We start from the raw sequence: 51,878 nt of genomic DNA on the forward strand, positions 1-51,878 counted from the left end.
CTCTCCATCAGGTAATCCACGTTGCCCGACCGCAAGGAGTTCAGGTGCCGCTGGGTTTGCCTGACCGCCTCGAGCGGACCGTCCTCCCAGCGCTTCTCCCAGTCGTCCAGCCGATCGGCGACAAGCTCGGCAGCCTGCTGGTAGAACTTCGGCAGCGCTCCCGGATCACGGACCAGCTCGAGAAAGCCGCGGACCGCGAGGTCCCTGCGCTCCCGCGGCTTGCGAGTCCGGCGATACTCGACCGGATCGGCCAGTATGTGAGACGGATAGGTCAGCACGGCGTCCCCGGCTTCGGGCAGCCCGCTGTTCTGCATCACGACGATGACCCGCAGCGAGGTGCCGTTGACGGCCCGGTGGATCGTGCCCGGCCCGAACCACACCACGGATCCCGGGATCAGCGGGTACTCCTGCAGTCCCTGCGCTGACAGGGTTTGCAGGCTTCCCGAGCCGGAAACGGTGATGTACGCCTCGGTACAGGTGAGATGGACGTGTGGAGATCCACCACGGCGGCCGTCCTCGGCCTGCCACGGGTAGACCGACAGACCGGAGACGGCGGTCGCGCCTGGGAAGATCACCAGCCCCACGTCCAAACCTGGTCTTCCAGCCGGTCACGGTCCCACGCCCCGTTGCCGATCAGCAGCCGGTAGCGCAGCCTCAACGTCTCGTCCGGCGGCAGGACCAGTTCGTCGTAGAACGCCAAGGACGGGTTGACCACGGCGAACGGCTCGGTGCGGACGAACCAGTGGAAGTCCGGGTTGGCCGGGTCGCCGATGAACAGCAGGGTGGACTTGCGGTCGACCTCGTCGTGCTCGCCCACGAAGGCCAACCAGCCCGCCCTGCCGCCCATCAGCTCAGGTCCCGACTGCCCGTCCGCCGCCAGGACCGTTCCCCCGGTGAACGACCGCGGCCCTCGCCAGAAGAAACCGCAGTACCCGGCCTGTTCCCGGCCGAAAACGGTCGGGCTTCCGAACTCCAGCACCGCACCACGCACGTTGCGCAGTTCGAAAGTCAGGTCCAGCCACCAGAAGTCCGAGCCAACCCCGTAGGAGATCTCCCGGCGCTCGGAGATCCACTTCTCCCCGGCCGCGGTGATCCAGTCGACCTCCTCGATCCCCGGCCCGTCGAACGTCCGGTGCACCAGGGACCCCACGTTCGGCAGGACCTGGTAGCCCTCGCCGGTCACCCACGACACCCCGCCCCAGAAGTTCTCGCCGGACAAGTGGGACGCGGTCATCGCCAAGCCCTTGTGCCAGCGGTGGTCGTGCGGACGGTTGCCCGTCACGACGTCACCGTCGAGTGTCCGCAGTGGATGGAAGCTCGGGCACGGGCATTCGAACGCAGGAGTGTCGGGGCGATAGGTGTACCGGAACAGCTCGACGTCATGAACTCTGAGCGTCAACGTCCGGCCATCGTCCACTACGGCCACGGCTGCGAACCTCCATCCATTCGCTGGGAGAACGGGTCTTCTGGACCGATCTCGCCGCGCCGGACCGGTACCCCGGTGAACGCGGACTTGTACATCGCGGCAATCAGTTCGAGTGCCTCGCGCCCTTGTGGACCAGACAGCGGTGGCCGTTCGCCGCGTTGCATGGCATCGAGGAGGTACGGCAGCTGAGCCGAGTGGGAGCTGCTCACATCGGCGGGAATGTCGGTCCACGACGCGATCCGGTCCTTGTCACGGACATGCACCGCCGGGGTGAACCGCCAGTCCGCGTTCTTGTAGCCGTACAAGTGCGTCAGTTCCACAGTGGCGTCGGCCAGGTCCACCCGGATGTAGGTTTCCTCGCGCGGCGACAACACACTGTTCACAATGGACGCCATCGCACCGTTGGTGAAACGGACCATGGCCATGGAGACGTCCTCGGTGTCCACCGCACGGGCCAACCGGCCGGCCATCGCGCGTACTTCAGCCCATTCACCGAGCAGCGCGAGCAGCAGGTCCATCTGGTGGATGCCGTGCCCCATGGACGGTCCGCCACCTTCGGTCTCCCAACGTCCTCGCCAGGGCACGTCGTAGTAGTTCTGGTCGCGGTACCACGTCGTCTGGCACAAGGCGACCAACGGCTGCCCCAGCGCGCCGGACGAGATCAGGTCAATGGCGTTGCGGCCGCCTGACCCGAATCGGTGCTGGAACACCACGCTGGCGTACGGTCCACCCTCCTGCTCCGCGGCTTCGATCCGAGCGTATTCGGCCAACGACAGACAAGGCGGCTTCTCCACCCAGACCCACACCCCGGCTTCGAGACACCGCACCGCGATGTCCGCGTGGGTCATCGGTGGCGTGCACACCACCACCAGATCCGGTTTCTGGACCGCCAGCATCGCCGCGACGGACGTGTACCCCGCCTGGATGTCGCATTGTTGCTGGAAATCCGCGAGCCGCTCCGGGTCGTTGTCCACCGCTGCGACGATCTCGACCCGGTCGGCCTCCGCGCGTAACGCGGGGATGTGGGCGGATTCGGCGATCACCCCGCACCCCACGATCGCAGCCCGGAATCTCTGGTGCTGTGTCATCGGCGTCCTTACGAGTTGATGGCCCAGTACGCGGGCTTCGGTCGCATGTTCGCGTCGAACAAGCAGGCATCGCCTTCACCGGGGAACACGTCCGGCACCCATGAATGCCGGTCGGTGAACCCCCACGTGGTGAACTCCACGCAGCGCCGCGCCGCGTGGCAGCCATCCCACAACTCCTTGAAGTACTGCGCCTGCGTGGTCAGTTTGGCCGTATCGGCGGGCAACGGCATCCGGACGTCGGCCTCGGTGATGGCGATGTCGAGGCGCAGGGCGCCGAACCGCTTGAGGTTGTCCCGGTAGCCGGATGGGAAGCCGTATTCGAGCGACAGATGAGCCTGGATGCCGACGCCGTCGATCGGAACACCCTGCTGCCGCAGCGAACGGACCAGCTCGTACGTGGCGGTGGACTTGGGGTTGACGCCTTCGATGTTGTAGTCGTTGATGTAGAGCTTGGCAGACGGATCGGCCTGCCGCGCCCAACGGAAAGCATCGGCGATGTAACCGTCGCCTAGCTTCTGTTGGAACACAGTGTCACGCCGGGTGCCGTCCTCGTTGAACGCTTCGTTGACCACGTCCCAAGCCCGGACCTTGCCCCGGAACCGGCTGACGACGGTCGTGATGTGCTGGCGTAGCACGCTTCGCAGCTCGTCCGCGGGCAGATCGTTCACCCAGCTGGGGAGTTGGCTGTGCCAGACCAACGTGTGCCCGCGGATCGTCTTGCGGGTCTGCTTGGCGTAGCGCACGAGTTCGTCGGCACCGGACCAGTCGTACTGGCCTCGGGTGGCTTCGAGCGTGCCCCACTTCATCTCGTTCTCGGGCGTGACACTGTCGAACTCACGCGTCAGCACCGCCCGGTAGTCCCGTTCGGCCAGGTGAGCCGGTGTGACCGCGCTGCCGACATACCGGTGGGTGATGTCCTTCAACGGCGGTCTGGTCAAGTATCCGGCGCCGGCCGACGGGGCCTGCCAGATACTCACCCCGATCAGCAGGGCACCGGCTAACGCGGTTCTTCGCAACATCCTTGTTGCTCCTTGTCGTCGTTATTTCCCGCCGACTCCCATCAGGCCGCTGGTCAGGGCGCGGCGGGCGAACAAGTACGCGATGAAGATCGGCAATCCGGACAGCACGACCGCGGCGAGCAGGCCAGGAACGTTGATGCCGAACTGGGTCTGGTACTCCCACAACGACAGCGTCAGCACGCGCTGCTCCGCCGACTGGGTGAGCACCAGCGGGAACAGGAACCCGTTCCACGCCTGCAAAGCCGAGTAGATGCCAATGGTGGAAATGGCCGATGTGGACATCGGGATGACCAGGTTCAGCAGGACTCGCCAGCTGGTCGCGCCGTCGAGGGCCATGGCCTCGTACACCTCTTCGGACACGTCCCGCATGGCGCTTGACAGGATCAACACCGAGACCGGCAACGAGAACGCGGCCGTGGGAAGCACGACCGCGAGCAGTGAGTCGTACAGGTGCAGCCGGGTGATCACCAGGTAGATCGGTACGACCGTGACCTGCATCGGGATCGCCAGGCCGAGCAGGAACATCCGGAACCCGCTTGACACGATCCGGCTGGGCGAACGCACGATGGCGTACGCGGCCGGAATCGCGGTGATCATGACAAGTGCGACAGTCCCGGCCGTGACCATCACAGTGTTGCCCAGCGCGGTCGCGAAACCCTTGTCGAACACGGAAAGGTAGTTGTCGGCTGTGACTGCGTCCGGCACCGCCAACGGGCCGTTGTCCAGGTAGTCGTCCTGGGTCCGCAGGGTCGCCCCGAACAGGGCAAGCAGCGGGACGGCCACGATGACCAGCCAGAGCAGGGCGATCACATGCCCTCCCGGGTGCTCCGCATCTTCGCGAAACCGGAGATCCGCACCAGGATGATCGAAATCGCCGTCGCGAGCACCACCAACGCGAAGGCGATCGCGCTGGCGTATCCCATGTCGTACGAACGGAACCCGGTGGCGTACATCCGGAAAGGCAGGATGTACGTGGACGTTCCAGGCCCGCCCGCGGTCAGCACGAGCACGGTCTCGAAGTAGGTCAGCGCGCCGACGATCATCAGCACAGATGACGTCACGATCGTATGCCGCAGCTGCGGCAACGTGATGTGCACGAACTGACGGAACTTGTTCGCGCCATCGATCACCGCGGCCTGGTACAGCACTTCGGGGATCTGGCGTGTCCCGGATTGGTAGATCAGTGTGTGGAACGGGATGAACTGCCACGAAGCCACGAACGCCACCGAGATCATCGCGCCCTGTGGCGTCCCGATGAAGTTGCCGTCGCCACCGAAGTAGGACGGCAGTCCCCAGTTCGGATCGAGCAAGGCGTGCCACAGGATCGCGATCGCAGTGCTCGACAACAACAGCGGCAGGAAGAAGATCGCCGACAGGACCGCCCGGCTGCGCTGCTTGCCCGCCGCCCACACCCCGAGCAGCAAGCTGATCGGTGTCTGGAACCCCCAGCACAACACGGTGAGAATCGCGCTGAGCCACAAGGAATCCAGGATGGCCGGGTCGGTGAAGAACCGTTCCCAGTTCGCCAGCCCGGCGAACTCGGGCGTGCCAAGGAGATTCCATTGGGTCAGCGACAAGTACGCCACCAGGACCATCGGCGCGATGCCGAACAGTCCGAACAGGACAAGCCCGGGCACGATCCAGCCCGCGCCCGGCCTGCTGAGCGTGGTGACCGGACGGCGGTCCGGTGGCTGGGTGGCAGCCACCGGACCGGCCCGGTCAAGCAGGGCACTCACTTGACCTGCTCCAGATTGGTCACGAACTGCTCAGGCGTGATCTTTCCGTTGAACAAGTCCTGGATCGTGGTGTGCAAGGTCTGTGCGCCCGCGGACGACAGCGCCTGGTCCCAGGACAACGTGAACGCCGGTGCCTTGCGGACCATGTCGAGCTGGAACCGGGCGAACTCCGGGTTCGGCGTGCTCGCCAGCTTGGGCTCGACCGAGCCGAGCACCGGCACGTCACCGGCGTCCAGCAGGCCCTGCACGTAGGTGTCGCTCATCATGGTCTTGAGGAACTGGATCGCGGCGTCCTTGTGCTGGGACTTCGCCGTGACCGAGAAGAAGTTCGTCGGGTTGCCCACGACGTTCGCCGGATCCCCCGTGCCGCCGTCGACTGCCGGGAACGGCGCGAACCCCAGGCCCTTACGGGCGAAGTCCGGCTGGAGTTCCATGTGGTTGGTGAACTCCCACGAGCCCATCAGGTGCATTGCCGCCTTGCCCTTGGCGAACAACGTCTCCGCGGCGTGCGAGTTGTAGTCGACTGATGCGTAGTTCGTGCCGAACGCACCGCGGTCGACCAGGTCCCGGACCGTCTGTGCCGATTTGAGCACAGCCGGATCACGCCAGGCGCCCGGTTCACCGTTGGAGATGCGCTTGAACACATCCGGTCCGCCGTAGCGGTCCACGAGGTATTCGATCCACATCAGCTCGGTCCACGCGGTCGCGCCGCCGAGGGCGAACGGAGTCACCCCCTTCGCCTTGAATGTGTCCACAAGGGACAAAAGGTCCTGCCAGGTTTTCGGCGGTTGCGCATCACCGAAAACGTCCTTGTTGTAGAAGAGGATCACCGGCTGCATGCCGCGCAACGGCACGCCGTAGTACTTGCCGTCGATCTTGCCGACGTCCAGTACCGCGGGCAGGAACGCCGACTTGAGCGCCGGGTCGGCGTCGAACGCGGGCGTCAGGTCCGCCAGTTCCCCCGCTTTGACGTACGGCGCGATGGATCCGCTGCCCCAGTTGAAGAAGACGTCCGGCGCGTTCGGTGAGCCGATCGACACCCGCAGCTTGTCCGGATAGCTGTCCGGGTTGAACTTGTCGATCACCACTTTGACCGGCGACGTCTTGTTGAACTCGTCGGCCGCCTTCTGCTGGGTCTCGTTGAGCTTGTCCTCCAGCACCCAGACATGCAGCGTGCCGCCGTCGCTTCCGCCGCCGCCCTGCGGGCCCGACGTCCCACACGCCGTGGCTAACAGCAGCACTGCTATCAACCCGAATCTGATCACGGACTTCCTCCGATAGTTTCGAAAGAATGGCGATCTGTTTCGGGGACTGTAGATGCGGCCCGCCATACCGTCAAGGGGCTCGCCATCCGCTCTTCCTGGCGTACACTGCCCGTCATGCCTGCCAAAGCAAGCAAGGTCACGATCGCCGACATCGCGGCAGAAGCCGGGGTCTCGGTCCCGACAGTTTCGAAGGTGATGAACGGCCGATCGGACGTCGCGCCGACCACCAGGCAGCGGGTCGAGGAAATCATCCGCAGGCACGGCTACCAGCGCCGGACCGACGAGCGGTACCGCAAGTCCAACCTGCTCGAGTTGATGTTCCACGAGCTGGAGAGCGCGTGGGCACTGGAGATCATCCGCGGTGTCGAGAAGGTCGCCGGCGAGAACGGCATGGCGGTCGTGCTGTCGGAGTCGCAGGGCAGGCTGCGGCCGGGACAGAGCTGGCTGGAGAACGTGCTGGCGCGGCGGCCGGTCGGCGTGATCGCGGTGTTCTCCGACCTCGGCGCGGACCAGCTCGCGAAGCTGCGTGCCCGCGACATCCCGGTCGTGGTGGTGGACCCGGTCGGTGAGCCGACACCGGAGATGCACTCGATCGGCGCGACCAACTGGCAAGGCGGTCTGACCGCGACCCGGCACCTGATCGAACTGGGACACAAGCGGATCGCGATGATCGGCGGACCACAGAACGTCCTTTGCAGCCGGGCCAGAGTGGACGGTTACCGCGCCGCGCTGGAGACCGCCGGGCTGACCGTGGATCCGGAGCTGATGCGGCACGGGGATTTCCACGTCGAAGCCGGGCACAAGCAGATGTTGGCGTTGCTGGCGTTGGAGAACCGGCCGACCGCCGTGTTCGCGGGCAGCGACTTGCAGGCGGTAGGCGTGTACGAGGCCGCGCGGGCGGCTGGGTTGCGGATCCCCGATGACCTCAGCGTCATCGGGTTCGACGACCTGCCGGTGGCCCGGTGGGTCGGGCCGCCGCTGACCACGGTCCGCCAGCCGTTGCAGGAGATGGCCGCGGCCGGCGCCCGGATGGCGATCACGTTGGCAGGCGGCGGGGATATGGAGCATCACCGGGTCGAGCTGGCGACGAGTCTTGTCGTGCGGTCCAGCACTGCCCCATACACCGGGAGGTAGGCATGGAACCGTGGCGGGACACGACTCAGCCCGTCGAAACCCGAGTGGCCGACCTCCTGTCGAGGATGACACTGGAGGAGAAGATCGCGCAGCTCGCCGGGGTCTGGGTGACCGCGGCGAGCTCGGGTGACGGCGTGGCTCCCCACCAGGACGAGCTCGCCGAGGACACACCGCCGTGGCCGGAGGTGATCAAGTACGGCCTCGGTCAGCTCACCAGGACGTTCGGCACCGCGCCGGTCGATCCGCAGGCCGGTGCCAAGGCGTTGGAACACACCCAGCGCGAGATCATGGCCACCAACCGGTTCGGCATTCCCGCGATGGCGCATGAGGAATGCCTGGCCGGATTCACCACTTGGGGTGCGACCGCGTATCCCGTTCCGTTGGCGTGGGGAGCGACGTTCGACCCCGCGCTGATCTGCGAGATGGGCTCGCGGATCGGCCACGACATGCGGGCTCACGGTATCCACCAGGGCCTTGCGCCCGTGCTTGACGTGACGCGTGATCCGCGGTGGGGCCGGACCGAGGAGACGGTCGGTGAAGATCCTTACTTGGTCGGCACGATCTGCGCCCAGTACGTCCGCGGCCTTGAACAGGCCGGGATCGTGGCCACGCTCAAGCACTTCGTCGGATACTCGGCCTCGCGAGCAGGACGCAACCACGGCCCGGTGAGCATGGGACCCCGCGAACTCGCGGACGTCATGCTGCCGCCGTTCGAGATGGCGTTACGGGAAGGCGCTCGTTCGGTGATGCAGTCCTACACCGAGATCGACGGTGTGCCAACGGCTGCGGATCACCGGCTGCTCACCGAGTTGCTCCGGGATGTTCTCGGGTTCACCGGCGTCGTGGTGTCCGACTACTTCGGAGTGTCCTTTCTGGAGACTCTGCACGGCACAGCTGCTGACGCGGGTGAGGCGGCGCGTCAGGCGCTGACCGCGGGCGTCGACGTCGAGCTGCCGACCGTCCGGTGCTACGGATCACCGTTGGCGGAGGCCGTTCGTTCGGGTTCGTTCGACGAGTCCTTCGTGGATCGGGCGGCGGCCAGAGTGCTCAGCCAGAAGTGCGAGCTGGGCTTGCTCGATCCGTCGTACTCACCCAGCGCCAGTCCGGTTCCCCTTGACTCCGCGGACAACCGCGCCGTCGCCCGGCGGATCGCCGAGGAGTCGGTAGTGCTGCTGGAGAACTCCTCAGGGGTGTTGCCGCTTGAAGCTCGCCGGGTGGCGGTGGTCGGCGGGCTGGCCGACGACCCGCTGGCGATGCTCGGTTGCTACTCGTTCCCCGCGCATGTCGGGGTGTCACATCCGGACGCCGGTCTCGGCGTCGAGATCAAGACGGTCCTTGCCGCACTCCGGGAGCGGTTCGCCGAGGTCACGTACGTCCCCGACGGGCCCGGAGTGCAGGCGGCCGTCGAAGCGGCGGACGTCTGCGTCGCGGTTGTCGGCGACAAGTCCGGTCTTTTCGGTCGCGGAACGTCCGGCGAAGGCTGTGACGCTCCTGATCTCCGGCTTCCGGGTGACCAGACCGATCTCCTGGAGAGCGTGCTGGGCACTTCGACTCCGGTCGTGGTGGTCCTGTGCAGTGGCCGGCCGTACGCGGTTCCCCCCGCGGCGGCGACTGTCCAGACGTTCTTCCCGGGTGAGGAAGGCGCGAACGCGATCGCCGATGTCCTGACCGGCAAGGTCAACCCGTCCGGCAGGCTTCCTGTTTCGGTGCCCGCGCATCCTGGCGCCCAGCCGGCCACTTACCTCGCGGCTCCGCTTGGCCACCACAGTGAAGTGAGCGCACTCGATCCCACGCCACGGTTCCCGTTCGGCCATGGCCTGTCGTACACGAGCTTCGAATACCAGGATCTCCGGCTGAGCTCCACCGAGATCCCGGCAGACGGCAGCGTGGACGTCACGTGCACGGTGACGAACTCCGGCGCACGCGCAGGAACCGAAGTCGTTCAACTGTACCTGCGCGATCCGGTCGCCCAAGTGACTCGCCCGTGGCGTCAGCTCGCCGGCTTCGTCCGTGTCCCGCTTGAGCCTGGGCAGAGTACTGACGTGACCTTCACCGTGCACGCCGATCTCACGTCGTTCACCGGCAGGGACGGCTATCGTCTCGTGGAGCCAGGTTCGGTCGAGGTCTACATCGGACGATCGTGTGCCGACACACCGCTGACGGCTTCGTTCACCATCACCGGTTCTGCCCGCCCGGTCGGCCGGGATCGAGTGTTGCAGTCGTCTGCACGACACTCGTGACGACTGGTCTCGGCACCGATGTGGTTGTTTGTGGGTGGAGCGGGGGCGGTGGGGGATCCTCGCCGCCCAGCGATGTCACGGCGATGATCACGACGGCGGCGACTGCGACAAGCCCGGCCAGAGCATAAGGAACCACTGGCTTTCGCTCCGCCGGCGGCCTGGTCAGCGGAGCGACCGCCGAGTCAAGCGGGAACGGGTTCGACGCTGCGAGCGTGAATCCGCTTTCGTCGGCAAGGAACCGCCGGTAGGTGCCGAGCGCGGCCTGTAACGCTCGAGAGATGTCCATATCAGACGGTTCGACCGATGTGGCATCGGGACACACGAAGCCGTACAACAGGTGCAACGGGCGGCTGTGCTCATCCCTTGGCGCTTCGGTCAACCCGACGTCCGCGCCGGTCACGGTGTGCTCGGCGCGGACAACCGCCAACGTTCGGCCACCGGCGACGATCTGCGCCCCTGTGCCGTCCTCAAGCACGCCGTACTCCTGGGTCTGGATCAGGAAACCCGGCGCGAGCCGCACGGCGTATCCGCTCTGCCGGCCTCTGGCCACGAGGAACGGCCAGCCCTGGGCGGCGGCCATGTCAGGCACCACCGTGCAGCCGGGACGACGGCAGTTTGGCTTCCAGCATGTTGACCTGGTTCTGCATGGACTGCACGACCCGCCGCCGGGCTTGCACCAGCTCCTCGGCCCTGCGATCGGCGTCGCTCAACGCGGCGATCCGGCGGTGGTAGTCCGGGTCAGGATCGGTCCGGGAGTCCATGAACAGCGCCAAACCCGCTTCACCGAGCAAGCCGCCACCCACCGACGTCGCCAGGACTCTGCCCGCCCGTTCGGTCAGGAACGACGCCAAGGATCGCACGGCCTCGCCCGGAGACATCCGGGTCTGCCGGTGCACCTGGGCCAGAATCGCCTGCCGAGTCGTGAAATCCAGCGACAACTCGACCTGGTTGAGCACATCGGGCACCACCGAGGCCAGCGCGACCTCCACATTGGACGGCTCGAAATGCCCGTCCGGCCGCTTGCGCACAACGCCGTCGTGCAATTCGGCGAAGTCGTGCCCGACAGCCGAAACAGGTACCAGCCGGACAATCCGCCGGGCACTGTGCACGTTGACAAGATCACGGAACCCCTCGATGCCCATCAGAACGCGCTGCACCAACTCGAGCCGGATGTTCTCGTCCGGGTGCAACTGGTCGAGCAGGTCCCATTTCGTGACGACGAAGACGATCGGGGCCGGTGTGGTCAGCAGGCAGTGCACCATCGCGTCGAGGGTGGTCTGCAGAATCGCGCGGCCACGCCGATCACCTTGGTACGTCTGCAGAATCCGCAAGCCGTCGATGATCGCGATCACCGCGTGCGCCTGGTTGATCGAGGTCAGCAGGCGCTGCTGCGCGGTCGACCCCGGCGCGTCCGGATCGGTCAACAGCTCACCCGGGTATTCGAGGTACCCGATGTCGAGCATGGCCGTGGCCTCAGTACCGATCAGAGACATGACGCTGAAGTCGAACTCCCGCATCTCGCCCCTGGTCGTACCCCGCGGCCAGTCGTCCTGTGTGCTGGCGACTTCCTGGTACCACTTGTTCAGCTCGATCAGTTGCGTGTACGGCACCTTCAGGAAGTAGCCACGGTTGCCAGGCGCCTGCAACCGCCGGTAGATGCTGGTCAACAGCAGGGTCTTGCCCGAACCTTGCAAGCCGAGCGTGACCACACGGAACTTCGGCACCGGCGGATTGACCACCACGGCCTTGCCCTTGTTCGGTTTGCGCGCCTTGGCTCGGCGCATGAACCAGATGACAGCGAAGACCACAGCCGCCAACAGGACGATCTCCACGGCGCTCACTCCCCCGTTCACCTCTCTCCAACGGCCGGCTGCAGACCATGGTGGCCAGCGAGAACGGGTCTGCCATCAGGGCCAGCCCTGATTGGTGCAGTGCTGATGGAGTGGAACCACCGTGGCGAGGTTGTGACATGTGGACGGCCCGGATTGCAGACAGTGTTACGCCGTGCTCCGATGGGTAGGTGGACCTAAGTCGTGTCAGTGATTTTCTGATCCGGGTCGCCCAGGACAGCGGGGCGGCGTTCGCTGGGGTGTCCACGTCCATTGGGATCCGGTTGGGCTTGTACGAGGCGATGGCAGGCGCTGGACCGATGACGGCCGAACAACTCGCACGCAAGACCGGCTTGGTCGAGCGATACGTACTGGAATGGCTGACCGCTCAGGTGGCCGGGCGATATGTGGAGTTCGACCCGGAGTCCACAACGTACCTTTTGCCCGACGAACACGCTGCCGTGCTTGCTGATCCGTCTTCACCGACGTACGCCGCGGGCTCGTTCACGATGCTGAAGGCGTTGTACGCCACCGAGGATGCCTTGGTCGAGCTGTTCCGCAACCACACGACGCATGCCGGGATGTCGGCGGCCTGAGAGTCAGATTTGTTCACTCTTGCATGCCATCCTAGCTTGAGTTAGGTTAGCCTAACCTGGCTAGTGAATGGGGTTCAATGTCGCGAGTCAAGCCGCCAGAGCGCAGGACGATGATCCGGGCCGCGGTGGCCCGGACGTGCCGGATCAGCGAGAACTTCGTGACGGTCACGGTGGCCGGTGACGAGCTCGCACAGTTCGAGCCGCAGGGGTACGACCAGTGCGTCCGGCTGTTCTTCCGGCGCGACGGGCAGGACGAGCTCACCATGCCCACGTTCTCCAACAACGCGTGGCTCGCGCAGTTCCTGCTCATGCGCGTGGCCCACCGGCCATGGGTTCGCAACTACACCGTCCGCGCGTTCCGGACAGAGCCGCTGGAAATGGACATCGAGTTCGCCCTGCACGGCGATGCTGGACCGGCGTCGGTGTTCGCGACGCGCGCTCAGCCCGGTGATCCGGTCGGTATCTTCGACGAAGGCATCGGTTACCGGCCACCGGAAAGCTCGGCGCGGCAGTTGCTCGTCGCCGATGAGAGCGCGGTGCCCGCCGTGCTGGCCATTCTGGACAACACGCCGGACACCTTGCACGCCGATGTGTACCTGGAAGTGCCGCACAGCGACGACTTCCGTGAGCTCGACACCCCGCCGAACGTCAAAGTGCAGTGGCTGGCCCGCAACGGGTCTGGCGACGTCCCGGGCAAACTCGCCTTGGACACCGTCAAATCCGCGACCTTGCCGAGTGGTTTGGACTACGTCTGGGTTGCGGGCGAAAGTGGACTCGCGACCGGCCTACGCCGATTTCTGGTGCAGGAGCACAGTATCGCGAAGTCCACTGTCACCTTCCTCGGCTACTGGCGGCACGGAAAGGCCAGCCCAGGTTAGGAAGAAGGCCTGCACTTCTCCGCCAGCGCCGCGGTCACCCCGAACACTGGATCGTTGGAGTCGAACTGCGCCAACGGGTCGACGGCGTCCTTGAGGGCGTCCTGTGCGTCGGTCAACGCCTTGGTGCCCGGGTCCATCCAGGCGTTCCCCTTGGCCGCGTCCACCTTCCGTTTGCCTTCGGCGGCGGCGTCACGCGAAGCCGTGAACCTCTCAAGGAAGTACTGCTTCGCCTTGTCACCGTCCTTGAACGGCGACGGCGGCAACGTGCTCAACTCGGTGACGGTCTTGCCTGCCAGGTCAGCCATCTCGCCGAACTCTTTGCTCGCCGACCCCTTGGTCATCACCTGCTCCGTGGCCTCGCCCTGCAGTCTTTCGTTGTTGGCCAGGCGGTAACCGTGTACCGCTCCGCAGTAGCTGTTCAGCCACGCCACGGCGGAAGCGTCCGGTTTCGGTGGTGCCGTCGACGTCACGGATGGTGGCGAGGTGACCGTCACGGTTGCGGTCGGCGGGGGCTGCTCAGACCCCGTGCAGCCGGCCGCGAGCACGCAGACGCTCGCCACCATCCATAGTTTTGTACCGATATTCATCTGTGTTTTCCCCTCTCAACGCCCTTTCAGGCGCTGCCTCACTGAACACACGCTCCAGCGGCACAGTGGGTTGCCATCGGAGTTACCGGATTTCGGCCGAGTTCAACGCCTCGATCGTCCGGCGGACGGTGTCCTCCCACTCGTGGGTCAGGACGTACTTCTCCTCGTCGGGCAAGGAGTTCCACTGCCGTGCGGCGGCACGGACCTCTTCGAGCACGTCCTCGGGCACAATGGACTCGCGCACAATCGCGTGCAGCTGCGTTCGTCCCGCGACCACGTCCCTGGCGAACTCGCCAAGCGCTCCCTTGTTTTCGGCCAGCAGACGCAAGTGGGCCTCGCGGGCTCTGCGACCGTCCACTGTCGACCATGGGCTCGTCATGACACTGCCGGGTGGGAGTACTCACGTACCGGCCACGCCATCGTGGGCTCCCGGAACGCGGCCACGCCCTTGAAGGTGTGCACCGCGGCCTCGATGAGATCCAGTGCGTCACCGACTTTGCTCACGCTCGCGAACACACCGGCGAGACGTTCGCGCGAATGGGTCCCGCCGAGCAAGACGTCGATCAGCGCGTCCAGCAACCAGTCGATCGCCACGCTCAACGCCTGCATCCCGTGGTACGCCGACCGCGCGAAGTTCTGCACCGCCACACCGGCCTGGTCGCAGAACCCGGAGAACAGGCTGGCGTTCCTGGCGTACTCCCACAGCCAGTCCCGCGCTGTCCCGGCCGCGTTGCCGCACCATCGCGGGCCGAGGTCGTTCCAGCCGCGCATCACGTTCGCGCCGATCCGGCCGTACGCCACGGAAACGTCCCGCAAAGCCATGCCTTGGCGCATCAACTCGGCCCAGTTGCCGCTGACGTACTGGGTGATCTTGTCGATCCAGTCCGTGCCGGTCGCGAACTTCACCAGTTCACGCACATGCGGGGCGACCGAGATCTTGTCGAGGATCTCGTTCACCGCACCGGTGATCTCGGTGACCGGCCAGCCGTTTTGACCGGTCGGGGTCGCGGTGCCCGCGTACTCGGACCCGGGCTCACGGGGGCATTCCGCGGCGTCGTAGACGTCGTTGAAAGCGCGCCACGGTGGGTTGTACTGCATGGGAAACGTGCGCGGCGGCTGGACCGGCTGCGGAAAGGTCACGTCCTTGTCCGCCGCAGCGCTTTCCTCGGTTTCCCGGTAGTACTTCGCGGCTTTGGCCAGCGTCTCGGCGCACGCTCCGGCCAGGTGCCAGCCGCGTTCGAGGTTGAACTCGGCGAAGGCCCGGTACTTGTCCAACGCCTCGAAGACGGTGTTGAGCAGCAGCCCCGCGTCGACGTTGCCGGCTGCTGACAGGGCGTGCGCATGGAACAACTGAGCCGCGTCGCACGCGCGTCCCATCATGATCGCCATCGAATCGACGGCCCCGGAGTCGACCCTGAAACCCACTTTGGCAGTGGATCACGCGGCTCTTGCGCTTTTCTCCTAATGCCAGGGTTCGTGCTCGACGCGGACCGGGGCGTCCCGATCGGCGGCCTCCTCGATGGCCAGCGCGATGCGGTGATCCTGGATGCCGTCGGCCAAGGAATACGGCTCCGGGCCTGTTCCAGAGACCCAGGCCGCGGTGTCCTCAAGCAGGGTGGCGATCGCGATTTCCTCGTCGTTCCACCGTTTGCCCTGATAGGGGTTGCGGTAGAGGACGTCGGAGCCGAACGTGATGTGGTCGGTGTCGAAACCGTCGAGGTCCAGGTCGTACCCGGTCTGCCTGCGGACGATCTCGGTCCGGACGATCGTGCGCTCCGCGGTGAGCCGGACGACCTCCTGGTCACGCAGTTCGCCCTTGGTGCCCCGCGCCAGCAGGCGGCGCATGAGCAACTGGTTGTGCCACTGGTTGTCGGTGAAGTCGTACAGGCCCAACCCGCCGTCGTCGAAGGCGACGGACCCGATGGTTGTGACGGCCGGTTTCACCTCGACCGGGTCAGCCCACCCGGTACGCGACAGCGGGTCAGCCAAGGGCGCGGTCGACCGGAACGCCCGGACCTCGGCCTGCCCAAGTCCCTTGCCGAGCAACGCCCGGATGAGCGAGACAGCGTGGTACTGATGCGTCGAGGACACGTCCGCCCTGGTCACGTCGCCGATCACGCCACTTCGGACCAGGTTGGTCCTGGCCGCGTGCGGGGGCATCCGCGTGTACTGCTCGGCGACCTGGACCAGGCGTTTGTCCCCGGCTTCGGCCCAGAGCCGCCTGAGCCCGTCGAGGTCCGGCGCGGGTGGTGTTTCGGCGAGCACCTTCATGCCCCTGCCCACCAGCTCAGTGATCAACGTCGGCGTCACGGCCCAGGGCACGGAGGTGATCATGAAGTCCGGCTTGGCCCGCTGCACGCACTCGTCGAGTGACGTGTACACGGGCACCGGGAGCTGCTTCGGGCTGCGGGAAACGACACCGACGCAGTCAAGGTCTTCCAGCTCGGCCGCGAGCCGCCAGAAGAACTCGGCACGCCACCCCGAACCGACAATCGCGAACTTGGTCACGCCGCGACACTATGCTGCCCGATCGTGGACATCGGAATCCTGCTGCTCGGCGTGGCCGTGTTGATCGGCGCGGTGGTAGTGAGCGCGACCGGCGGGGATCGGAAGATCGCCCGCCTGGACCGCAGGCTCGCCCGGGTCGAGCAGAAACTCGACGCGATCGCCGCGAATCTCGGCGTCGACCTGCCGGAACCCGAGCTGGCCACGGTCAAGGCCCTGCTGGCCGAAGGCAAGAAGATCCAAGCGGTCCGTGCCTACCGCGAAGCCACCGGCGCGGACCTGAAGGAAGCCGCCGACGCCGTCGAGCGCCTCGGCGGCTAGCCGCCAGCACTTCAGCCGCCGGCCACGCCGCCGCTTACCAGCCCGGAGGGCTCCACCAGCGAGCCACCAAGACCAGCCCACACCTCAGCGGCCCGGCGTCGCACCGCTGAGCTGCGCGGATGACTTCATTCGTCCAATCTCTGTGATGTGGCTGCCACGTTTCGTGATGTCTTGACCTGCCCAGGATCACCGCCTATGGTTCACGACTCATAGGACGTCCCATGTCCCATCTCTTAGCAATGACGCTCACTCGGGAGGCGCGCGGTGTCCGGAACTGGTCAGGGGTTCAGCAGGCGGGACATGTTGCGGTTCACCGGCCTTGCCGGTGTGGCGGCTGCGTTCTCGTCGACACTGGCCGCGTGCGGCGGTCCGGCCTCGACGAACGCCACGGGCGGCAAAACCGATTCGATCACCGCGGTGATCGGGTACGGCAACAACCAGACCTGGGACCCGTTACAGACGGCGTCGGCCTTCTCGATGGCCGCCATGCTGCACTGCTACGAGTCCCTTGTGGAGGGTGATCCGATCACCCGCGAGCCCTATGCCGGGCTGGCGAAAGCTCTGCCGCAGGACGTCGACGGCACGAGCCTGAAGTTCGACATCCGGGACGGCGCGAAGTGGCACGACGGCCAGCCAGTCACCGCTGACGATGTCGTCTTCACCTACACCAGGGCACTCGACCCGAAGGAAAACGTTCTCGTCCGGACGTTCCTCGCGGGCTGGCTCAAGGAGGTCAAGAAGACCGGCGACACCAGCGTCGAGTTCGTCCTGGAGAAGCCGTTCCCGTACGCGTTGCAGCGCCTGCAGACCGTGAAGATCGTGCCGAAGCACGTCTTCGACGGCAAGTGGCAGGACGCGGTGTCCGGCAAGGTCGTCGGGTCAGGACCGTACAAAGTGGTCGAGCAGGCACCGCTTTCGCACACCCGGTTCGAGAAGTTCAACGAGTACAACGGGCCTCGGCCGGCTGTGTACAAGTCGATGCTGTGGAACTCGATCGTCGAAGCGTCGCCGCGAGTCGCGAAGATCTCCGGCGCGGCACCAGCGGCGCAGATCGCCGAGAACATTCCCGCCGCCAACGCCGACCAGCTGCAGAAAGACGGGCGCACGGTCGAATTCGCCGACGGCGGCAACAACCTGTGGCTGATGTTCAACACCGCGCACGCGCCCTTCGACAACAAGCTTGTCCGTCAAGCCCTGCACCACGCGATCAACAAGCAGAAGATGATCGAGGTCGGGCTCAAGGGCAAGGGCACCGCGGGCACCAGCTTCATCAACCCCAAGATGGCCGCTTCGCAACCCGCGGCCAACGACTTCGCCTACAACCCCGACAAAGCCAGGCAACTGCTGCAGCAGGCCGGTGTCAGCAACCTGAAGATCACACTGTCCACAACGAACACCACCTTGGTCGCCGACTGCGTCAACGTGATCAAGGAAGGCTGGGACGCCATCGGTGTCGCCACCACATTGGACACCCAGGACACCAAGGCCCTGTTCTCCAAGCTGGACAGCGGGTTCGACTTCCAGGTCGTGGCCACCACCCAGAACGCCGAGCAGTTCGGCAACGACCCCGATCTGCTGATCCGGTACTACTACGCGGGTTCAGGCGTCGCGCCGAAGTATGCGAAGTGGACTGGCGCCGACGCGCAGGCGTTGCTCGGGCTGCTGGACAAGGCGACCGCACAGGCCGACGAGGCGCAGCGCAAGCCGATCATCAAGCAGGCCTTGGACATGATCGCCGACCAAGCTGTTGTGTACCCGATGGTGTTCACGCAGAACGGCACCGCGTGGGATCCGAAGTCGATCTCCGGCGTCCGCGCGCAGGGCTACCCCGGGATCAACCTCAACCAGGCCAAACCGGTGGTGTGATGATCATCCTGCGGATGCTGCTCGGCCGGGTGCTCTCGCTCGTGCCGTTGCTGCTCGGGGTCGCCCTGTTCGTGTTCGTCGTGATGCGGTTCTCCCCCACCGACCCGGCGTTGGCCGCCTTCGACGGCGCCAACGCCAGCGCCGAGCAACTCGAGCAGTTCCGCCGGGACAACGGGTTGCTGGATCCGTTGCCGGTGCAGTACTTGCGGTTCGTCTGGCAGCTGATCCAAGGCGACTTCGGTACCAGCGTGATCACCAAGCAACCGGTTGCCGACACGATCACGACCGCACTGCCGCTCACCGTCCAGCTGACGTTGATGGGCCTGGTGATCGCGATCGTCCTGTCGGTGCCGTTCGGCGTGATCTCCGCGCTGTACCGGGACCGCTGGCCCGACCAGGTCATCCGGATCGTCTCGCTGGCCGGTGTGGCGGCGCCCGCGTTCTGGATCGCGCTGCTGCTCGTCCAATGGCTCGCCGTTGGCCATGGCCTGTTTCCCACCAGCGGGTACGTCAGCATGAACGACTCGTTCAGCGGCTGGCTGAACTCGATGACGCTGCCCGCGATCGCGCTGGCGATGCCGGTGGCCGCCCAGCTGACCCGGATCATCCGCACGTCCATGGTGGAGGAATTGGACAAGGACTACGTGCGCACGGCACGCGGCGGCGGACTGCCGCCGGTGGTCGTCGTCGGCCGCAACGTCCTGCGCAACGCCCTGGTCAACCCGCTCACCGTGCTCGGTCTTCGAATCGGCTACCTGCTCGGTGGCGCGGTGGTGATCGAGACGATGTTCGCGCTGCCGGGGATGGGACAGAACATGATCCAGGCCGTCCTGGACGGCGACACGTCGAAGGTGCAGGGCTTCGTGATCACCATCGCGCTCGGTTTCGTGCTGGTCAACCTGATCGTGGACATCCTCTACCTGATCGCGAACCCCCGGCTGCGGAGCCACGCATGATGCGCCCCGGCCTGACCAAGCGGCTGAGCAGCCCGGGAATCCGGTTGCGCAGGCTGAGCCTCTCGTCGTGGATCTCGCTCGCGGTCATCGTGCTGCTGGCCCTGGTGGCCGCGCTTGCCCCGATCATCGCCGGACACGACCCGTATCTGACCGGTGCCGCAGTCGCCGGGCCCAGTGGTGAGCACTGGTTCGGCACCGACTCCTCCGGCCGGGACATCTTCTCGCGCGTGGTCTACGGCACGAGGTGGTCGCTCGCGGTCGGCCTCGGCGCCATCGGGATCGCGTTGGTCGTCGGCACGCTGATCGGCGCGTTCGCGGCCACGACAGGCCGCCGGGCAGGCGAAGCGATCATGCGGGTGCTCGACGTCGTCATGGCGTTTCCTGGGATCGCGCTGGCCGCGGTGCTGGTGGCGGTGTTCGGACGTGGCCTTCCGGTGCTGATCCTCGCGCTCGGGTTCCTGTACATGCCGTCGATCGCACGTGTGGTGCGGGCCAACGTGATGGCGCAGTACAGCGAGGACTACGTCGCCGCTGAGCGGATCATCGGCGCCAAGCGGCCGTACATCCTGATCAAGCACGTCGCGGTCAACTGCGCGGCACCGATTCTCGTGTTCTGCACGGTGATGGTGGCCGACGCGATCGTGTTCGAGGCTTCGCTGTCGTTCATCGGTGCCGGCATCCAGCAGCCAGATCCGTCCTGGGGGTCGGTTCTGTCCAACGGCAAGGAACTCGTGCTGACCGGCGGCTGGTGGGCGACACTGTTCCCCGGCCTGATGATCCTGGTCACGGTCCTGTCGCTGAATGTGTTGTCGGAAGGCATTTCCGACGCATGGGCGCGGCCTTCGGCCCGCCGGGTCAAGGCTGGCCAGGCCGCGAAGGCGGTCGCGATGGCCGAAGAGCCCACCGAGATCAAGCCGTTGGCCGGTCTGCACGAGGCCGGTGAGCGACTGGCGCTGCGCGCACGCGACTTGACCGGCCGGGACACCGTGCTGGCCGTGGAGAACCTGACGATCTCGTTCCCCGACCGGCACAACGGCGTCAACGTCGTCGACGGTGTCTCCTTCTCGGTCCGGTCAGGCGAGGTGCTGGGCCTGATCGGGGAATCGGGCTGCGGCAAGTCGCTGACCTCGTTGGCCATCATGGGCCTGTTGCCGGCCAACGCACAGACAACTGGGCAGATCCGCTTCGACCAGAAGGACTTGCTCGCGCTGACGCCCAGGCAACGCCGCCGGTACCTCGGCCACGACATCGCGATGATCTACCAGGACGCGCTGAGCTCGCTCAACCCGGCGATGACGATCCGCTCGCAGCTCAAGCAATTCACCAAGCGGGGCGGCACACGCACCCCGGAAGAACTGCTTGAGCTGGTCAACCTGGATCCCGAACGCACTCTGCGGTCCTATCCGCACGAGTTGTCCGGTGGGCAGCGGCAACGGGTGCTGATCGCGATGGCGCTGTCCCGGAGCCCGAAGCTGATCGTCGCGGACGAGCCGACAACCGCGCTCGACGTCACGGTGCAGGCTCAGATCGTGAAGCTGCTGCTCCGGCTGCAGGAGGAACTCGGCTTCGCACTCATCCTGGTGTCGCATGACCTGGCGCTGGTCTCCGAAGTCGCCGACCGCGTTGTCGTGATGTACGGCGGTCAGGTCGCCGAAATGGGCACGATCGCCCAGATCGTCGGTGCCCCGCAGCACCACTACACGCGTGGTCTGCTGTCCGCTGTCCTGTCGTTGGAAGAGAACGAAGCCAGGCTCACGCAGATCAAGGGTGTCGTTCCCGCGCCTGCGGATTTCGAGGCTGGTTGCCGGTTCTCCGACCGCTGTCCCGCGGCTCGCGCAATCTGCCATACCGAGGCGCCTCCCCATCTTGGCGACGCCAACCACCTGGTCGTGTGCCACTTCCCAGCGGAGGTGAGGACCCGTGAACTTGCTTGAGCTCAACGGTGTTCATGTCGTACACCGGATCCGTTCACGGCGGCTATTCGGCCACGACAACGTCTACGCCTTGACCGACGCGAACCTGACGTTGAACACCGGTGAGACCGTTGGCGTGGTGGGCGAATCGGGGTGCGGGAAGTCCACTTTGGCCAAGGTGATCGTCGGGCTGCAGAAGCCGACGCAGGGAACCGTGGAGTTCCGGGGCAAGCACATCGGCATGATCTTCCAGGATCCGTCGACGGCCTTGAACCGGCGGCTGCCGGTCACCAAGATCATCCGGGACCCGCTGGACGTCCATCAGGAAGGCACTCCAGCCGAACGGGCAGACCGAGTGCGCGAGTTGATGTCCTTGGTTGGCTTGCCGACCAGTGTCGCCGACGCCGTACCGGCGCAACTCTCCGGCGGTCAACGGCAACGTGTCGCGATCGCACGTGCGCTGGCACTCAGGCCCGCGTTGCTCGTAGCTGACGAGCCGACATCCGCGCTGGACGTCTCGGTCCGGGCCCAGATCCTCAACCTGCTCGCCGATCTGCGGGAAAAGCTCGGCCTCGCGATGGTGTTCATCTCGCACGACATCCAGACCGTCAAGAAGATGAGCGACCGGATCGTCACGATGTACCTCGGCCGCATCGTCGAACAAGCCCCGGCTGAAGCCGTTCCGCAAGCCACTCACCACCCGTACATGCGGGCGCTGTTCTCGGCGACGCCGAGCCTGTTGCACACCGTGGAACCCATTGTCCTCAGTGGACCTGTTCCGTCCGCGACCAATCCGCCGAGCGGCTGCAACTTCCGCACCCGGTGCTGGAAAGCGACCGACGAATGCGCGGCAGCGCTTCCCGCGTTGGTGACCGCAGGCGCTGACCATACGTACCGCTGCATCCACCCTGAGCTTTAGGAAGGACGATCCGTGCGCAAGACACTGCTGTTGTCAGTGCTGTTAGCCGGGGTGCTGACCGCACCGCAGCCTGCCTCCGCCACTCAGCCGTACCTTCATGAACAGGTTGTCTTCAAAGCCTCACAGGAGCAAGGCTATTGGTGTTTCCGCATTCCCGCGGTCGTGAAGAGCGCCAAGGGGACGCTGCTGGCCTTCGCCGAAGGACGAGTACTCAACTGCGGTGACACCGCCGACATCGACGTCGTGTTGAAACGTTCGACCGACGGCGGCAAGACCTGGCTGCCGCTGCAGTTGGTCGACGAAGGCAAGGGCGACACGCACGGCAACCCTGTGCCCATTGTGGACAGCGTCACTGGCCGGATTTTCCTGTTCACCACGTACAACGCGGGCCGTAAGGACGACAAGGGTTGTGACGTCCCGTGCAAGCGGACACCGCACATGCAGTACAGCGACGATGACGGCGTGACGTGGTCGGCTCCGGTCGACATGAGCACGCAAGTCAAGCTCCCGCAGTGGGATTACTGGTACGCCAGCGGTCCCGTGCACGGGATCCAGTTGACCCGCGGCAGGCACGCCGGCCGCCTTGTCTTCGGCGTCTGCGGGGAGACCAGCGACAACGGATCCACCAAGTCGATCGCGAACGACGCGGCATTGGTCTACAGCGATGACCACGGCAAGACCTGGCAAGTCGGGGCCGTCGACAGCATCCAGTTCCCGGCCGGGGGCACGTTCACCCAGAAGCCACAGGAGATCACGGTCACCGAACTGGTCGACGGCTCGGTGTACGCGGGTGCACGTGAGCAGGGCGGGACGGACATAGGCAACCGCAGCTTCGCCATCAGCAAGGACGGCGGTGAGTCGTTCAGCACGCCGTTCCAGGCGATCCCTGACCTGGTGACACCGACGGTGCAGGGCGCTGTGCTGCGGTTGCAGCGGTTCGGCCGCCCGGATCGCATCCTGTTCTCCTCGCCGTCGGACACCGACCGGCGCCGGTGGATGATGATCAGGTCCTCGTACGACCACGGCCGGACCTGGGAGAACGCCGAACAAGGCACTCGGATCACGTCCGACTGGTCCGGCTACTCCGACATGGTCCAGATCAGCAGTCCCTTGGCGCGGTCGACCGAGATCGGCCTGCTCTACGAGGGCGGCCCAGTCGACGCCCGTGACGAGATCCGGTTCGCCCGGTTCAACGAGGACTACCTCGGCTGGCGCAAACCCACCGGCATGACCACGCCGGACGTCTCCAAGACCGGCAAGGATGCCTTTGCCCTGGGCAAACCAGCTTTGACTCGCGGCCGGTTCGGCTCAGGGATCGAACTGGACGGCGTCGATGACTACCTGCGCGTGCCTTATGACCGCGCGCAGCTTCCCGGCGATGGTGATCTGACCTTCAGTGCATGGTTCCGTTATGGCGAAACCAAAGGCGATCAGGCACTGTTGTGGCTCGGCGGGATGGGCAATACGGCGCCGCAGCTGTGGCTCAGGGCCGAACCCGCGAACAAGCGATTGGTCGCCAGGATGACCACGCCGAACGGCAGTGCGGCGATCAATTCCACGCAGGCGTACGACGACCAGCAATGGCACCACGTCGTGCTGCAACGCTCGGCAGGTCAACTGCTGCTGTGGGTCGACGGCGTCCAGGTCGCGTCCGGCCCCGCGGTGGCCGGGTCGGTCAGCGAACGGGTCTCGTTCCAGATCCACCTGGGCGAGCGGCAGGACTACCTGCAACGCTTCGACGGCACGCTCGACGAGGTCCGGCTGTACACGCGGGCGTTGTCCCCGGCCGAGCTCGACCGGCTTCGATTGTCCAATGTGGACATACGGGACCGTCAGGTGTTGCGGTTGCCGCTCGACAAGATCGGAGGCTGATCATGGTGTTACGTCCGATCGTCCTTTCCTTGCTCGCTTTCGCGACCCTGGCGCAGCCAGCGGCGGCCTCGCCGCGACCCGGCTGTACCTCCGTGCCGTACACCTCCGGGACCGAGGGGTATCACACGTTCCGGATCCCGGCGGTTGTTCGCGCCAAGTCCGGTGCGGTGCTGGCCTTCGCTGAAGGCCGGGTCGAATCGGCCGGCGACACAGGCGCGATCCACGTCGTACTGAAGCGTTCCTACGACGGCGGTTGCACATGGGGACCGATGTCGGTGGTGTCGGCCAACGGCAACGCGACGGCGGGCAATCCAGCGCCTGTCGTGCTGGCGAACGGTGACATTGTCCTGTTGACCACGCGTAACGGCCGGGTCACCGAGAAGGAGATCATGTCCGGCATGGTGTCCGCTGAGGACTCTCGCCGGGTTTTCGTCCAGCGCAGCAAAGACAACGGGCGCACGTGGACAGCGGCTCAGGAGATCACGGCGGTCGCCAAGAAGCCGGACTGGCGGTGGTACGCGACTGGCCCAGGACACGCGATCGTCCTGCGAAACGGGCGCATCGTCGTCCCGGCCAACCATTCCAGTGCGCCACCGGCCGGTTCGGCCGACATCGGCACCGAGCCGAAGTACTACGGCGGCCACTCGCTGATCAGTGACGACGGCGGCCGCACGTGGCGGATCGGCTTCTCCGAGGACCGGGTGAACACCGAAGTCGCGTCCAACGAGACAACGGTCGCCCAACTGCCCGACGGCAGGCTCTACTTCAACAGCCGTAACCAAGGCTCGCTCGGCGGTCGCGTTGACGCGATCAGCAACGACGGCGGCAGCACGCTCGTCGCGCCGTATCGTCCACAGACGACACTCACTATTCCGAAGGTGCAAGCCAGCGTCTTGCAGACGGTCCACCCTGGCTTGCTGTTGTTCTCCGGTCCATCGGATGCCGTTAGCCGCAGGGCAATGGCGATCCGCGTCAGCGCCGACAATGGACAGTCCTGGCGGCGGGCCCACGTGGTCTCGCCAGACCCTGCGGCCTATTCCGACCTCGTACAGCTCGGCAAATCCGTCGGCCTGCTTTACGAAACGGGTTCCGCCGGGCCGTACGAGACGATCAGGTTCACCCAGATCCCATTGCGCTCGCTGAAGGAGAAGCCTTGACTCAGCTCAACGGTGGCGTCGTTCCGCCCGTCTGCACCCCGCTGACGCCGGAACGAGAACTGGACGTCGCGTCGCTGGAACGGCTGGCGGCGTACCTGATCGAAGCGGGCATGCACGGCCTGTTCGTGACCGGGTCGACCGGAGAGGTCGCCTACCTGCCGGATGACATGCGACGGCAGGCCCTCGAAGTGGTCGTGGGTGTTGCGGCAGGCCAGGTTCCGGTGCTCGCCGGTGTCATCGACACCACGACACCACGGGTGATCGAGCACGCCCGGGCGGCCAAGGCGGCTGGCGCGGACGCGTTGGTCGCGACGGCTCCGTTCTACATTCCGACGCACCCTTCGGAGTTCCCTGGGCACTTCCGGGACATCCGGGCGGCGGTGGACCTGCCGCTGGTGGCGTACGACATCCCGGTGTCGGTGGGCCACAAGCTGCCGGCCGACGTCGTGGCCGAACTCGCCGCGGACAAGACGTTGGCCGGGTTGAAGGACTCGAGCGGCGACCTCGACGGGCTGCGCGCGGTCCTGGAGAACACCCCATCGGATTTCCAGTGCTTCTCCGGTTCGGAGACCAACGCCGACCTTGGCTTGTTCATTGGTGCGCACGGCCTTGTGCCCGGCATCGGCAACGTCGACCCGCACGGGTACGTCCGGCTCTACGACGCGGCCTTGCGACAGGACTGGGATGCCGCGCGGGTGGAGCAGGCCCGGTTGCGGCGACTGTTCCAGCTGATCTATGTCGGTGACGGGCGGATCGGCCGGTATTCGTCGGCGATCGGCGCGTTCAAGGAAGGTCTGGTGCTGCGTGGCGTGATCGCCAACGCCACCACGAGCAAGCCGATGATCCCGCTCGATGACGCCGAACGCGCGGCCGTGCGCCAGCACCTCGACGAGGCCGGGCTCTTGTGACCGCTGGACTGGGCCAGGCGATCCGCGACGAGATCACCGGGCTGATCCTGTCGCGGGGCCTGCGGCCGGGCGATCCGCTGCCCACCGAGTCCGAGCTGGTCGAGACGTTCGGAGTGAGCCGCAACTCGATCCGTGAGGCGCTGAAAGCGTTGCAGGCACTCGATATCGTCGAGATCCGGCACGGCCACGGCACGTACGTCGGCAATCTGTCGCTGGCACATTTCGCGGACGGCCTGACGTTCCGTGCCCTACAGGTGCGGTCGATGGCGGAGATCGTCGAGGTGCGGGAGGCGCTCGAGAACGCGCTGATCCGCCGGGTCGCCGCGATCGTTCCGGATGCTGACCTTGCCGCGCTGGACGACATCACCCACAAGATGGACGAGCGTGCCAAGGCCGGTGGGACCTTCGCCGACGAGGACAGGGAGTTTCACGAACTGCTGTACCGCTCCTTGGACAATTCGCTGGTGACGCAGCTGCTGCAGGCTTTCTGGGACGTGTTCCACAGGGTTGGGCACAGCCTCGGTGTCACGGATCCGGATCCAGTGCAGACCGTTCGGCGGCATCGCGCGATCGTGGCGGCCTTGCGGGACCGCGATGTCGATCGGGCCGAGCGGGCGATGACCGAGCACTTCCGGAATCTGGACTTCCGGGTAGCCCAGATCCGGTCGCGGTGACGTCCGAAAATCGCCAGCCCGGCGACGATGATGCTGGTGGAGTGGAGGTATGCCGCATCGCAACCGCGTCACCCCCGCCGGGGACCTGATCACCACCCCGTACCGCGGGACCATGTACGGCAATCGGGGCGTCCTGCACAACGACGACCTCGTCATCGTCCGGCGCCACCAGGTCCGCCGGTGGCTCGTGTGCGTGCTGGAGTTCCGGGGCCGCCGTCGCAAGATTCTGCAGCCGCGCCGCTATACCGAGCTGTTCTTCCACGACGAGGCTGTTGCCCTGGCCGCGGGGCATCGTCCGTGCGCCGAGTGCAGGCATGGTGACTATCAGGCTTTCCGGGCGGCGTGGACCACCGGGCTTGGCCTGCCACAACCACCAAGTGCCGATTCGATGGACCTGGTCCTGCATTCCGAACGCGGACTGGTCGACGGCGTGCGTATGACGCACAAGGCACTGCCCGAGGAACTCCCGGACGGGGTTTTCATCCGGTGGCGAAATGGCTATTGGTTGGTGCATGGCCGGAAGCTGCACCGGTGGACGCCCGCGGGCTACGCCGAACGGGAGGATCTTGTCGGCGGCCCCGTTGACGTTCTGACCCCTTTGTCCACTGTAGTCGCACTTCAGGCGGGTTATCGCCCCATTGCCGACTTGCCCGAGGGCGCCACGGCGGGCTGACAGGATGCCGTCGACCGGCGGCGTCGGTAGCGTCCTACCTGGACACAGATCCAGGGAGGCGCATCATGGGGTTCAAGGCAGTCGGCGTTGCCGCCACGGTGGTCCTGGTGACGAACGGGATGGCTGCCAGTGCGGCGGAGCCCGCGTTGCACGGCGACACGATCTTCTTGCCCAATGTGGATGACGACTCGCGCCGATGTCCGGTCTCACCGACTGATCTGGACGCGTCGGGTGCGGAGGTCGACGCGAAACTGGTTTCCTGCAACGATGCTGGCGATGACAAGGTGAACGGCCGGCAGGACGAGGCCGACCTCGCGCGGCTCACCGCAGGCAGAGTCGGCGGGCGGTCCGGGCGGATCACTGTGGACAGTCAAGCGCGGGTTTTCGTGCGGCGCGGCGGTGTTTTCGACGCCGACACCCGGCTTTCCGAAGCCGAGTTGCGGCAAGGCGTGCAGTTGGGCGTCGAAGGGCGCGACATCATCCGTGACCCGGCCAAGTGGGACGGCTGGGTGACAGTCACGTTCACTGTCGATGGCCAGGTGAAGGCGCGGCACCGGATGCGGGTCGCCCCGCTGGTGCTGCAGAACGACCTCCAACCGGTGACGAAGGTCTTCGCGGCCGCTCCCAACCTTGGTCACGGGCTCGGCGGAGCGTCCGCCCCGCTCGCCGCGCAGTTCCCCAGCGAGTGGGAGAAGTTCAGCACGCCACTGGCCCAGGAGGCGGACACCCAGTTCATCCAGGGCACCGCGAAGTGGTGGAAAGACGTGTGGTGGCAGGACCTGTTCGAGCCCGCCACGGCCAGCATGCCGACCAAGGACGGCATCCAGACCATGCGGGTGGCCATCCGGTCGGCGAACATCTGGCAGGTGCCCGACGCACAGGGCAACCTTGTGCCGACTCCGCGACCGTCAGGCCGCTTGTTGTTCCGCGACTTGCGTGGGCCGGATGTGGGTGTCGTCCAGCAGTACACGGTCGAGGACCGGCAATTCATCACTGACTTGCGCAGTGCCACCGGCAACATCGAGTCACTGCCGCCCTATGAGGGACACCCGCAAGGGCGCATGGTGTACGGCACCGGCCAGTCGATGCAGCCCGACGCCACGTTCATCACAATGCTGACCGCGCAAGGACAACAGCCGCCCGTGGTGATCGATACGTCATGGCTGCTCGTCGGGCACGCTGACGAGACCATGCATGTGATGCGCGCCAACAACTCCCGTGGCTGGACGTTGATGGTCGCCGATCCCCGGCTGGCCGTCAGCCTGTTCAAGGATGTGCCCCGCGAGACCAGGTTCTTCGAGAAAACCTCGACACAGTACAAGCCTTCCGTTGGTGAACTGGTGGACGACGCGGCATTCCTCGCCGGCAACGAGGAAGCCGCGCGGCACATCGACGACCAGGTCAAGATCATGCTGGCGGAGACCGGGTTGCGTGCGGAGGAGCTGATCCGGGTGCCGGTGCTGTTCCAGAAGGCGCCGATGTTCATGGCGTTCACCCCGGGCATCCCGAACGGGCTCTCGGTGACCGACCGAGTCTTCGCGGCACCTGACCCGCACGGCCCGGTCGTCAGCGGCCAGGACGTCTTCCGGCAGGCCACGGAACGCGCGGTGGCCGCGTCCGGCGTCCGGATCCGCTGGGTCGACAACTACCTGTGGGCACATATCGGTGGCGGCGAGGTGCACTGCACCACCAACGCGTGGCGGGACACCAGAACCGCGCAACCGTGGTGGACGTCCTAGGCCACCTCCGGAAGCCGGTCGGCAAGACGGCTCACGAGGTCCGACCGCGTGTCGCTCAATTCCATTGACCGGCTGTGGGATTGGGCGGCCCGCAGGGCGACTCGCAGCCGCGCCCTGTCGTGGGTGGACAGTTGCTCGAGCATCTCGTCCGCGGCTTCCAGCGCGAGCAGTTGTTCCAGCGGGCTGCGCGGCTCGGTGATGCCGTCGATCACGATGTCCGGGTTGCCCAGGTCGGGACGGGCCTTGGTGATCACAAGGGCGATCAGCCTACGGCCGTCGTCCCCGGTGTTCCACAGCGCCCGGGGTTCGTCGGAGGTGAACCTGCGGCGGCGCGCCAGCGCCCCCACCCGTGCGTCCAGCTTCCTGAACTCGGCCTCGTTGACCCGGCCAAGTTGTTGCACGCACAGGCGTTTGTACGCGCTGTGCAGCGACTCTGGGTTCTCGTACCGCTCGACCCCGACTTTCTTGATCTTACGGGCGGTTCGCAGCCGTTCCAGCAACGGCACGACGAGGCCGGCCTTCATGCCGGTCTCCGCCAGCAAGGCGTCCAGCTCCAACGGTCCCCATTCCAGGGCGTCGAGCAGCAATTGGGCCCGGACGTGGAACAGCGCGGCTTCCAGGTTGAGCTGTCCGTCGGACGCCGTTTCGACAAGCACCTGGCGGACGTCCTGTGCCTTGAGGTTGCGGTCGGTCGCCCACACCAGGATCGCCGCTTCGAGCAAGGCCTCCGCCGTCTCGGAACCATCGGCGGCGAGCGGGGCCCCGCCGACCGTGAGCACGTCCCCGCTGACCTCGATGACCAGCCGGTTCTGCGCGGCTGCCCGCTCGACGATCTCGGCCCACTGCGCCGACGCACCGAAGTCGTAGTCGACCATGATCACGTTGGCGCCCGCGTCAAGTACCTGGTTGACCCACGCGATGACGTCATCGGCCAACGGTGTCGGCGAGTCGTAGAACGGCGTCCGGAGTACCAGCAACTCGGCCAACGACAGCGATCGGTCCGAACTGGACACCCCAGCCATCCGGCCGGCCACGTTGTTCTCCGCCGCCGCACGGGTCATCCGTTCGACGAACTGCTCCGCCTTGCGGACGGTGTGCGGCCCGGCCACTGCGACCCGCACGACGTGCGGACTGACCGGGCTCTCCATGTCCGGCACAGCGCTGTCGCCGAACAGGGGTGGCGCGGCTTCCGGCCCGGTCGCGGTGACCGAGCCCGCGATCTGGCGGACCAGGTCGGGCACCTCGTCGGTGATGCCGCGGTCCATGATCTCCTCGGCGAGCCGCTCCCACTGTTCCAGGTGCGGGAGTTTGGCGTAGTACCCGCACAGTTCGGCCTTCTTGATCCGGGTGAGCACCGGCAGGTTGCGGCGGATCCACTGCCAGACCTCGTCCCACGACAACGCTTGCAGCCGGATCGTGCGGGCTTCACCGGGTCCGAGCGGTGCGGTGAGCACGCTCAGTTCGTCCGTGGCGATGACCGCGAGCCGGGCTGAACCACGGCGCATGGTGATCAGGCCGAGGGCGTGCGCCAGCCGCTCGCTTGCCCCGGTCGGGCGGCGCAACAGGTCGCCGTCGTCGATGACCAGCGCGAACGGCACCCTGGCGAGGTCTTCGAGCAGACGTTCCCACCACGCGTCGGAGTCCAGCTTGCCCTGCCGCGCCGGGGTGACGTACCCGCTCGCGTCGATCCGCTCGGCGACCACTTTGGCCAGCTCCAGCACCGGATCCTCGGCGCTGAGCAAGCGTTTGGCACTGATGAACAGGCTGGCGATGCCCTCGTCCAGTTCCTCGATCGCCCGGTCCAGCAGCGAGGTCTTGCCGGTCTCCGGTGGACCGATGACCACGAGCAGCCGGGACGACGTGTGCCCGGACAGCATGTCCACGGCCTCCCGGATCTGGCTCAGCCGGGCGATGAACCGCAGTTCCCGTTGCCGGATACCGAGTTTCAGCGCCAAGTGGCGGCGTGGTGGCGGTGGCGTCGCTCGCGCGGCCGGGTTCATCAACTGGCCTGGCTCGCTGCCGCCGACGAACAGGCTTGGCACGGCCCAGTTGAGCAGCCGGGCTCCGTCGTCGGCGATCGCGTGCCGGGCGAGCCGCAACGCCTGGGCGACGGTCTGGCCGCCGGTGAGGGCCTCGTAGAAGAACTTGGTGAAGATCCGTTCCGTGCCGAACGGCAGGACTGCCTGCATTCCCACGACCATCGGGCACGCGTCCCGTACGCAGACGTCCGCTGTGGAGTATCGGTCCGGGGCGTCGTGCGCGCCCGCGGGCGCTCGTGCCGTTTCGCATCCGGCGAACACAGCGAGCCGCAGGTCGGGCATTTGCTGGAGCAGCATCGCGAAGTCCTGGCTACGCACCAGCAGTCCGCGGCCGCCGCGTTGCTGCAGCCTGAGTCCGTACGGGTTGGCGTGTCCGAGGTAGTGCACGACATGGAAGCCACGGCGCTCAGCGCACATCCGTTCGCGCAGCCGCTCGATGGTCGGCCGGTCCTCCACGACCACGTTCAGCAGGCCTCGGTCGACCAGCGGCTGCAACGTGCTGAGCAGGCTGCGTTTCTCGGCCCACAGGTCGAACGGGGTCTCGGTCTCGTTCGGATCGGCGATCAGCGGGCTGGACATCACCAGCAGCACGTTCAGCGGCGGATCGACCGTGGCTTCGCGCACCGGATACGTCCGCGAGCGGCCGGCCCTCACCAGGTGCACGTCCCGTGCCATGGTCAGGAAACGGTTTGGTTGCTGAGGGTCGGGCATCAGCTCCCACGGCCAGGAACTGACCTCCTGCGGCGCGGCGAGGACCCGGACGAGCAACTGCACGCCGTCTGCCGCCGCGACTCCACGGGTCTGGGCGAGCAGGTTGGCGATGGCGGGCTCGCCGAAGACGAGGTCGTGCAGCACCTGCCCGACTTCGAGGGCACGATCGCCGACCTGGTGCGCCTGCCGGACGTTGGCGGTCAGCCACTCGGCGACGGACTCCGTGTCCAGGCGCCATTCCGGCGGGCGACGAGCCACGCCGAAGACCGAGCCCTGCCGGGACTGCGCGGACACCCATACATGTTTGCCCGCGCCGAGAACGCTGATATCAAACGGTTCGAACATCGCTCAGTCCCCCAGCGTCGTCAAATCGACGACGCTCACGACATCGGTCACCGGGCGAGCGCCGTCGCCGCCGATGGTCACGCGGTAGTCAGCGGGCGGCAGGTCGTACAGCTCGGTACGCCACCAGCCGTCGCCCAGATCGATCAGCGGCACACGTGTCGAGCCGCCGTTGAGCACAGGGGTCAAGGTCGCGACCAGTTCGGTGGCGGGCTGACGTGGCCGGGCACGGATCACCATCGGCTCGTCCGTGGAAACGTCCTGCACCTCAAGGCAAACGGCCTCGTCCTCGGCGGGAAAGACGTCGATCGGCGACTGTTCCGCACTTGTCACCACGCCCGCCACGTGATCAAGGACCGAATCGTCGTTCTGCAGCGACGCGTGCTTCTGGCTGACGAATGAGGCGTTCTGGTAGCCCTTGAGCAATTCGTGCGGTGCCGCGGAGACCATCGGTACGGTGCCGTCGCCGCCTTCTTCCCGCAAAGCGCGCATCGACAGCGCCTTGATTCCGCCGTCTTCCTGCCTCGCGGCCCATCCGGTGCGCTGAAAACTCCCGATCACCGGGCGGACGGTGTAGCCGTGATCACCGCGCTTGATCCGGTCGTCGACCGCTTTCCGCAATTCCCGGTGCACCGACAGGGAATCGGTCAACCTGTCGGCGTCAAGGCCTTTCCAGCCGACCTCGTCCAGATTGAGCCAGGTGTCATCCGGTCCGGCGAGGCACCGATAGGACGGCAGCAGCTGATACACCGACGTAAAAGACCGGATCATCTCGGACAGATCGACTGTGAACGGTCCCCAGCCTTTCACGAACCCGTTCTCAAGGAACGTCAGCGCGTTGATCGACCCCGAGTACGGCGTGCCGAAGGTGATCAGCGACCGGGTGTCTCGCCAGCCGTCGAGAAGCTCCAGGTAGAGCCGGGCGACCAGGCCGCCCATCGAGTGCCCGACCAGAACGAGCTTGGCATCCGGATTACCTGATTCGGTACGCCACGCGGCCAGCCAATCGTGGGCGTTGCGGGCCAGCTTGCGGGCCGCGACCCTGTTGTCACGCCGCCAGTCGTACGGCAGTTCGAAGTAGTTCTTCCCCGGCACGCAGCCGAGGTTTTCGATCATTCTCCGCTTGAACCGGGTGTATCCGTCGATCTTCCAGTCCAGGCCGGGCAGCAGGTGCAGATCCGGCATCACCCTGGTGGCGACCACGCCGTCGCCGAGATCGTCGACGGCCGGATCGTCGCCTGCCAGCGTAAGCCGTTTAATGCTGCGGCCAAGCGAAAGAACCGCGCGCAGTGCCGCACCGGCCGATGGCGCCCAAACCTCCTTGCCGTCGCGTTCCAGCACGGATCCGGAGATACCGGGAATGAGGACGACCACGTCCCCGATGCCGTTGCCCATGATCTATCCCCTCGGCGAAGCTGATATGACAACCTCGGGGTGGATCTCGATGCCGTTACGGGGTTCCCAATCGATTCACCATAAAGAATTCGTCTCAGATATCGAACGGGGAATCGTTCTCCTCATCGATGTCGAAGCCGACCCGGATCTGGATGGCGTGCGGTTCGGTCAGCTCGTCGAAGATCTCCAGCGCCTGCCGCCACATCTCGTGCGCCTCGACCATCTCACCTGCGGCGGAGCACACCACACCGAGGTGGTGGCGGGTGATGGCCTCGCCACGGCGGTCGTTGATCTCCTCGCGCAGCACGAGCGCCTGCCGCAGGAACTGCTGGGCCGCTTCGTAGTCACCGGCCCGGTAGTTGGCGCAGCCGAGGTTGTCCAGCGTGTTGCCCTCGGCGAACTGGTCGCCGATCTCCTGGGAGATCCGCAAGGCCTGGTTGTAGTGCAGGATGGCGTCCTCGTGGCGGTTCAGGTCCTCGTAGACGTCGCCGAGGTTGTCCAGCACAGCGCCTTCGCCGTAGCGGTTGTCGATCTCCCGGCAGATCTGCAGTGCCCGTTCGTAGCATTCGATGGCCTGTTCGGAGCGTCCCAGTTTGCGGTGGATGTCGCCCAGGTTGCTCAGGGTCAGGCCTTCGCCGTAGCGCTCGTGCAGCTCACGCCAGATCTGCAGCGCTTGCCGGTAATGATCGACGGCTTCGTCCAGCCGCCGCAGGCCCCGGTACGCGCCGCCGAGGTTGCGCAGGGTGCTGCCCTCGCCGTACCGGTCGCTGATCTCGCGGAACATCTCCAGCGCACGTTGGTAGCACTCGATGGAGTCGTCGAAGTTCCGCAGCTTGCGCAAAGTGTTGCCGAGGTTGTCCAGCGTGCTGCCTTCGCCGTAGCGGTCGCCGACCTCGCGGCGGATCTGCAGCGCACGTTGGAAGTATTCGGCGGCCTTGGTGAACCACCGCAAGTCGTAGTAGGCGATGCCGAGGCTGTTCAGCGTCCACGCTTCGGCGTACGGGTCGCCGAGCTTGCGCGTGGCCTGTAAGGCGATCTTGTGCACGCTGATCCAGTCCGCCCAGTGCTTGCGCAGGTTGAAGAAACCCAGCAGCGCGGCCGGGAGCTTCCACGCCACGGCGTACTCCCCGGCCTGTTCGGCCTGCCTGGTCGCGGCGACCAGGTTGGCACGTTCGGCTTTGAACCACGTCAACGCCTCGTGGTAGGTCTCGAACGCCTCAGGCTCCTGCACACCGGTCAAACTGGGCAGTGCGGCGCGACGGCGTTGCGGGGCAAGGACCCGGGCGGCGGCGTCGGCGCTGTACAGATACCAGTTGAGGACCCGGCGGACGGCTTCGTCGCGCTCCGGCTCGGTTTCCGCGCCCTCCGCGCACTCGGCCGCGTACATCCTGAGCAGGTCGTGCAGCCGATAGCGGTCGCGGCCGACCTCTTCCAGCATGTGCGCGCCCGCCAACGTGCCCAGCAGTTGCCGGGCTTGCGCGGGCGGCAGGTTCGCGAGCGCACCCGCGGCCGCGATGCTCATCTCCGGCCCGGGATGCAGTCCGAGCAACCGGAACACCCGGGCGGCGTCCGGGTGCAAGGCGTTGTAGCTCCACGAGAACACCGTCCGCACAGCTGCCGACCCGTCCCCGTTGGACAACTGGTCGAGCACACGGTTCTTCTCATCGGACAGTTCGCTGACCAGATCAGCCAGGCGGGCGTTGTCGTCGCCGGCGCAACGCTCGGCCACGATCCGCAACGCCAACGGCATGTAGCCGCACAGTGCGGCCAACTCCGCGCAGGCTTCCGGCTCGGCCGCCACCCGCTGTTCGCCGACGATCTCCGTCACCAAGGCGATCGCGTCCGGCTGCGGCAGCACGTCGAGGTTCACGCGGACCGCGCCGTCCCACGCGATCAGCTCTTCCAGCCGGTTGCGGCTGGTCACCACGACAAAGCACGTCGAGCGGCCGGGTAACAGCCTGCGCACCTGGTCGGCGCTGCGGGCGTTGTCCAGCACGACCAGAACCCGCTGCCCGGCCACCACCGACCGGAACATCCTGGCCTGTTCGTCCAGGTCAGCGGGGATGCGCTGGGCGTTCACGCCGAGCGCGCCCAGCAGTTTGCGCAACGCGTCCGCCGGTGACATCGGCCGCTGGTGCGGATCGAACCCACGCAGGTTGAGATACAGCTGGCCGTCGGGGAAACGATCGGCCATCCGGTGCGCCCAGTGCACAGCCAACGTCGTCTTGCCGACGCCTGCCGGACCGTCGATCACCGCGACGCCGACCTTGTCGAGAAGACCGTCGAGCCGGTCGAGTTCACCGTTGCGCCCGCTGAACCCGGGAACGTCGTTGGGCAGTTCCCGCGGCGAATGCCAGTCCACGATCCGGGCCTTGGGCGTGACGACCCGGCCGACGACCGTGCGCATCAACGGCTGCAAGCGATCCAGCAGACGCGGACGTGATTCCGCGGGCGGCAGCGCGGGATAGGCCGCGGCGGGCAGCTCGTCCGGCCGGAAACCCCACTCCTCCCGCATTTCCTCGCCGTCGTGCAGGGAACTCGCCACGATCGAGTCCGACGGCAGGCCGTAGCGGCGGATCTCCACGTCCACGTCGGCCATCGCCTGGCCAGGCTCGGACGTGGGCGTCAGCAGGTCGTCCGGTACGCGGATCCACGCGGGCGTCATGCTCTCCTCTTTGACGCCGACGAAGACCTCGCGGTAGGTGTCCGGCCGGATCGCCGGGTCGGGCTCGACGACCTGGTGGTAGAACCAGTCCGACACCATCAGCGTGAACACCCCGCGCGACGCCGCGAGAACGGCCTTGAGCGCGGGCGCGTCCAGCATCCGGCAGACGAAGTTGACCGTGTGCCCGGCAATTCCCCGGTCGTCGAAATCGATCTTGCCGACGTGCACGGCCACCCGCAGCCGGATCCGCGCCTCGGCGGCGTAGATGGCGTTGTTGCGGCGCAGCGCGGCGGCGAGCCGGTGCGGCAACTGGTCGACCAGGTTGACGTGCGCGATGTCCGGCGGGACGAGGATCAGCACGCCGTCGCCTCTGTCCTGGCTGGTGTCGCAGTCCTGCCAGGGAATTCCGGCCTCGTTGAACCCTTGCTCGAGCGACTCGTACAGGTTTCGCCGGACGGCGGTCTGCAGCAGGTCCGTCCGGCTGGAGAACCCCTCTACGTCGACCGCGACGATGGCCCGGTGCACGCCAGGTCGAGGCATGTCTGTCCCTCCCCTCAAGACACCCCCAGAAGTTACACAGTAGCTCTGTGCCGCACAGGTCACAGATCCTTCTCGCGAACAAGGTGACAATTGTCTGTCCTTTCCCTCTGGTCGAGTGGGACGGACCATCGGCGACCGCGAGGTTGTGCCGCTTGCGTTCGCGCGGACAATCCCGGTCGGCGGTGCACAGAGCGGTGTTGTTCGCGAACAATTCGGGAGCGTCGATGACCAGGGCACGCCGCAGGCGACCCGGCCACCCGTGGGCCGCGTTGAAGGGCACCGACCCGGCGTTGCACGAACTCGCGCACTACCTGCGCGGCCTGATCGACAACGCGGGCAAGACACTGCAGCAGCTGGCATCGGATCTTGAGTGCAGCACATCGACCATGTCGAAGCGGCTCAACGGCAGCATGCTGCCCGAGCAGAAGTTCGTGCGAGCCGTCGCGCGGGTGTGCGCGCCGGACGCGGCAAGTCTGGACAAACGCTTGACCGAGGCCGGTATGCGGTGGGAGAAGGCGCATCGCAACCAGGGTCACGTCACCGCCACGCGAGCAGCGGACGACGCCCGCGCGATGGTGATCGCGACCCAGCAGCAAGTCATCCAGGCGCACGAACAACTGCACGAAGCCAATCTCCAGCTGCTCGCGAGTGAGCGCGCCGAGCAACGGACAACGAAGATGATCTGGGTCTTGACGTCGCTGCTCGGCCATGTCATGCGTCGCGTGCAGGAGGTGACCGCGCAACGCGACGCCGCCGAACGCGACCTGACCGAGATCCACCGGCGAACGCAGGACCAACTCGATCGGGCGACGGCTGAACACGAACGTGCGCGGTGTCTAGTGCGTGCCGCGGAGAACAAGGTCGCGGTGCTGCACGGAAAGCTTCGCGCGTTGACCGCGCCGGATGAGGTGCGGTCGGTCGTTGACGAGCAGGCGGAGATCGACGATCTGAACGCCGGGCTCGACCGGATGCACCGGCTGCTGGACGAGCAGGAGGAAGAACTCAACCGGCTCACCGAGCAGATCGAGCCGTTCGAAACCGCTGGGGCGACTTTCGAGGATCTCGCGGAGGCGTCCTTCGACGGCATCATCGTCACGGACACGGCGGGGCGCTTCATCCGGACCAATGAAGCGTTCCGCAAGATGATCGGCCACACCGCGGACAAGCTGGCCGAGCTTTCGTTCTTCGAGCTGATTCACCCGAGCAACCGAGAGTCGCTGGCGGTTCAGTACCAGAACCTGATCGACGGTCGGAAACATCGGGCCCTGCTCAGCACCCGGCTGGTTCTCGTTGACAGCACGGTCGTCCGGGTCGACCTCGTCGCGACTCTGCTTCGCCGCTCGGGAGCCTCGTCACAGATCCTGACCGTTGTCGAGGACAACACCGAACTGCGGTTGCTTCAGGATGAGCTTTCCCGTCAGTCGCTGTACGACGTGCTGACTGGCCTGCCGAACCGGCAATACTTCGCGACTCGTCTGGAAACCGCGCTGCGGCGGCAGGCCTCCGGCACTGTCGTGACCCTGTACCACATCCAGCTCGACGCGTTTTCCTTGATCAGCGCCGGGCTCGGGCGCGCAGTCAGCGACAAGTTGCTCATGCTGACCGCGCAACGGCTCAAGGCTATGTTCGCAGCCGAAGACGCGATGGTCGCTCGCTTCGACGGTGACGAATTCGCCGTTTTCGTTGCGAACAAGCCCGACAGCCCTGACATCATCACCACCATCGCCTTGATCAACGAGGAGCTGTCTGAGTCACCTGTGTACTTCGATGGCCGCGGTGTCGCGACCACCGCGTGCATCGGTGTCGTAGATCGGCCACCCGACGACATGGATGTGGCCGAAGTACTTCGCGCGTCGGCGATGACGTTGGCCCGGGCGAGAAACAAAGGCTTCCGGCAGTGGGCGATGTTCGATCCGAACCGCCACATGGGTGATGTCGAGGCGTCGATCCTCGCCGCGCAACTGCCGGGCGCACTCGAGATGGGCGAAATCGTCGTGACCCACCAGCCCGTTGTCGATCTGGCCACCAACTCGGCCGTGCGTTCGGAACTGGTTCTGCGTTGGGATCACCAGACGCACGGCGTCATTCCACACGATCAATGCGTCGAACTGGCCGAACAGACCGGTTTCAGCTCGACGCTTGGTTCAATGCTGCTCACCACGACGTGCCGCGAGCTTCGGGCGGCGCCAGACATCCCGCTGAGTGTGAATCTGACCAGACAACAGTCGGCCGACATGGAATTGGTGAGCATCGCCCTTCGGTCGTTGGACCTCAACCGGGTGCCGCACGAACGGCTCTGGCTCGGCATGCCGCTCGATCTGTTGTCCGATGAGAGTGATGAGGCCGCGGACAACCTCCGGGTGCTCGCCGATCTTGGCATCGAGTTCATCGGGCTGAACTTCACCGGTTCATTGCGGGACTTGGCGTGCCTTGAGCGCTTCTCGCTCAGGGGAGTCCGGATCTCCGCCGCTCTGTCCCACACCACCTTGCACGTGGCGAACCTGGTCCACCATGCCGGAGCGCTCCTGATCGTCGACGGGATCGCCACCGAGGAACAAGCGGACTGGTGGCGGCACGCCGGAGCCGATCTCGCCTCGGGTCCGCTGTGGGGTCCACACGGGACACAATCGTTCCGGTTGGACTGAGTTTCGCCGTTGCGCGAAGGTACGAACCTCCGGGGCGACCCTGCTCACCCGCAGTCCACAGTAGACGAAAAAGCCGTCGCTCGAACGGCGGTAAGCACAAGGCAAGTACCTGGCCACAATCCGATCCCTGAGCCGCGAACGAATGGGGATCGATGATGTTGAAGATCACGGCGGATGTCTTCTCCGGCAGGCCGAATCCCGCGTGGGAGGTCAGCGACGAGAACGAGATCCGGGCCACGCTCCGGGAACTGACCTCGGGTGCGGCGTTGCTCACCGCCGACACACCGCCGGGCGGGCTTGGCTTGCGCGGGTTCAGGCTGGAGCCGCACGCCGACGAACTGGCGTCCGACTTCGGCATCGGCAGCCCGATGTACCTCCCGGTCGGCCCGCAAGCGCTTGGTCCGCGGGCAGCGGAACTGGCCGAGCGACTGATCAACCTCGCCGATCGTGGAGAGGCGCTCACCATCGAAGGCGCGCCCGCACTCGAAACCTCCGCGACCGAGCTGCTGACCGCGCAACTGCAGGAAGTCAGCCAGCTCTCCCGAAGCACCATGACCGACACCGACCGGGCGACCCCCGAGGAAACCGTGGGAGCGGAAGCAACCTGTTTCTACGACCGCACCGCGTTCAACCCGGGTTTCTGGAACAACGACGCGACGGTCATGCGATGCAACAACTGCTACAACTACGCGAGCAACTGGCGCACCAACACCTTCGCGCAACCCGGCCTCGGGTGTGGCAGCATCTACCAGTCGATCAACTGCAACGAGGTCACCAGAGCGGCGCTGTGTGACGGCATGCATCACCGCTTCGACTGCTTCCCCGACTCCGAGATTCCGCGCAACCTGGTGGCGTTGGTCATCGCTCCCCCGCCGGCGTTCGGAAACGGCGACTACCACTGGTTCCGCTACCACCTCGAAGGGTTCTGGGGCCACAAACCCGGCGGGACCGCGGCGCGCAACTACGACAACAGCGGCGTGGTGATCAACAACCCGGAAACTGCCAACCGTGGGCCGTACACTATCTTCTGCGGCTACTTCTACGGCTGCAACACCCAACGACAACGCATCCGCGGCTTCGGTTGCTGATGAAGATCCGGTGAAGGCATGGACGTCCAGATCGACGTGTTCAGCGGGCGGCCGAACCCCACGGTCCGCCTCGGCCCCGCGGCCGAGTTCGTCCAGCGGCTTGCCGGTCTGCGGCCGTCGGCGGGCAGGCCGAGGGAAGGCCTCGGCTACCGCGGTCTGTACGTCCTGCCCGACCCGGATTCCCCGTTCACCGAGGTGTTCGTGTCCGGCGGCGTGGTGCTCGTGCGTGACCGCGACGGACACGAACAGCTCCTCGCCGATCCCGGCCGGGAGCTGGAACGCTGGCTCATCGATGCCATCTCGTCCGAAGTGGACCCGAACCTGCTCGCCAGCCTGCACGACGATCTGCCGTAGCCGGAAGGCCTCCAGGAGAAAACCGCAAGCGCGGCTCGCTCCAATGGGCGACACCGTTGTCGACCTGGAGGGAACCGGACGTGCGAAGAGCTGCGTCATCTATTTTCGGCATGGCAGTGGTGGTGGCGCTGGTCTGCGTCCCACCGGCCATGGCCGCCACCAGCTACACCTTCCAGCCACAGACCATACTGGCGCCGAGAGTTCCCGCACCGGAGGAACAACGCAAACCCGAACAGAACGTCGTCCCGGTCGGCAGTGTGTCGCTGGCCATGTCCAGTACGCAGACCGCGGTCATCAAGTCGGTCATGCGGTTCAACTCGGCGACCGGGCGGGCGCTGGCCGACAACGAGATCATCTGCAAGTGGCCGGGCGGCGGCAAGAACATGGTCATCGGTCAGAACATCCTGCCGGACACCGGGAAGTACCCTGACCTGGAAGACATCGAACTGACCACCCAGTACCTCGTGCACCCGGGTGTCGCGACGACGGTCACCTGCACCGCCCAGGTCAGGTCGATCTCACTGGGGTACGACGACCGGTACTACAACCTCGTCGGCGGTTCGATCCAGTTCACCGACCAGTCCGTGGCCAACACCACCACCGGGCAGCCCATCCAGGCCAGCGTCGCCAGGAACACCTCGATCGACTCGGCCAGCCCCGTTCTGCGCATTCCCGCGACGAACACTTTCGACATCGCACCGGGATTCAAAGGGCTGAAGGTCTTCGGGGACAGCAACTACATGGTCGTCAAGCCCTGCGCTGACTGCACGACGGGCGCGTCCACGGCGAGGTTCACGCTGTTGGTCAACCAATGGAAGGCCGACGGCACCGTCTGCCACAGCGATTCGACCACGCCGATCACCAAAACGATGCTCTACAGCGTTCACCACGTCTACGTTCCGCTGACCAAACAGTTCGAGATCAAGACCGATCCGGGGTGCGTTCCGCGGTTCAACGCCTACGTCAAGGTGGATTACATCTCCGGGTACGACGGCGCCACACACGGAATCGCCAAGGGCCTCACCGACTCGCGCGGCTCGGCGACGACGCATTCCTCGGACATGAGCCATATCTTCGCCGTGCCGTACAAGTGACGGCGTCGACCTCCAGGATCCAGACCGGAATCCAGCCCGGGCGTCTACTTCGGAGACGCCCGCTCAGGTCGGGATTTTGATGAGCGGCGCGTCCCTCGACAACTCCCGGAACCCGACGCTGTAGTACAGCCCGCGTGCCTGGGGATGTCCTGGTGCACCCAGACATGAGACCGTCATATGAGTGGCCCCGGCTGCCCGCGCAAGATGCATCCCGTGCAGGAGCATCGCCCTTGCCAGCCCCATTCGCCGGTAGCCCGGATGCGTCCCGACCGGCTCGAACTCGGCGGTCTTGTTCGCTTCGTCGAGCCACATGATCGTCGAGGACGCCATCGTCCCGTCCGGCGCCTCCACCAGGATGTGCAGATCGCCGCGATACGCCGCCGTCTGCCGGACGCCCTCGTAGCTCTCGGCCGTGTATGCCGTGGGAGCCCAGGCGTCCAGGTGGGCTTGGACCGCGGCATCCGGCCCGGCCTCGTCGGCGGTGCGAAAGCGGAATCCTTCTGGCAGTACCGGATTTTCCACGTCGATGAGGTCGCGCTCGTTGAGCTGGGTCCATGCCCCGGTGTCGCCGAGCGCGGCCGGATCGGTCTGATAGCCGTGCGCCGCCCACCGCTTCAGCGCGAACTCATCGGCGGCGCCCGGCAGCACCGTGCGCTCGATGTTCCCTGCCGTGGCGTCGTACCAGTCGATCACTTCGTCAATCAGCCCGGCGTGGTCGGGATGGACCTGATACGCCAGATAGGCGCCGGTCACGTCTTTCACCGACCCGTCGCTCCGCCTCACCTGGCGCGGAAGATGAGCCCAGCCCCACGCCACCAAATCCTCGCCGGAAAACCACAATCGACGCCGCCAGCTCGCGCGGTCGCTGGCGTGCCCCTTGCCCCAGTTCCACGCCAGCTCGCCGAACGACGCGTCGCTGTTCACCAGGTCCGGGCGCGTGGCGGTGACACGCTGCGCCAGACCTTGCATGAGCTGTACGTCCGCGGCGGTCACCAGCTCGACCTTGGCCATAGTGCGCCACTGTGTCAGGACGCCGGGAAAGCCGTCGAACCGTTTTCTCGTTGCTAGCCCTTGAGGTGAGCAGCTGCGTCGAACAGGACGCGGTTCGACGCGAGCAATGTCAATGATCTACCTGGTCATCGCGCGGTGACAGGATGGGCGCATGGGAAGGTACTTCGAGGACTTCGTGGTCGGGGATGTCTACAAACACCCGCTTGGCCGGACAGTGACCGAGACCGACAATTCCTGGCTCACGCTGCTCACCCAGAACACCGCGCCACTGCACTTCGACCGGCACTACGCCGCGCGGACGCAGTGGGGAAAGCCGCTCGTGGACTCGACGTTCACGCTCGCGCTGGTGACCGGGCAGAGCGTCGTGGACATCTCCCAGCACGTGATGGCCAACCTCGGCTGGGACCGGGTCCGGCTGCCGAACCCGGTGTTCGAGGGCGACACCATCTACTCGCAGTCCGAAGTGCTCAGTGCGCGCGAGTCGAAGTCCCGCGCGGACGTCGGCGTGCTCCAGGTCCGGACGGTCGGCTTCAACCAGGACGGGGTCATCGTGATCACGTTCGAACGAACCCTCCTGGTCTACCGGCGCGGCCACGGGCCCGACTTGGCGTCGGTCGAGCCCGTGTGGGACGAGCGGTCCCGCAAGGCCGCCGGTCTTGATCACTCGCCGGGGTAACGGACCCCCAGCTGGGCGCGGACGTTGTCCATCGCCTCCATGACCCGGACGGTGGCGTCGAGCGGGAAGACCGCCGACTCGGTCTTGCCCGCGGCGAAGCAGCGCGCGGCTTCGGCTGCCTGGTGCCGCAGGCCCGCGTGGCCCTCGTCGGCGACCTTCTCGTACTGGTCGACGAGGTTGTCGTCGCGGTCGTACATCTTGATCCCGGCCGGCATGTAGAACGTGCCGTCGATGTCCAGGCGGCCTGCCGTTCCGCACACCGACGCACTGGTGGCCGACCTGGCGAGCATCGAGGCGTGCAGGACGCCTTGCGCACCTGCCGCGTTGGTGACGACGACGGTTTCCTGGCTGTCGACACCCAGGTCGGTCAACGCGCCGACCGCGGTGATCGACGTGAACGGACCGAGCACGAACTCGGCGAACGACATCGGGTAAACACCCAGGTCGAGCAGGGCTCCACCGGCCAGCGCGGGGTTGGCGAGCCGGTCAGGGCCGCCGGGGTACAGCGGCTGGTCGTGGTCGGCGTAGACCGTGGTGATGTCGCCGATGACGCCGTTCTCGACGACTTGGCGGATCACGTCGTAGTGCGGCAGGAACCGGGCCCACATCGCCTCGATCAGCAACAGGTTCTTCGAACGAGCCAGCTCGACCAGCTCACGGGCTTCCGCGGCGTTGCGGGTGAAGGCCTTCTCGACCAGGACGGCCTTGCCCGCCTCCAGCGCGAGCCGGGCCTGGTGGAGGTGCTCGGAGTGCGGCGAGGCCACGTAGACGATGTCGACCTGCGGATCGTTCACCAGCTCCTGGTAGGAGCCGTACGCCGAGGCCGCCCCGAACTCGTCCGCGAACGCCTTGGCCCGCTCGGCGCTGCGTGACCCGACGGCGGTGATCTCCTGCCGCGTGCCCTGCCTGAGCGCGGTGCAGAACAGGTTCGCGATAAAGCCCGGCGCGAGGATCCCCCACCGCACGGCCGGCGCATCCATCGGGTCCGGCGTACGCGGAGCAGGAAGTGTGCTCATGGTCTTCAAATGTCCCTTCACGATGGACTGCGCAGGGTCTGTCACCTCATCATGCTTGGTAGCGGAACCGCTGCGATCGACCGGGGGGCGGGAAATGCTGCGGGTGCACTTCACTGCCGAGGACCTCACCAGGATCCGGATCAGGGCACATCCTCATCCGTTATGGGAGGTCCTGCTCAGTCTGCACCTGTTGCAGACGCGGCGCGGCGCGGCCATCTTCGGGCCGTGGCGGCGTGACGTGCGGGCCGCGTTGCACCCCTCGGGTGACATTCTGACCACTTTGGCCCCGCCCAAGGGCTACTCGCCGGACTTCCTCACGCCGTTCGTGGACAGTCCTGAGCTGGATGACGGGCTGGAGGTCGTGCTCAGCACGAGCAGCGCCACACTGCGGGCCGACATGACCCGGTTGGCCGAGCAGACCAAGCTGCCGAGCTGGGCGTGGCGGATCGCGGGCGGGGACGCGGAGATGATGCGCAGGCTGGCCGACCGGATCCGCCAGTACCACGCCCAAGCCCTGTTGCCGTACGCACACGTGTTCAAGTCCCACATCCGCGAGGACTGGGCACGACGGGCAGAAATGGCCATGACGCACGGGCTCGAGCACGTCCTGTCCACTTTGCACCCGTCGATCCGGTGGCGTGCGCCCGTGCTCGAGGTCGACTACCCGGTCGATCAGGACCTGAGCCTTGACGGCCGCGGCCTGGTGCTCGTGCCGTCGTTCTTCTGCTGGCAGACCTCGATGACGTTCGCGGATCCGGCATTGCGCCCGGTGCTGGTGTACCCGGTCGATCCGGTGATCGGCTGGGCTTCCCACGCATCGGCCACACCGGACGCCCGGTCGCTGGAGGCGCTGCTGGGCCGCACCCGTGCGACTGTGCTGCGGGTGATCGCCGAAAAGCCTTATCTGAACACCAAGCAACTGGCCCGTGCGACTGGGACCACGCCATCGGGAGCGTCTCAGCACGCGGCCGTCCTGCGGGACGCGGGCCTGGTGAACACCCAGCGGCGCAACAACTCTGTTGTGCACTCACTGTCCAAACGAGGCGCGATGCTGTTGGACAAGCCGGCCCTGCAGGACAGGGCCGGCTATCCGGACATCAGGCTGAGTAACCCTTCGGCGGGATGAGCGTCGCCAGTTGGTTGAAGGTGAGCCAGTAGATCTGGTAGCCGCCGAAGTTGGCGGGGTCGGCGATCTTGACCGTCATGTCCGAGCTGTCGTAGCCGATCACTGTGAAGTAGTGCCAGACGGTGTAGTTGGGGTAGCCCGGCGGGTGGTTGTTCGGCGGGGCGACGATGTTCGCCACGATCGCGTAGCCGTTGTTGATGTCCAGGACGATGTCACGCCACAGCAGATCCCGCTGTGCCTGGGTGGGCGGGTCGTTCGGCATTTCCTTGGTCTCGTACCACCCCGTGCCGATGTGCATGTTCAGCACGCGGGTGACCTGCCCGATCCAGTCGGTGCCGTTGGTCGTGGTGGGCAGTTGCTGCGCGAGCGTCGCTTGGCTCGGCGGGTTGCTCTTCTTCGCCGAGATCGCGATCCTCGTCGCCGCGGGCCCGCACCAGTAGCCGGTCTGCTGGACCTGGTACTGGATGTTGAGCACGGCCATGGCGCCGACGCCCTCGACTTTGGCGGGCGCGGGCATCGCCTTCACCCAGTCCGGCGGCTCCACGACGTTCTTGGTGTTCGCGACGGCCGCCATAGGCGCGCACACGAGACCGGTCACCGTAGTCAGCGTCAAAAGCAAAGCCTTGAGTCTCATCTCGCCGATTCCTTCTTGTGCAGGGACGAAAACGGCGGCGCGCCACGTATCCGACTCTACGCTTGGACATCTGCACGACAAGAAGATTCAATCCAGCATGAATCCAACTGTTGAGCCGGTAATTCGGTACGCGGAGTCCGTCAGCTGGCTTAGCGTTGACCGCATGACCCAGTACGACCGCCGCGCGTTGGCTCAGGCGTACATCGACGCCCAGCGCGAGTACAACCCGGCCGACGGGTACAAGGCCGCGATGCGCGTGTACCACCAGCAGATCCTGTCCGGACTGCAGTACCTCTTCGACTTCTCGTTCGAATGGGGTGCCGTCGACAGCGAGCACAGGCCGATTCTCATGATGGTACGCAACACCGTGGAGTCCAGTTTGGCCCTTCGCACGCCGTGGGCCAACATCCTCGAAGGCGGGCTGATCTTCCGGCGGCTGGAGGAAGCCGATGCCTTGCAACCGGTTCTCGCGGCATCCGACCAGATCGACACTCTCGTCGAACAGGCCCGCACGGCGCATGTGACCATGCTGGAGGCACTGCTGGATCCCATGCTCGGCGACCGGTCGTCGAAGGTCTTCACGTCCGAGGACCTGCGGGAGATCGGAATCGACGACACCCCGCCGGACCGCGCGAACTACACAATCGACTGGGACAACTACTAACGGGTGTCCTTGACGACGGTTCCGTTCTGCACGACGAGAGTGACCCGCTCGCGGTCGGCGAACACCGACGGATCGTCAAGCGGGCTGACGTCGAAACCGACGATGTCAGCCCGTTTCCCGACCTCGATGGTGCCGATTTCTTCGGCGAGGCCGAGGATTTCCGCGTTCTCCCGGGTGGCCGAGACCAGCGCGGCCATCGGCGTCTCCACCTTGGACCGTATGACAAGCTCGTCGCCGCGGTTACGCTGGTTCGGCCCGATCAAGTCCGACCCGAGGCCGATCCGGACACCAGCACGCCGGGCTGCGTGAATCGCGTTGATCATGCCGTCGCGGACGGTCAGTGCCCTCTCGGCGATGTGCGCGGGCAGCCCGATGGTGGCGACATCAGCGAGAACCATGTCGATGACCGCGAGCGTCGGCACCAGTGCGACGTCCTTTTCAGACATCAGCGCGGCGACCTCGTCGTCGATCTCCGAGCCGTGCTCCACACACTTGACGCCCGCGGCGATCGCATTGCGGACGCCTGCGTTGTTGTGCGCGTGCACGGTGACATACGCGCCACGAGCTGTCGCTTCTTCAACCGCGACAGCGATTTCCTCCTGGGTGAACTGGGTGTCGGAGAGCTTGTCGTGAAAGGACACCACGCCACCGGTGACGCAGAGCTTCAGAAAGCTCGCGCCACGCCGGAAAGCCTCACGAGCGTTGCGGCGCATGGCATCGGGGCCGTCCGTCAGCATTGTCCACGCCCTGAGACCCGGGATCTCGTGGTGTACCCAGTCCGCGGTCGGCTCCCACTCGGGCGCCAGGTGCCCGTGCCCGCCGGTCTGGCAGAGCACCGGCCCGCAGTGCAGGATGCGTGGGCCGGGAATCTTGCCGCTCGCCACGACCCCGGCCAGCCCGTTGTCGATCCCGCCGGTGTCGCGGACGGTCGTGAACCCGGCGTCGAGGGTCTGCGCGCAGTTGGCGAACATGTCCGCGGCGAGCTCGGCCACCGACAGCTGGCGGGTGACGCTGGCCTGCAGGTTGCTCGACATCCCGAAGTGCACGTGCGCGTCGATCAGCCCAGGCACAAGGGTCATCCCGGCGCAGTCGAGGACTTCGGCCCCGGCCGGGACATGGCCGCCGACCTGCGTGATCCGGCCGTCCTCGACGAGCACCGCCTGCCCGGCAACAGGTTCACCACCGAGACCGTCGACAACGGTCGCACCCACCAACCACATCGGCATGAGCGCAACCCTAGCCGGAAATCCAAGCCTCAGCGGAAGAGCGCAAGCACGAGCACACCCGCGACCACACCCAGCACAACCCCGGCCACACCGAAGCCAACCCGGTGCTCACGCAACGCGGGCACGTTGCGGTCCAGCGCGTACCGGCCCGGACCGGTCAGCGAGAGTCCCGCGGCCACGACTGTCAGGAACAGCTCATACTCGATGCCGCCGCCCGATGCGAAGAATCCGGAACCCCACATCACCGCGATCGCGTTGACCATCGTGCCGATGATCGCGGCCGCGGCCAGGGGCGTGAACAGGCCGACAGCCAGCGCGAGGCCGCCCAGGACGTGACTCAAGCCGGACAGGACCGCCATCAGCGTCGCCGCCGAGTACCCGCTTGACGCGAAGAACGCCGCAGTGCCGTCGATCCCGCCGCCACCGAACCAGCCGAGGAGTTGCTGCGCCCCGTGCACGGCCATGATCAGCCCAATCGCGACTCGAAGCAGAAGAAGCCCACTGTCCTGCGTGGTAGTGGTGCCGCGCACCTCAGTGGTGACCATGCCATACCTCCTAGGTAGTTCAAATTCGAACAGGACGCCGACTTGACCCACCCGCAGTACGAGGTGCTCAGCAGGCTGTCGGAGGCGGCGGAGGGCTCACTGCGGATGACCGAGCTCGCCCAGGCCGCGGTGACCAGCAAGAGCGGCCTCACCTACCAGGTGACCCAGCTCGAGAAGGCCGGGTTTGTCGCGCGCCGCCACTCCCCTGGCGACGATCGCGGCGTGGTGGCCTACCTGACCGACCAGGGGTGGGCCAAGCTACGCGCGGCAGCCCCGGGGCATGCTCGACTCGTCCGTGAACTGTTCCGGGAAGGCTTGACGGACAAGGAGTTCTCCGGCCTGGCCACCGCGATGGCCGCGATGCATCGACATCTGGGCGACTGAGATCGAGCTCCCCGACCCGCGAGAACTCCACACAGGACGCCGAACCACGTCAGCGTGACGCGGGGGCATTGCGTCCGAAGCGACGGCCTGCCCTCGGTCGAACTTCGCGATCACCCGATCACTCGCGTCCGCTTTGCGCGCTTAGTCCCACAACAACCGCACAGACCAGGCACGAATCGAACCCCATAGTTAGGAAAGTTTCCTAACAGTATTGACCAGGGTTCTCCCCGCGTGTCACGCTCACTGGCACTCGCCGCCATTGAGTTGACACCCTGCGTCGCATGACTCGAGCGAGGAGAAGATGCGAAAACCCCTGCGAACACTGGCTTTGGCGACCGCATTGGTCGCTGGGGCCCTAGTCACCGCCAGTCCCGCGTCGGCCGCGGGCACTGCGTACGTGCCGGGCACGCTCCGGCCGTCGGCGCCGCAGGCCACCCAGGACGCGGCAGTGACGAAGTACTGGAACTTCTGGAAAGCCAACTTCCTGTCCACCAGGTGCGGTTCGGGCACGTACGCGGTGATGTCGAAGGACGCCGACCACCCGTACGTCGCCGAGGGCCAGGGCTACGGGATGACCATCGCGGCCATGATGGCCGGCAAGGACTCCCAGGCCAAGGCGATCTTTGACGGCATACTGAGGTTCGTCAAAGCTCACCCCTCGGTCAACAACAAGGATCTGCACGCGGCTGAACAGGACGCGAACTGCAAGAGCGTCAACGGAAGCGACTCGGCGACCGACGGTGACCTGGAGATCGCGTACGGACTGCTGATCGCCGACAAGGTGTGGGGCTCTTCGGGATCGATCAACTACAAGGCCGAGGCCGTGCGCGTGATCAACGCCATCAAGGCGTCCGAAGTCAGCTCCAGCACCAAGTTCACGCTGCTCGGCGACTGGGGCAACTCCGGGAAGTACGCGACCGCGTCCCGGTCGTCGGACTGGATGCCCGGCCACTTCCGCGCCTTCGAGAAAGCCACCGGCGACTCGGCGTGGGGCCAGATCCGCACCAAGCATGAAAACGCCGTCAGCCAGCTGCAAACCCAGTACGCCCCGAAGACCGGGCTGCTGCCTGACTTCGTCATCAACACCAACAGCACCCCCAAGCCGCCGTCGGGCAAGTTCCTCGAAGGCAAGTACGACGGCGCGTACAGCTGGAACGCCTGCCGTGACCCGTGGCGGCTCGGCGCGGATGCGATCACGGTCAAGGGCAGCGCCGCACTCGCCCAGGTCCGCAAGATGAACGCCTGGATCAAGACCACCACAGGTGGTGACCCGGCGAAGATCGGATCCGGCTACACCCTCGCGGGTGTACCGACCGAAAAGGGCGAGCACCCCTGCTTCACCGCACCCTTCGCGGTCGCCGCGATGACCGACCCCGGCAGCCAGGCGTGGCTGGACAAGCTGTTCACGCAGATCAACGCCTTCAGCCCGGACGCGAACGACTACTACGGCACCGGGATCACCCTGCAGGTACTGCTGATCCTGTCCGGGAACTTCGTCGCACCCTGATTTCTTCGGAAGCCCCCATCCCGCCGCCCCGCACTGGAGGTTTCTTCAAACATGTCCCGACGCATCGCAGCGCTGGGTCTCGGCACGGTCGCGGTCATCGCCGCGGCCACGCTGTCCCAAGGAGCCCAAGCCGCGCCCGGCGCAGGCGCTCTGACCAATTTGGACACATCGGCTGGCAACCGCCGCGCCGCCGTCAGCGGCCTGTACGACTGGAGCAAAGCCGGATATCGGGGCGGGATGAACCTGCCCGGTTCCGGTGACGTCAACTCCAACCAGACGTGTCAGATCACGCCGGATGAGTTGAGCAGCCAGTACAACGTCAAACCGAACGACGGCGCCGACGACTCGGCTGGACTGCAGTCGGCCATCGACGCCATCAAGAGCTCCTGCTCGAATTCCGCCAGCTACACCAAACTGAGCTTGATCACCCTGCCTGCTGGTGAGCTGGTGGTGACGCGGGAGATTCACGTCGACGCGGATTACCTGATCATCAGGGGTGCCGGGATGACCGCGACCAAGGTGGTCTACCGGCCGGATGCCAACACCCTGTACGACACCCTGACCGAGGACAAGTCGGACTGGGACGAAGACGGAATGACCCACGGCAGTGGTAAGGGTGGGTGGTTGTGGCCTGGTCGTGGGTTGTTCCGGGTGCAGTCGCGGGGTGTGCACTCAAGCTACTTCAGCGACTACAACTCCGCCCCGGCCAACCGTAAAGATATTTTCGAGGGCACGGTGAACGTGCACTGGAAAGCGGGCGTGAAGCTGCGGGCCAAGGCGGGTGACACCGGGTTCTCCGCCCGCACCGGCGACCGGGTGGTGCACCTGGCGTCCAGCGGCTCGATCAGCGCGCTCACGGTCGGGTCGTTGGTGAACATCCGGGCGGCGAACTCGCAGAAGTTCTACCAGCACCAG

General features: G+C 66.0%; 45 protein-coding genes and 1 pseudogene (1 of these 46 only partly in view). 25 read left to right on the forward strand and 21 right to left on the reverse strand.

Translation table 11 applies throughout. The features are described 5' to 3' along the window. The 7 genes in view from B9C43_RS35935 to B9C43_RS35965 are tightly spaced (at most 21 nt apart) and all read right to left on the reverse strand, a layout consistent with a single transcriptional unit that may run on beyond the window. A protein-coding gene (locus B9C43_RS35935; RefSeq protein ID WP_143446825.1) for a cupin domain-containing protein crosses the window boundary here: on the reverse strand, window positions 1-584 show its 5' portion. It extends 76 nt beyond the left edge of the window; only the first 584 of its 660 coding nucleotides appear in the window; its start codon is at window positions 582-584; its stop codon lies off the left edge, out of view. Then, complete coding sequence (locus B9C43_RS35940; RefSeq protein ID WP_084431141.1) at window positions 572-1,426, reverse strand: DUF6807 domain-containing protein; 855 nt, start codon at window positions 1,424-1,426, stop codon at window positions 572-574. Before B9C43_RS35940 ends, B9C43_RS35935 begins: the two co-directional genes overlap by 13 nt. Beyond that, window positions 1,417-2,514 (reverse strand): Gfo/Idh/MocA family protein, encoded by a 1,098-nt coding sequence (locus B9C43_RS35945; RefSeq protein ID WP_084431142.1) that lies wholly within the window; start codon window positions 2,512-2,514, stop codon window positions 1,417-1,419. The genes B9C43_RS35940 and B9C43_RS35945 overlap by 10 nt, the downstream gene beginning before the upstream one ends. Before the next feature lie 8 nt (window positions 2,515-2,522). Continuing rightward, entirely contained in the window at window positions 2,523-3,533 is a 1,011-nt protein-coding gene (locus B9C43_RS35950) for an endo-1,4-beta-xylanase (RefSeq protein ID WP_235039045.1), read from the reverse strand. A gap of 21 nt (window positions 3,534-3,554) precedes the next feature. After that, window positions 3,555-4,343 (reverse strand): carbohydrate ABC transporter permease, encoded by a 789-nt coding sequence (locus tag B9C43_RS35955; protein ID WP_033388604.1) that lies wholly within the window; start codon window positions 4,341-4,343, stop codon window positions 3,555-3,557. Continuing rightward, window positions 4,340-5,269, reverse strand: a complete 930-nt coding sequence (locus B9C43_RS35960) for a carbohydrate ABC transporter permease (RefSeq protein ID WP_084431143.1) — start codon at window positions 5,267-5,269, stop codon at window positions 4,340-4,342. Before B9C43_RS35960 ends, B9C43_RS35955 begins: the two co-directional genes overlap by 4 nt. Beyond that, window positions 5,266-6,534, reverse strand: coding sequence for an ABC transporter substrate-binding protein (locus tag B9C43_RS35965; RefSeq protein ID WP_200825831.1), 1,269 nt, complete (start codon window positions 6,532-6,534; stop codon window positions 5,266-5,268). Before B9C43_RS35965 ends, B9C43_RS35960 begins: the two co-directional genes overlap by 4 nt. Window positions 6,535-6,648: 114 nt before the next feature. Between B9C43_RS35965 and B9C43_RS35970 the strand changes: the two genes are divergently transcribed. Together B9C43_RS35970 and B9C43_RS35975 are read left to right on the forward strand one after the other, a co-directional pair. Then, on the forward strand, window positions 6,649-7,668 hold the full coding sequence (locus tag B9C43_RS35970; protein ID WP_033388609.1) for a LacI family DNA-binding transcriptional regulator: 1,020 nt from the start codon (window positions 6,649-6,651) through the stop codon (window positions 7,666-7,668). Window positions 7,669-7,670: 2 nt separating this feature from the next. Further along, the gene (locus tag B9C43_RS35975) at window positions 7,671-9,908 is read left to right on the forward strand and encodes a glycoside hydrolase family 3 N-terminal domain-containing protein (protein ID WP_084431145.1); all 2,238 of its coding nucleotides are present in this window, start codon (window positions 7,671-7,673) and stop codon (window positions 9,906-9,908) included. On the opposite strand, the gene B9C43_RS35980 is transcribed toward B9C43_RS35975, so the two are convergent. Both B9C43_RS35980 and B9C43_RS35985 read right to left on the reverse strand, forming a co-directional pair. Beyond that, window positions 9,844-10,488, reverse strand: coding sequence for a hypothetical protein (locus B9C43_RS35980; protein WP_084431146.1), 645 nt, complete (start codon window positions 10,486-10,488; stop codon window positions 9,844-9,846). The genes B9C43_RS35975 and B9C43_RS35980 overlap by 65 nt on opposite strands. Window position 10,489: 1 nt before the next feature. Next, on the reverse strand, window positions 10,490-11,749 hold the full coding sequence (locus B9C43_RS35985; RefSeq protein WP_033388611.1) for a TRAFAC clade GTPase domain-containing protein: 1,260 nt from the start codon (window positions 11,747-11,749) through the stop codon (window positions 10,490-10,492). A 179-nt stretch (window positions 11,750-11,928) separates the two neighbouring features. Here B9C43_RS35985 and B9C43_RS35990 point away from each other — a divergent pair, with 179 nt between their 5' ends. Both B9C43_RS35990 and B9C43_RS35995 read left to right on the forward strand, forming a co-directional pair. Continuing rightward, entirely contained in the window at window positions 11,929-12,333 is a 405-nt protein-coding gene (locus tag B9C43_RS35990; RefSeq protein ID WP_143446826.1) for a hypothetical protein, read from the forward strand. A 77-nt stretch (window positions 12,334-12,410) separates the two neighbouring features. Then, the gene (locus B9C43_RS35995; protein WP_235039046.1) at window positions 12,411-13,211 is read left to right on the forward strand and encodes a siderophore-interacting protein; all 801 of its coding nucleotides are present in this window, start codon (window positions 12,411-12,413) and stop codon (window positions 13,209-13,211) included. Here B9C43_RS35995 and B9C43_RS36000 read toward each other — a convergent pair. From B9C43_RS36000 to B9C43_RS36015, 4 genes are all read right to left on the reverse strand, one after another. Continuing rightward, entirely contained in the window at window positions 13,208-13,798 is a 591-nt protein-coding gene (locus B9C43_RS36000) for a hypothetical protein (protein ID WP_235039047.1), read from the reverse strand. The two genes, B9C43_RS35995 and B9C43_RS36000, sit on opposite strands and share 4 nt — an antisense overlap. 82 nt (window positions 13,799-13,880) lie before the next feature. Next, window positions 13,881-14,177, reverse strand: coding sequence for a hypothetical protein (locus tag B9C43_RS36005; protein WP_143446827.1), 297 nt, complete (start codon window positions 14,175-14,177; stop codon window positions 13,881-13,883). Next, the gene (locus B9C43_RS36010) at window positions 14,174-15,223 is read right to left on the reverse strand and encodes a hypothetical protein (protein WP_084431151.1); all 1,050 of its coding nucleotides are present in this window, start codon (window positions 15,221-15,223) and stop codon (window positions 14,174-14,176) included. The genes B9C43_RS36005 and B9C43_RS36010 overlap by 4 nt, the downstream gene beginning before the upstream one ends. A gap of 36 nt (window positions 15,224-15,259) precedes the next feature. Continuing rightward, window positions 15,260-16,306 (reverse strand): Gfo/Idh/MocA family protein, encoded by a 1,047-nt coding sequence (locus tag B9C43_RS36015; protein WP_084431152.1) that lies wholly within the window; start codon window positions 16,304-16,306, stop codon window positions 15,260-15,262. A 24-nt stretch (window positions 16,307-16,330) separates the two neighbouring features. Here B9C43_RS36015 and B9C43_RS36020 point away from each other — a divergent pair, with 24 nt between their 5' ends. The 11 genes from B9C43_RS36020 (at window position 16,331) to B9C43_RS36070 (ending at window position 29,301) form a co-directional block, all read left to right on the forward strand. Beyond that, window positions 16,331-16,624: a hypothetical protein gene (locus B9C43_RS36020; protein ID WP_084431153.1), complete on the forward strand. Its 294-nt coding sequence runs from the start codon at window positions 16,331-16,333 to the stop codon at window positions 16,622-16,624. A 264-nt stretch (window positions 16,625-16,888) separates the two neighbouring features. After that, the gene (locus B9C43_RS36025; RefSeq protein WP_084431154.1) at window positions 16,889-18,490 is read left to right on the forward strand and encodes an ABC transporter substrate-binding protein; all 1,602 of its coding nucleotides are present in this window, start codon (window positions 16,889-16,891) and stop codon (window positions 18,488-18,490) included. Beyond that, window positions 18,490-19,446 (forward strand): ABC transporter permease, encoded by a 957-nt coding sequence (locus B9C43_RS36030; RefSeq protein ID WP_235039048.1) that lies wholly within the window; start codon window positions 18,490-18,492, stop codon window positions 19,444-19,446. Before B9C43_RS36025 ends, B9C43_RS36030 begins: the two co-directional genes overlap by 1 nt. Next, window positions 19,443-21,380: a dipeptide/oligopeptide/nickel ABC transporter permease/ATP-binding protein gene (locus B9C43_RS36035; RefSeq protein ID WP_235039049.1), complete on the forward strand. Its 1,938-nt coding sequence runs from the start codon at window positions 19,443-19,445 to the stop codon at window positions 21,378-21,380. The genes B9C43_RS36030 and B9C43_RS36035 overlap by 4 nt, the downstream gene beginning before the upstream one ends. Next, window positions 21,367-22,278, forward strand: coding sequence for an oligopeptide/dipeptide ABC transporter ATP-binding protein (locus B9C43_RS36040; protein ID WP_084431156.1), 912 nt, complete (start codon window positions 21,367-21,369; stop codon window positions 22,276-22,278). Before B9C43_RS36035 ends, B9C43_RS36040 begins: the two co-directional genes overlap by 14 nt. A 12-nt stretch (window positions 22,279-22,290) precedes the next feature. After that, window positions 22,291-24,150, forward strand: a complete 1,860-nt coding sequence (locus B9C43_RS36045) for a sialidase family protein (protein WP_084431157.1) — start codon at window positions 22,291-22,293, stop codon at window positions 24,148-24,150. A 2-nt stretch (window positions 24,151-24,152) separates the two neighbouring features. After that, entirely contained in the window at window positions 24,153-25,307 is a 1,155-nt protein-coding gene (locus B9C43_RS36050) for a sialidase family protein (protein ID WP_084431158.1), read from the forward strand. Beyond that, window positions 25,304-26,215, forward strand: a complete 912-nt coding sequence (locus B9C43_RS36055) for a dihydrodipicolinate synthase family protein (RefSeq protein ID WP_084431159.1) — start codon at window positions 25,304-25,306, stop codon at window positions 26,213-26,215. The genes B9C43_RS36050 and B9C43_RS36055 overlap by 4 nt, the downstream gene beginning before the upstream one ends. Beyond that, window positions 26,212-26,889 (forward strand): FadR/GntR family transcriptional regulator, encoded by a 678-nt coding sequence (locus B9C43_RS36060; RefSeq protein ID WP_200825832.1) that lies wholly within the window; start codon window positions 26,212-26,214, stop codon window positions 26,887-26,889. Before B9C43_RS36055 ends, B9C43_RS36060 begins: the two co-directional genes overlap by 4 nt. 49 nt (window positions 26,890-26,938) lie before the next feature. Continuing rightward, window positions 26,939-27,562 (forward strand): hypothetical protein, encoded by a 624-nt coding sequence (locus tag B9C43_RS36065; RefSeq protein WP_084431160.1) that lies wholly within the window; start codon window positions 26,939-26,941, stop codon window positions 27,560-27,562. Between the two features lie 65 nt (window positions 27,563-27,627). Next, a complete protein-coding gene (locus B9C43_RS36070; RefSeq protein WP_084431161.1) occupies window positions 27,628-29,301 on the forward strand; it encodes a protein-arginine deiminase family protein in 1,674 nt (557 codons plus the stop codon). Here B9C43_RS36070 and B9C43_RS36075 read toward each other — a convergent pair. The 3 genes from B9C43_RS36075 to B9C43_RS36085 all read right to left on the reverse strand — a co-directional run bounded on the left by B9C43_RS36075 (window position 29,298) and on the right by B9C43_RS36085 (window position 36,993). Continuing rightward, window positions 29,298-32,396: a CHAT domain-containing protein gene (locus B9C43_RS36075; protein WP_084431162.1), complete on the reverse strand. Its 3,099-nt coding sequence runs from the start codon at window positions 32,394-32,396 to the stop codon at window positions 29,298-29,300. The two genes, B9C43_RS36070 and B9C43_RS36075, sit on opposite strands and share 4 nt — an antisense overlap. 3 nt (window positions 32,397-32,399) lie before the next feature. Beyond that, window positions 32,400-33,788 (reverse strand): lipase/acyltransferase domain-containing protein, encoded by a 1,389-nt coding sequence (locus B9C43_RS36080; protein ID WP_200825833.1) that lies wholly within the window; start codon window positions 33,786-33,788, stop codon window positions 32,400-32,402. A gap of 94 nt (window positions 33,789-33,882) precedes the next feature. Next, entirely contained in the window at window positions 33,883-36,993 is a 3,111-nt protein-coding gene (locus B9C43_RS36085) for an ATP-binding protein (protein WP_160096915.1), read from the reverse strand. 224 nt (window positions 36,994-37,217) lie between these two features. Between B9C43_RS36085 and B9C43_RS36090 the strand changes: the two genes are divergently transcribed. The 4 genes from B9C43_RS36090 (at window position 37,218) to B9C43_RS36105 (ending at window position 42,174) form a co-directional block, all read left to right on the forward strand. Beyond that, complete coding sequence (locus tag B9C43_RS36090; RefSeq protein ID WP_143446829.1) at window positions 37,218-39,638, forward strand: EAL domain-containing protein; 2,421 nt, start codon at window positions 37,218-37,220, stop codon at window positions 39,636-39,638. A gap of 155 nt (window positions 39,639-39,793) precedes the next feature. Further along, window positions 39,794-40,726, forward strand: a complete 933-nt coding sequence (locus B9C43_RS36095; RefSeq protein ID WP_084431235.1) for a hypothetical protein — start codon at window positions 39,794-39,796, stop codon at window positions 40,724-40,726. An 18-nt stretch (window positions 40,727-40,744) separates the two neighbouring features. Continuing rightward, window positions 40,745-41,080 (forward strand): hypothetical protein, encoded by a 336-nt coding sequence (locus B9C43_RS36100; protein ID WP_051896805.1) that lies wholly within the window; start codon window positions 40,745-40,747, stop codon window positions 41,078-41,080. A 110-nt stretch (window positions 41,081-41,190) separates the two neighbouring features. Beyond that, complete coding sequence (locus tag B9C43_RS36105) at window positions 41,191-42,174, forward strand: hypothetical protein (RefSeq protein WP_084431164.1); 984 nt, start codon at window positions 41,191-41,193, stop codon at window positions 42,172-42,174. Between the two features lie 63 nt (window positions 42,175-42,237). On the opposite strand, the gene B9C43_RS36110 is transcribed toward B9C43_RS36105, so the two are convergent. Beyond that, window positions 42,238-43,185 (reverse strand): GNAT family N-acetyltransferase, encoded by a 948-nt coding sequence (locus tag B9C43_RS36110; RefSeq protein WP_084431165.1) that lies wholly within the window; start codon window positions 43,183-43,185, stop codon window positions 42,238-42,240. A 151-nt stretch (window positions 43,186-43,336) separates the two neighbouring features. Here B9C43_RS36110 and B9C43_RS36115 point away from each other — a divergent pair, with 151 nt between their 5' ends. Beyond that, on the forward strand, window positions 43,337-43,861 hold the full coding sequence (locus B9C43_RS36115) for a MaoC family dehydratase (RefSeq protein WP_084431166.1): 525 nt from the start codon (window positions 43,337-43,339) through the stop codon (window positions 43,859-43,861). Here the strand turns inward: B9C43_RS36115 and B9C43_RS36120 are convergent. Continuing rightward, the gene (locus B9C43_RS36120; RefSeq protein WP_084431236.1) at window positions 43,846-44,877 is read right to left on the reverse strand and encodes a Gfo/Idh/MocA family protein; all 1,032 of its coding nucleotides are present in this window, start codon (window positions 44,875-44,877) and stop codon (window positions 43,846-43,848) included. The two genes, B9C43_RS36115 and B9C43_RS36120, sit on opposite strands and share 16 nt — an antisense overlap. 94 nt (window positions 44,878-44,971) lie before the next feature. Here B9C43_RS36120 and B9C43_RS36125 point away from each other — a divergent pair, with 94 nt between their 5' ends. After that, the gene (locus B9C43_RS36125; RefSeq protein WP_084431167.1) at window positions 44,972-46,003 is read left to right on the forward strand and encodes an ArsR/SmtB family transcription factor; all 1,032 of its coding nucleotides are present in this window, start codon (window positions 44,972-44,974) and stop codon (window positions 46,001-46,003) included. On the opposite strand, the gene B9C43_RS36130 is transcribed toward B9C43_RS36125, so the two are convergent. Next, the gene (locus tag B9C43_RS36130) at window positions 45,975-46,637 is read right to left on the reverse strand and encodes a C39 family peptidase (RefSeq protein ID WP_143446830.1); all 663 of its coding nucleotides are present in this window, start codon (window positions 46,635-46,637) and stop codon (window positions 45,975-45,977) included. The genes B9C43_RS36125 and B9C43_RS36130 overlap by 29 nt on opposite strands. 163 nt (window positions 46,638-46,800) lie before the next feature. Here B9C43_RS36130 and B9C43_RS36135 point away from each other — a divergent pair, with 163 nt between their 5' ends. Continuing rightward, on the forward strand, window positions 46,801-47,301 hold the full coding sequence (locus B9C43_RS36135; protein WP_084431168.1) for a hypothetical protein: 501 nt from the start codon (window positions 46,801-46,803) through the stop codon (window positions 47,299-47,301). Here the strand turns inward: B9C43_RS36135 and B9C43_RS36140 are convergent. Both B9C43_RS36140 and B9C43_RS36145 read right to left on the reverse strand, forming a co-directional pair. Continuing rightward, complete coding sequence (locus B9C43_RS36140) at window positions 47,298-48,527, reverse strand: metal-dependent hydrolase family protein (RefSeq protein WP_235039050.1); 1,230 nt, start codon at window positions 48,525-48,527, stop codon at window positions 47,298-47,300. The genes B9C43_RS36135 and B9C43_RS36140 overlap by 4 nt on opposite strands. Window positions 48,528-48,556: 29 nt before the next feature. Next, window positions 48,557-49,072: a DoxX family protein gene (locus B9C43_RS36145; RefSeq protein WP_084431169.1), complete on the reverse strand. Its 516-nt coding sequence runs from the start codon at window positions 49,070-49,072 to the stop codon at window positions 48,557-48,559. Between the two features lie 42 nt (window positions 49,073-49,114). Here B9C43_RS36145 and B9C43_RS36150 point away from each other — a divergent pair, with 42 nt between their 5' ends. The 3 genes and pseudogenes from B9C43_RS36150 to B9C43_RS36160 form a co-directional block, all read left to right on the forward strand. Then, complete coding sequence (locus B9C43_RS36150; protein WP_084431170.1) at window positions 49,115-49,456, forward strand: MarR family winged helix-turn-helix transcriptional regulator; 342 nt, start codon at window positions 49,115-49,117, stop codon at window positions 49,454-49,456. A gap of 301 nt (window positions 49,457-49,757) precedes the next feature. Beyond that, on the forward strand, window positions 49,758-50,963 hold the full coding sequence (locus tag B9C43_RS36155) for a family 8 glycosyl hydrolase (RefSeq protein ID WP_084431171.1): 1,206 nt from the start codon (window positions 49,758-49,760) through the stop codon (window positions 50,961-50,963). Between the two features lie 51 nt (window positions 50,964-51,014). Further along, window positions 51,015-51,878 (forward strand): annotated as a pseudogene (locus B9C43_RS36160) (hypothetical protein); the annotation flags it as partial.

Origin of the sequence: Kibdelosporangium aridum (assembly GCF_900176515.1) — a bacterium.
Lineage (GTDB): Bacteria > Actinomycetota > Actinomycetes > Mycobacteriales > Pseudonocardiaceae > Kibdelosporangium > Kibdelosporangium aridum.

Coding starts and splice junctions, on each gene's coding strand:
- B9C43_RS35995 (WP_235039046.1), top strand. CDS start 12,411: ATGTCGCGAGTCAAGCCGCCAGAGCGCAGGACGATGATCCGGGCCGCG.
- B9C43_RS36070 (WP_084431161.1), top strand. CDS start 27,628: ATGGGGTTCAAGGCAGTCGGCGTTGCCGCCACGGTGGTCCTGGTGACG.
- B9C43_RS36100 (WP_051896805.1), top strand. CDS start 40,745: ATGGACGTCCAGATCGACGTGTTCAGCGGGCGGCCGAACCCCACGGTC.
- B9C43_RS36130 (WP_143446830.1), bottom strand. CDS start 46,637: ATGAGACTCAAGGCTTTGCTTTTGACGCTGACTACGGTGACCGGTCTC.
- B9C43_RS36080 (WP_200825833.1), bottom strand. CDS start 33,788: ATGGGCAACGGCATCGGGGACGTGGTCGTCCTCATTCCCGGTATCTCC.
- B9C43_RS36030 (WP_235039048.1), top strand. CDS start 18,490: ATGATCATCCTGCGGATGCTGCTCGGCCGGGTGCTCTCGCTCGTGCCG.
- B9C43_RS36140 (WP_235039050.1), bottom strand. CDS start 48,527: ATGCCGATGTGGTTGGTGGGTGCGACCGTTGTCGACGGTCTCGGTGGT.
- B9C43_RS36135 (WP_084431168.1), top strand. CDS start 46,801: ATGACCCAGTACGACCGCCGCGCGTTGGCTCAGGCGTACATCGACGCC.
- B9C43_RS36085 (WP_160096915.1), bottom strand. CDS start 36,993: ATGCCTCGACCTGGCGTGCACCGGGCCATCGTCGCGGTCGACGTAGAG.
- B9C43_RS36110 (WP_084431165.1), bottom strand. CDS start 43,185: ATGGCCAAGGTCGAGCTGGTGACCGCCGCGGACGTACAGCTCATGCAA.
- B9C43_RS36050 (WP_084431158.1), top strand. CDS start 24,153: ATGGTGTTACGTCCGATCGTCCTTTCCTTGCTCGCTTTCGCGACCCTG.
- B9C43_RS36000 (WP_235039047.1), bottom strand. CDS start 13,798: ATGAATATCGGTACAAAACTATGGATGGTGGCGAGCGTCTGCGTGCTC.
- B9C43_RS35945 (WP_084431142.1), bottom strand. CDS start 2,514: ATGACACAGCACCAGAGATTCCGGGCTGCGATCGTGGGGTGCGGGGTG.
- B9C43_RS36090 (WP_143446829.1), top strand. CDS start 37,218: ATGACCAGGGCACGCCGCAGGCGACCCGGCCACCCGTGGGCCGCGTTG.
- B9C43_RS36005 (WP_143446827.1), bottom strand. CDS start 14,177: ATGACGAGCCCATGGTCGACAGTGGACGGTCGCAGAGCCCGCGAGGCC.
- B9C43_RS36035 (WP_235039049.1), top strand. CDS start 19,443: ATGATGCGCCCCGGCCTGACCAAGCGGCTGAGCAGCCCGGGAATCCGG.
- B9C43_RS35970 (WP_033388609.1), top strand. CDS start 6,649: ATGCCTGCCAAAGCAAGCAAGGTCACGATCGCCGACATCGCGGCAGAA.
- B9C43_RS36105 (WP_084431164.1), top strand. CDS start 41,191: ATGGCAGTGGTGGTGGCGCTGGTCTGCGTCCCACCGGCCATGGCCGCC.
- B9C43_RS36075 (WP_084431162.1), bottom strand. CDS start 32,396: ATGTTCGAACCGTTTGATATCAGCGTTCTCGGCGCGGGCAAACATGTA.
- B9C43_RS35950 (WP_235039045.1), bottom strand. CDS start 3,533: ATGTTGCGAAGAACCGCGTTAGCCGGTGCCCTGCTGATCGGGGTGAGT.
- B9C43_RS36155 (WP_084431171.1), top strand. CDS start 49,758: ATGCGAAAACCCCTGCGAACACTGGCTTTGGCGACCGCATTGGTCGCT.
- B9C43_RS36120 (WP_084431236.1), bottom strand. CDS start 44,877: ATGAGCACACTTCCTGCTCCGCGTACGCCGGACCCGATGGATGCGCCG.
- B9C43_RS35975 (WP_084431145.1), top strand. CDS start 7,671: ATGGAACCGTGGCGGGACACGACTCAGCCCGTCGAAACCCGAGTGGCC.
- B9C43_RS36115 (WP_084431166.1), top strand. CDS start 43,337: ATGGGAAGGTACTTCGAGGACTTCGTGGTCGGGGATGTCTACAAACAC.
- B9C43_RS36095 (WP_084431235.1), top strand. CDS start 39,794: ATGTTGAAGATCACGGCGGATGTCTTCTCCGGCAGGCCGAATCCCGCG.
- B9C43_RS35980 (WP_084431146.1), bottom strand. CDS start 10,488: ATGGCCGCCGCCCAGGGCTGGCCGTTCCTCGTGGCCAGAGGCCGGCAG.
- B9C43_RS36065 (WP_084431160.1), top strand. CDS start 26,939: ATGCCGCATCGCAACCGCGTCACCCCCGCCGGGGACCTGATCACCACC.
- B9C43_RS36145 (WP_084431169.1), bottom strand. CDS start 49,072: ATGGTCACCACTGAGGTGCGCGGCACCACTACCACGCAGGACAGTGGG.
- B9C43_RS36125 (WP_084431167.1), top strand. CDS start 44,972: ATGCTGCGGGTGCACTTCACTGCCGAGGACCTCACCAGGATCCGGATC.